The 57,671-nt window shown below is 48.7% G+C and carries 49 protein-coding genes and 2 pseudogenes (2 of these 51 only partly in view); 10 read left to right on the forward strand and 41 right to left on the reverse strand.

Annotated elements, in window-relative coordinates; all coding sequences use genetic code 11:
• The 6 genes and pseudogenes from BP71_RS07720 to BP71_RS07745 form a co-directional block, all read right to left on the reverse strand.
• On the reverse strand, positions 1-500 hold the 5' end (the start) of the coding sequence (locus tag BP71_RS07720) for a FecR family protein (RefSeq protein WP_496377991.1). The gene continues 553 nt to the left of window position 1, outside the view; only the first 500 of its 1,053 coding nucleotides appear in the window; its start codon is at positions 498-500; the stop codon falls past the left edge of the window.
• Positions 501-514: 14 nt separating this feature from the next.
• Positions 515-1,177, reverse strand: a complete 663-nt coding sequence (locus BP71_RS07725) for an RNA polymerase sigma factor (protein ID WP_496377992.1) — start codon at positions 1,175-1,177, stop codon at positions 515-517.
• 929 nt (positions 1,178-2,106) lie between these two features.
• Positions 2,107-2,256 carry a hypothetical protein gene (locus BP71_RS07730; protein WP_496377993.1) on the reverse strand — a complete coding sequence of 50 codons (150 nt, stop codon included), beginning with the start codon at positions 2,254-2,256 and terminating at the stop codon, positions 2,107-2,109.
• The gene (locus BP71_RS07735; protein WP_496379028.1) at positions 2,241-2,447 is read right to left on the reverse strand and encodes a hypothetical protein; all 207 of its coding nucleotides are present in this window, start codon (positions 2,445-2,447) and stop codon (positions 2,241-2,243) included. Before BP71_RS07735 ends, BP71_RS07730 begins: the two co-directional genes overlap by 16 nt.
• A gap of 4 nt (positions 2,448-2,451) precedes the next feature.
• A pseudogene (locus BP71_RS07740) lies at positions 2,452-2,574 on the reverse strand (hypothetical protein); the annotation flags it as partial.
• A 595-nt stretch (positions 2,575-3,169) separates the two neighbouring features.
• Positions 3,170-3,298, reverse strand: coding sequence for a hypothetical protein (locus BP71_RS07745; protein WP_496377994.1), 129 nt, complete (start codon positions 3,296-3,298; stop codon positions 3,170-3,172).
• Positions 3,299-3,339: 41 nt separating this feature from the next.
• Between BP71_RS07745 and BP71_RS07750 the strand changes: the two genes are divergently transcribed.
• From BP71_RS07750 to BP71_RS07760, 3 genes are all read left to right on the forward strand, one after another.
• Positions 3,340-4,704 carry a hypothetical protein gene (locus BP71_RS07750; protein WP_496377995.1) on the forward strand — a complete coding sequence of 455 codons (1,365 nt, stop codon included), beginning with the start codon at positions 3,340-3,342 and terminating at the stop codon, positions 4,702-4,704.
• Between the two features lie 98 nt (positions 4,705-4,802).
• Positions 4,803-5,435: an FISUMP domain-containing protein gene (locus tag BP71_RS07755; protein ID WP_496377996.1), complete on the forward strand. Its 633-nt coding sequence runs from the start codon at positions 4,803-4,805 to the stop codon at positions 5,433-5,435.
• A gap of 50 nt (positions 5,436-5,485) precedes the next feature.
• A complete protein-coding gene (locus tag BP71_RS07760; RefSeq protein WP_496377997.1) occupies positions 5,486-5,956 on the forward strand; it encodes a DUF3291 domain-containing protein in 471 nt (156 codons plus the stop codon).
• A 100-nt stretch (positions 5,957-6,056) separates the two neighbouring features.
• Here the strand turns inward: BP71_RS07760 and BP71_RS07765 are convergent, their stop codons facing one another.
• The 7 genes from BP71_RS07765 to BP71_RS07795 all read right to left on the reverse strand — a co-directional run bounded on the left by BP71_RS07765 (position 6,057) and on the right by BP71_RS07795 (position 16,035).
• Entirely contained in the window at positions 6,057-6,458 is a 402-nt protein-coding gene (locus tag BP71_RS07765) for a metallophosphoesterase family protein (protein WP_496377998.1), read from the reverse strand.
• Positions 6,459-6,488: 30 nt separating this feature from the next.
• A complete protein-coding gene (locus BP71_RS07770; RefSeq protein WP_496377999.1) occupies positions 6,489-6,983 on the reverse strand; it encodes a metallophosphoesterase in 495 nt (164 codons plus the stop codon).
• 57 nt (positions 6,984-7,040) lie between these two features.
• Entirely contained in the window at positions 7,041-9,125 is a 2,085-nt protein-coding gene (locus BP71_RS07775; RefSeq protein ID WP_496378000.1) for a CehA/McbA family metallohydrolase, read from the reverse strand.
• Between the two features lie 12 nt (positions 9,126-9,137).
• On the reverse strand, positions 9,138-10,712 hold the full coding sequence (locus BP71_RS07780; protein ID WP_496378001.1) for a RagB/SusD family nutrient uptake outer membrane protein: 1,575 nt from the start codon (positions 10,710-10,712) through the stop codon (positions 9,138-9,140).
• Positions 10,713-10,733: 21 nt separating this feature from the next.
• A complete protein-coding gene (locus BP71_RS07785; RefSeq protein WP_496378002.1) occupies positions 10,734-14,150 on the reverse strand; it encodes a TonB-dependent receptor in 3,417 nt (1,138 codons plus the stop codon).
• 159 nt (positions 14,151-14,309) lie between these two features.
• Positions 14,310-15,341 (reverse strand): FecR family protein, encoded by a 1,032-nt coding sequence (locus BP71_RS07790; protein ID WP_496378003.1) that lies wholly within the window; start codon positions 15,339-15,341, stop codon positions 14,310-14,312.
• A gap of 118 nt (positions 15,342-15,459) precedes the next feature.
• Positions 15,460-16,035, reverse strand: a complete 576-nt coding sequence (locus BP71_RS07795) for an RNA polymerase sigma factor (protein ID WP_496378004.1) — start codon at positions 16,033-16,035, stop codon at positions 15,460-15,462.
• A 264-nt stretch (positions 16,036-16,299) separates the two neighbouring features.
• Here BP71_RS07795 and BP71_RS07800 point away from each other — a divergent pair, with 264 nt between their 5' ends.
• Complete coding sequence (locus BP71_RS07800; RefSeq protein WP_496378005.1) at positions 16,300-16,788, forward strand: hypothetical protein; 489 nt, start codon at positions 16,300-16,302, stop codon at positions 16,786-16,788.
• A 656-nt stretch (positions 16,789-17,444) separates the two neighbouring features.
• On the opposite strand, the pseudogene BP71_RS07805 reads toward BP71_RS07800, so the two are convergent.
• The 14 genes and pseudogenes from BP71_RS07805 to BP71_RS07870 all read right to left on the reverse strand — a co-directional run.
• Positions 17,445-17,577 (reverse strand): annotated as a pseudogene (locus tag BP71_RS07805) (integrase core domain-containing protein); the annotation flags it as partial.
• A gap of 159 nt (positions 17,578-17,736) precedes the next feature.
• Positions 17,737-19,812 carry an endonuclease/exonuclease/phosphatase family protein gene (locus BP71_RS07810; RefSeq protein WP_496378006.1) on the reverse strand — a complete coding sequence of 692 codons (2,076 nt, stop codon included), beginning with the start codon at positions 19,810-19,812 and terminating at the stop codon, positions 17,737-17,739.
• A 291-nt stretch (positions 19,813-20,103) separates the two neighbouring features.
• Positions 20,104-20,847, reverse strand: a complete 744-nt coding sequence (locus tag BP71_RS07815; protein ID WP_496378007.1) for an LCIB family protein — start codon at positions 20,845-20,847, stop codon at positions 20,104-20,106.
• A 56-nt stretch (positions 20,848-20,903) separates the two neighbouring features.
• Entirely contained in the window at positions 20,904-21,920 is a 1,017-nt protein-coding gene (locus BP71_RS07820; protein WP_496378008.1) for a bestrophin family protein, read from the reverse strand.
• A gap of 4 nt (positions 21,921-21,924) precedes the next feature.
• Positions 21,925-22,590 carry an ion channel gene (locus BP71_RS07825; RefSeq protein WP_496378009.1) on the reverse strand — a complete coding sequence of 222 codons (666 nt, stop codon included), beginning with the start codon at positions 22,588-22,590 and terminating at the stop codon, positions 21,925-21,927.
• Positions 22,591-22,628: 38 nt separating this feature from the next.
• Entirely contained in the window at positions 22,629-22,946 is a 318-nt protein-coding gene (locus BP71_RS07830; RefSeq protein ID WP_496378010.1) for a hypothetical protein, read from the reverse strand.
• Positions 22,947-23,023: 77 nt separating this feature from the next.
• Positions 23,024-23,380: a hypothetical protein gene (locus BP71_RS07835; RefSeq protein ID WP_496378011.1), complete on the reverse strand. Its 357-nt coding sequence runs from the start codon at positions 23,378-23,380 to the stop codon at positions 23,024-23,026.
• A 150-nt stretch (positions 23,381-23,530) separates the two neighbouring features.
• On the reverse strand, positions 23,531-24,289 hold the full coding sequence (locus tag BP71_RS07840) for an SDR family oxidoreductase (RefSeq protein ID WP_496378012.1): 759 nt from the start codon (positions 24,287-24,289) through the stop codon (positions 23,531-23,533).
• Positions 24,290-24,368: 79 nt separating this feature from the next.
• Positions 24,369-24,767, reverse strand: a complete 399-nt coding sequence (locus BP71_RS07845) for a helix-turn-helix domain-containing protein (protein ID WP_496378013.1) — start codon at positions 24,765-24,767, stop codon at positions 24,369-24,371.
• A gap of 584 nt (positions 24,768-25,351) precedes the next feature.
• Complete coding sequence (gene lysM, locus BP71_RS07850; RefSeq protein ID WP_496378014.1) at positions 25,352-25,810, reverse strand: peptidoglycan-binding protein LysM; 459 nt, start codon at positions 25,808-25,810, stop codon at positions 25,352-25,354.
• Positions 25,811-25,914: 104 nt separating this feature from the next.
• Positions 25,915-27,516 (reverse strand): T9SS type A sorting domain-containing protein, encoded by a 1,602-nt coding sequence (locus tag BP71_RS07855; RefSeq protein WP_496378015.1) that lies wholly within the window; start codon positions 27,514-27,516, stop codon positions 25,915-25,917.
• A 67-nt stretch (positions 27,517-27,583) separates the two neighbouring features.
• Positions 27,584-29,128, reverse strand: a complete 1,545-nt coding sequence (locus BP71_RS07860) for a phage tail-like protein (protein WP_496378016.1) — start codon at positions 29,126-29,128, stop codon at positions 27,584-27,586.
• Positions 29,129-29,702: 574 nt separating this feature from the next.
• Entirely contained in the window at positions 29,703-30,107 is a 405-nt protein-coding gene (locus BP71_RS07865) for a hypothetical protein (protein WP_496378017.1), read from the reverse strand.
• Positions 30,108-30,238: 131 nt separating this feature from the next.
• On the reverse strand, positions 30,239-34,306 hold the full coding sequence (locus BP71_RS07870) for a hybrid sensor histidine kinase/response regulator transcription factor (RefSeq protein ID WP_496378018.1): 4,068 nt from the start codon (positions 34,304-34,306) through the stop codon (positions 30,239-30,241).
• A gap of 606 nt (positions 34,307-34,912) precedes the next feature.
• On the opposite strand from BP71_RS07870, the gene BP71_RS07875 reads away from it, so the two are divergent.
• The gene (locus BP71_RS07875; RefSeq protein WP_496378019.1) at positions 34,913-38,584 is read left to right on the forward strand and encodes a hypothetical protein; all 3,672 of its coding nucleotides are present in this window, start codon (positions 34,913-34,915) and stop codon (positions 38,582-38,584) included.
• A 26-nt stretch (positions 38,585-38,610) separates the two neighbouring features.
• A complete protein-coding gene (locus BP71_RS07880; protein ID WP_496378020.1) occupies positions 38,611-39,657 on the forward strand; it encodes a T9SS type A sorting domain-containing protein in 1,047 nt (348 codons plus the stop codon).
• A gap of 397 nt (positions 39,658-40,054) precedes the next feature.
• Here BP71_RS07880 and BP71_RS07885 read toward each other — a convergent pair whose 3' ends face one another.
• Complete coding sequence (locus tag BP71_RS07885; RefSeq protein ID WP_496378021.1) at positions 40,055-40,696, reverse strand: hypothetical protein; 642 nt, start codon at positions 40,694-40,696, stop codon at positions 40,055-40,057.
• A gap of 981 nt (positions 40,697-41,677) precedes the next feature.
• On the opposite strand from BP71_RS07885, the gene BP71_RS07890 reads away from it, so the two are divergent.
• A complete protein-coding gene (locus BP71_RS07890; protein ID WP_496378022.1) occupies positions 41,678-42,094 on the forward strand; it encodes a DUF3995 domain-containing protein in 417 nt (138 codons plus the stop codon).
• Between the two features lie 167 nt (positions 42,095-42,261).
• On the opposite strand, the gene BP71_RS07895 is transcribed toward BP71_RS07890, so the two are convergent.
• The 6 genes from BP71_RS07895 to BP71_RS07920 form a co-directional block, all read right to left on the reverse strand.
• A complete protein-coding gene (locus tag BP71_RS07895) occupies positions 42,262-42,477 on the reverse strand; it encodes a helix-turn-helix domain-containing protein (RefSeq protein ID WP_496378023.1) in 216 nt (71 codons plus the stop codon).
• A gap of 38 nt (positions 42,478-42,515) precedes the next feature.
• Complete coding sequence (locus BP71_RS07900; RefSeq protein WP_496378024.1) at positions 42,516-42,686, reverse strand: integrase core domain-containing protein; 171 nt, start codon at positions 42,684-42,686, stop codon at positions 42,516-42,518.
• Between the two features lie 178 nt (positions 42,687-42,864).
• Positions 42,865-43,623, reverse strand: a complete 759-nt coding sequence (locus BP71_RS07905) for an SDR family NAD(P)-dependent oxidoreductase (protein WP_496378025.1) — start codon at positions 43,621-43,623, stop codon at positions 42,865-42,867.
• A 127-nt stretch (positions 43,624-43,750) separates the two neighbouring features.
• A complete protein-coding gene (locus tag BP71_RS07910) occupies positions 43,751-44,086 on the reverse strand; it encodes an NAD(P)-binding domain-containing protein (RefSeq protein ID WP_496378026.1) in 336 nt (111 codons plus the stop codon).
• Positions 44,087-44,107: 21 nt separating this feature from the next.
• Positions 44,108-44,374 (reverse strand): NAD(P)-binding domain-containing protein, encoded by a 267-nt coding sequence (locus tag BP71_RS07915; protein ID WP_496378027.1) that lies wholly within the window; start codon positions 44,372-44,374, stop codon positions 44,108-44,110.
• Between the two features lie 54 nt (positions 44,375-44,428).
• Entirely contained in the window at positions 44,429-45,193 is a 765-nt protein-coding gene (locus tag BP71_RS07920) for an SDR family NAD(P)-dependent oxidoreductase (RefSeq protein ID WP_496378028.1), read from the reverse strand.
• A gap of 109 nt (positions 45,194-45,302) precedes the next feature.
• Here BP71_RS07920 and BP71_RS07925 point away from each other — a divergent pair, with 109 nt between their 5' ends.
• The 3 genes from BP71_RS07925 (at position 45,303) to BP71_RS07935 (ending at position 46,966) form a co-directional block, all read left to right on the forward strand.
• Positions 45,303-45,662 (forward strand): winged helix-turn-helix transcriptional regulator, encoded by a 360-nt coding sequence (locus BP71_RS07925; protein WP_496378029.1) that lies wholly within the window; start codon positions 45,303-45,305, stop codon positions 45,660-45,662.
• A gap of 39 nt (positions 45,663-45,701) precedes the next feature.
• The gene (locus BP71_RS07930) at positions 45,702-46,109 is read left to right on the forward strand and encodes an HU family DNA-binding protein (protein WP_496378030.1); all 408 of its coding nucleotides are present in this window, start codon (positions 45,702-45,704) and stop codon (positions 46,107-46,109) included.
• A 326-nt stretch (positions 46,110-46,435) separates the two neighbouring features.
• Positions 46,436-46,966 (forward strand): zinc-binding dehydrogenase, encoded by a 531-nt coding sequence (locus tag BP71_RS07935; protein ID WP_496378031.1) that lies wholly within the window; start codon positions 46,436-46,438, stop codon positions 46,964-46,966.
• Positions 46,967-47,460: 494 nt separating this feature from the next.
• On the opposite strand, the gene BP71_RS07940 is transcribed toward BP71_RS07935, so the two are convergent.
• The 7 genes from BP71_RS07940 to BP71_RS07970 form a co-directional block, all read right to left on the reverse strand.
• Positions 47,461-49,962: a PIG-L family deacetylase gene (locus BP71_RS07940; RefSeq protein ID WP_496378032.1), complete on the reverse strand. Its 2,502-nt coding sequence runs from the start codon at positions 49,960-49,962 to the stop codon at positions 47,461-47,463.
• A gap of 27 nt (positions 49,963-49,989) precedes the next feature.
• A complete protein-coding gene (locus BP71_RS07945; RefSeq protein WP_496378033.1) occupies positions 49,990-51,390 on the reverse strand; it encodes a RagB/SusD family nutrient uptake outer membrane protein in 1,401 nt (466 codons plus the stop codon).
• A gap of 22 nt (positions 51,391-51,412) precedes the next feature.
• Positions 51,413-54,985 carry a SusC/RagA family TonB-linked outer membrane protein gene (locus BP71_RS07950; protein ID WP_496378034.1) on the reverse strand — a complete coding sequence of 1,191 codons (3,573 nt, stop codon included), beginning with the start codon at positions 54,983-54,985 and terminating at the stop codon, positions 51,413-51,415.
• The gene (locus tag BP71_RS07955; RefSeq protein WP_496378035.1) at positions 54,982-55,992 is read right to left on the reverse strand and encodes a FecR family protein; all 1,011 of its coding nucleotides are present in this window, start codon (positions 55,990-55,992) and stop codon (positions 54,982-54,984) included. Before BP71_RS07955 ends, BP71_RS07950 begins: the two co-directional genes overlap by 4 nt.
• A gap of 39 nt (positions 55,993-56,031) precedes the next feature.
• On the reverse strand, positions 56,032-56,688 hold the full coding sequence (locus tag BP71_RS07960) for a sigma-70 family RNA polymerase sigma factor (protein WP_496378036.1): 657 nt from the start codon (positions 56,686-56,688) through the stop codon (positions 56,032-56,034).
• 380 nt (positions 56,689-57,068) lie between these two features.
• Positions 57,069-57,284: a hypothetical protein gene (locus BP71_RS07965; RefSeq protein ID WP_496378037.1), complete on the reverse strand. Its 216-nt coding sequence runs from the start codon at positions 57,282-57,284 to the stop codon at positions 57,069-57,071.
• Positions 57,285-57,593: 309 nt separating this feature from the next.
• On the reverse strand, positions 57,594-57,671 hold the final stretch of the coding sequence (locus BP71_RS07970; RefSeq protein WP_496378038.1) for a hypothetical protein. The gene runs 201 nt beyond the window's last position; the window shows 78 of its 279 coding nt (coding positions 202-279); its start codon lies beyond the right edge, outside the window; it ends in the stop codon at positions 57,594-57,596.

A 57,671-nucleotide genomic window follows, 5' to 3' on the forward strand; every position in this document is an offset into this window, starting at 1 on the left:
ACTTTTCTCCTGGTTTTGCCAAAGCCTGTATCCACACGCAGCTGACTGTTCGGGAACAAGGTCACCAGGGTATTGTCACTTAATCTGAAGGAGCGCGGCCTGGAATCATTATTTACCTCTACGACCGAATAAGACCCGGCACCACTACGACTGATTATTTCTCTGTTAAAGCTCCAGAAACCCAGACCGGTCGCCAGCAACAGGGAAGCAGCTATTTTCCATACCCAACTTCCGTCAGAGGATTGCATCGGATATGTTTTCGAATCTTCCAGAATTGCATCGATGGCAGTCCTGACCTCCTTCTGGTCTGTTACGAGATCGTCGCATTTCAATGCAATGATCAGATTCCTTGCCTGCTCAATAACTTCATACTGTTCAGGATGGGCTCTTTGCCAAATTGGCCAGAAACTGTCTTCCGGTGTAAGTTTGCCTAATACCCATTTCCTGAAATATAGGTCCTGAACAAAATCTTCCGTTTCATAATTGGTGTAATTTTTCATAGGATGCTCGATAGTTAGGGTGAGGGTAAAACAGAGCGCAGGTCGATATTCAAAAGGAATAAAGGAACTGATATTGAGACCAGGAACCAGTTTCTGCGTAGCATTTTAAGCGCTTCGTAAACCAGATTTACGGCTGAATGCTGGTTGATCGACATGATGCCGGCGATATCATCATATTCCATTTCCTGATGAAAACGAAGATAGATTGCTTCCCTTTGCCGTTTTGTCAGCTTCTCAAGATTGGCCCGGAGCTTCCTCAGGTCTTCATGTATCACCTCATTGGAAATCATATAAGACTCTATGGCAAACTGAACTTCAAATGCGTAATCTTCCGTCACTTCATTGGCTTCCCTGAACCATTTGATCCGCTGTGATTCCCGTAAAATTTTTCTTCTGAACGACTTCAAAAGGTATACTTTGATGAGCCGTACGTCATCAAGATTCTCTTTACGGCTCCAGAGGTCGAGGATCAGATCGTGCAGGCAATCTTTTACAAATTCACGGTCCTTGTGAAATCTCAACCCATAATTCAGTAGTAGCGGGTAATACAGTTCCAGCATCAAACCAAAGGCTTCTCTGTCACCCTGTTTAAATGCCGTCCACAGATCAACTTCTCCTTCCAAGAGGAGTGCTCCTGACGGACCCGAATGGAATGATTTCGTATTTTGATTAATCATTGGCTCGCAGTCCCAAGAAATACAAAATATTTATAGAAATTCTTGACTGAAGCTAAATTGAGCTCAACCTCAATAATAAAGAGACAGCTTAGTGCTATAAGTCCTGAAATAAATAGAACTTTTTTTCCTTTTTTTTATCCGCGTCTAATAAACAGTACAGGTCACAGATAGAAAAATACTGAAAATCAACAAATTGAAAAATTATCGAGGTAACGCTAAACCTTAGTATAAAAAGGGGAATTCAGCCACACATAAATCCAGAAGATTATCTCCGTTTAGGAAAGTGAGCAATCCGCGGGGCAGTAAGGTTGGAGTTTGCAACCCGATCTGACTATTCGCAAAAATCCCCTCCCGGCGATTTTTTATGACCAATCGCCCCCGGGGTAAATTCGCTAAACGCCTTACCAACTGGGAAATACAGATATAGTATCAGAAAGTAACGCGGCCACCAGACATTTTAAACGAAGCAATTTGACGCTTAAACAAAATGAGCACGCTGGTGACTATGTATTTTTGTCCCATCACATTTAAATATAGAATGACATAGCAGAACTTTCCAACGGCAGCGGCTCAATCAGGGGTAAACGTAAATTCGGGGAAGCCGCCAATGAAACTGAACTCGTTCAGAGTGGAGGTTGGAAAGGCCGAATGTTCAGATATAGGCAAGCCTTTACGCCGTTCGATTGCGAAGAGGATAAGTACAGACAAACGAAGATTGCGAACTTGGAAAAGGCTTTAAAACGCCTGAAAGAACATGGCCGGTTCTTTCGCTCACCAGTTTCAGGGTTAATATAATCGAACTTTTTACATTGACAGAATGCCCCCACCTCCTTGTCCCCGTTAATGAAAATCGCACTCATCCGTACTACATACTTGCACGGGTACCAAGTTTCCTTCACCGATACCTCTACGCGGTTATCGATGGCTTCCTACATCACCTGGGTCGCCTCAGATATCCGATTGGGAGCTGCCAGAATCCTCTCTTTGTGCCCCAGGAAAATCTGCTCGATCGTATTGAACTGAAAATCAAGTGCGTTAATATTTCCTTCAATGATCCTGTTACTTAATAGGTTACCCATCCCAGCAAGGCGCTGAGCGGTATAGCCAGCCAGATGATATTTTCCCCTAACTTCTCTGTGAGCTTTGAAAGTTCACAGAGAAAACCCAGGGGCAGCAGCAAACAAAACGTATTGGTAAAGTACAGGTTGATGCTGGAAAACTGGTGGGTAAGGAAAGTTCTTGATGCATTCACATTTGCCATGCTGATCATAGATATCTTTTAGCAGGCTCTCCAAAGCAACATAATTGTAATCAACGATCGCCCCCCGTTCATAGAGCACTTTGAGCTGTGCTGATTGCATGGCGATGATCTGTGTTGCCCGGTTTTGGATTGACAAGATATATTGATATTCGTTGTCATGTAAAAGTCCTTTCAGCTCCTGTTCTAGGCTGCTTTCCCATTCGGGAACCTTTTAATTGTTCAGGAACTGCCGGGTTATAGCTCCGGTTTTTTACGTTTCCCCAGCATTTGACTTCACGTAGTTGAACGCGCAACACGGTAAGCAGGCAAAATGCCGACAAAGGATCTGCGGTGAAGGGCCGTATCCTCTGCCTTATCCTTGAAAAATCCCGGACCATGATCCCAAGCGCCCTGCTACTGCTGATGATAGCACCGTATATCTGCCTGGCTTCCCAAATACATGGAGACTTCGGACGGAATGACCACCTTGTTCCGTGCCAGATTGATCAAAGATCGACAACCCCAATTAAACCGCTAATTTACAATAAGTAACACACTTGGCTTGGTCAATTCAGCCCGAAACAACATGACTGCAATTTCCGAATTCAAGTGGTCAATAGGTCCCGATTCTCCATCAAAGTCGCCAAATCTGTGAAACGTAAATCCCGTATCCTCACAGTTTTCCTAAGTTCCTTGGTTAATGCGCTGGACTGAGCTTCTGACTTTCACTTTTGGGAACTGATATTCGCTGCTTACCCTACTTTTTCAATTCCGGCTCGGATGTATTTGAAATCCATACAGGAATTGCCGTTCACGAACTTCCCAAATGAATCATAGGACGAAGTTACCCCGCCATCAAGTTTTTGATTAATTTTGCTCATGTGAGATCATTATTGATCATTTTAGTAAATTCTGTATTGCCATGAAAAAATTCACTGTTTTTGTTTTTGCATTTTTCGCCTCTATCGACTGGTCAAGCGGCCAGGATTCTACGCGCTACCAACTTCGCCTTTCGGTTCCGGTCATCGACCTTCCGCAAAACAGAGAGCTTCCCTACCGCTATCCTTCCATGAACCAGGCTTTGGAGTTCTCTGCGGGCATCTATGAAATGGGTTATATGGGTATTGACAAGCTGGGAAATGCGCTTTTTAAGCCAGAACAGGAAGGATACACATTCGGAAAGAAAATACTGAACATTGGATTGAAGTATCTGCTAAGCGCAGGGTTTGTCAAATATGGAAGTGAACTCCCTATTCCGCTGGGCGTTTGGGCACACGAAGAATTCCACCGGTCTGTGCTGGGTGTCAATAAAATCGATTCAAAAAACGGCAACTGGCTGGGGCACCGGTGGGATGGAACTGTGTATGGCATTAGTGATCAGGAATTGACAATGCTTAAAAGCACCAACCCTGACCAGTTGCTTTATGCATACGTAGTCGGCGTGCAGTCGGAAGTCCTGTTGAGCGGAAAAATTTCTGTTCAGGATTTTTATAAAAAACGGACTTTGTCGAAGAATGCGCTCCTCCTCTATAACGCCTGGTATGTCTGGGATTATTTTAAATTTTCTGCCAGTCCGGTGGCGGATTCTGTAAAGATTTGGGGCGCAAAAACCGAAAACCCTGACCCAAAGCAGCGCGATTTTGCCGGGGCTGATCTCACAGCCTGGGTTTACGACATGTTTAGCCCCGACAAGCCTTACACCGAAAGAGATAAGTTTCCGAATGGAGAAGGCGTGAACCGAAGGATTGGCTACTCAGACTTATCTGTTGAAGCACAGCAGTACTTGTCAAAGCAGAAAAAATTAGCACTGCTTAACTTTGTCAATCCGGCCATTTTTTTCGTCAACCGCATTCCGCTCGGCAGGCATTCGTCCTTTAATTTTTTTATGCAGTATGTTCCAACCCACTTTGGAAACGACATTTCGTTAACACTTCCAGTGCAATATCGGAATGAGAATCTCCTATTGGGAGTCCACAAATTCAGCAATTTCAAATCCGAAGGTTATGGGCTTGACTTAGGCTTCTACAACAAACAATTGACAAAACGCCTGGAAACAGATTTGGTCATGCGAATATGGAACCAGCCCAAAAGTTTTTCCAATGAAGCCAAGCAAACAGGCGGATCACTGCAACTGGATGCCAGGTACAAGATAGCTCGGAATGTGGCCCTTGCCATAACGCTAAACGGTAAGACCAAAGGCTGGCAGACAGGCTCTCCCTACCTGAAATCAAATCTATCTTCCAGTTTAGGGTTCAATTACGTGCTGAGTAAACAAGCAAGCAATTAGGCTGCGCTACCACGACGAAAAATCGGACAAGTACGAGTCGGTATAAATCCAAGCCCGTTTTAACGCGGCGAGTCCATATTAACGAACCCAATCGAATAATGAAGCAGCATGACATCATAAGGCAATTGTTTTTTTTCGCTCTCCTTCTGGTAATTGTAACGGGGTGCAAGAAACATAAGAATAACGATCCTCTTCCCCAAACAAAAGATTCCCTGGCATTTGAAGGACGACAATACCCGATTCTTGTGATCGGCAATCAGGTGTGGACAACGGTAAACCATTCCGGACCGGGCGGAGCCAGCTACAACGCAACCGGAGACAAGCAGGAGTACGGTAAGTATTACGCATTCGAGGAAGTAATCGCAATACCTTTGCCCGAAGGTTGGAGACTTCCGACCAAACAGGATTATATCGAACTCGCCCAACATGAAGGGGTCACCTTTACGGGTAATCAGGCGATAAACCAGGAAGCGATTAAAAGACTTGTATCGGTCAGCAACTGGCGGTCAATTCCGGGAACGAATGCATCGGGGTTTAACGCCCGGCCTGCGGGTTATATCTTTCAAAATCAACCACCACTAGATGGTGAAATCGCTGAGTTTTGGACAAAGGAAGGCTACACCGTCAGCATACAGGAAACTGCTAACGGTAAGACCCATAAAATAAGCTTCTATGGTAATAGCAACAGCCCTGAATACCGGTTTAACCTTCGTATTGTTCGAAATAAATAGAGCTTGTCCGCCCATGTCCCACAAGTAACGTAACCAATAATTAAGTAGCAATGAATCCATATCAACTAGCGCAGATCAATGTAGCTAAAATGAAGGGTGTCAATATCAATGACCCAATAATGAAAGATTTCGTCGACAATCTGGATGCAGTCAACGACTATGCGGAAATAAGCGAGGGGTTTGTATGGCGATTAAAGGAAGAAACCAACAATGCAACCGGATTAGACCCGTATCATGACTCTACTATAATCACCAATGTTTCAGTTTGGCGTGACATACCATCCTTACAGCAGTTCACGTACCGCTCTCTGCATTCAGAATTCTTAAAAAGAAGGCGTGAATGGTTCAGCACGTATGGAAAGGTGTACATGGCGATGTGGTGGATCCCCACAGGTGAATTTCCGACAATCGGAGAAGCTATACACCGGCTTGAATATCTGGAGCTAAATGGTTCGTCACCATATGCATTCAGCTTTAAGAATAGCTTTTCTATGCCCCAAGCCGGCTCCTGCCGGGCTTGATTTGCGGTGTAGCACCGGCCACTTACTTTGCCCCAACTGCCCTTCCGCTAAGGCCTCGTGCGGGCACGATCTTCGGATTGCCTGATGAAATCACATCCTGTCAATTGGAATTTCGATTTATCTTCTTTGGTTGTCCTGTAGAATGGTGAATACATGGACGCCGAAATAGTGCCTTTTTCAATGTCGAAATCGAGCAGGCGGATGTAGCCGCCCCCCCGCATCCTCGCCCCTGGTAATCCTGCAGGATCTGATACACCTTTTCACCTCGCTCCCGTTCGTCAATTTTCAACGCAGAGTCGGCGACGTGGCCGCTGAAAACGAAGCGTACATTTGGATTGGGCTTTACCAACTTCGTAAAAATGTCCTGGGGACTGAAATCTCCATAGCCCGAGTTCGTCTGGCCGATCTCGCCTTTTGTAGTCAGGTAATAGTGTGTGAGAATGATCACATTGTAATTAAAATATTGCCTGGCAACGTCGGCGGCCCAGTTGATCGCACCCAACCTTGGACAGAATTCAAGTGTAATGACCAGTCAGTTGGTGTCGCCCGCTTTAAATGAGTAATAGGCATTATCACTCTTATCCGTTTCGTAACGGGCGCGTTGATGGGTGAAACGATGCACCGGGAAGTAAGCGTTGAACTTCCCCGTTTTCCTTAAATTCTGGTTTACATTGCCCGGCGTGGCACTGCCGCTCGCAAACCCTACGGCCTCGGTATCATGATTTCCCAGCGCAATCGCATACGGTATGTCGTGGCGGTCAAAAATTTCGTAGCCCTTGCTGGCAATCTCATAATGGTCATAGTTATCAAAATTAACCAGATCGCCCACATGCAAAACGATGGGTACGTTGAGCGAATCTTTCTTGTCAGCTATCCACCTCACCTGGCTGTAAAACATATCCTGCTTGCCGTCCACTTCATTTTGCGTATCCGGAAAAACAGGAATAGTGAATTTTTGAGCGCGACTTTGCTCAGCTCCAATTAAAATCAAGAAGAAAGCCAAATCGGCGTAAATAAACCTTTTCATAAACACAAAGGATTGCTTTTCAGCACAGTTTAAAATTTTAAAAAAAGTAAGTTACAATTATCTGCCATCTGATTTCCCCGATTGTCCAGACTGCGCTATCGAATCAGCATACAGCGCAAACCCGGCTTTCACTGCCTGAGATGCTTTGCCGAAAGCCGACGAGGTCATCGTTTTTTCGAGCCTACTTTGTTCCTGGAAAATGGAGGCTGCCTGAATAGCCACAGCTTCGTCAAAAGAACCGAGCTGATTGAAAAGCTGTTGTATATTTTGCCCGGAACCTTCAACCAATCGCCTGGCGTAGTCATAAGCGCTTGTTTTTTTTAAGTCACCGTCAGCATCCACCCAAATGGCACCCGAAGAGCCGATTACCTGTGGATTCCAGACACTGGACATGCGGGAATAAGGTTTAGGGATAATCCAAAATGGATGCAGCGGATCAGGCCCTTCGGCGATGACCACGAAATAGGTATCCTGCGAACCAATCGGAACCGTCCAGCTGCCCTCCCATTTCACTCCGTTTTGTCCGTTCGTCTGAATGCGCGCTTCCCGGATCTTCTTCCCGTTTGCGTAGAGCGAAACGCGGTCCGCCCTGATCCACGAAGGGCCGAGTACCCGGGCCGCAATTTCCACATTTTTCCCAGACGAAGGCGCCATGTCGCCGGGACCATAAGCGCCGTTCACCTTCACTTCGGCCATGAGCCCGAAACTTACCATGACTCGGCCTTCCAAGAGCTGGCTTATGGCTTCCCCTACATCGATTTTTGCTGGAACACTGTCCTCACACCGGATATAAGTTCTCCCTTGCCCGACGAGGTATCGCATGACATCGTGGGAATCACTCGAACCGACGGGCGTTAAAAACTGACCTCTGTTCAGCAAGCCAAACCAGTCGCGATACAGCTGCATAATGTCCTTTTGCTGCGCGCTCGAATTCATTACTTCCATTGCATTCGCCGGCAATTTCCAGCCTTGCAGGTCTTGTCCGGCGACGGAAATATGCCGCGACGGGCCAAATGGCTGAAAGTTGTAGAAGACATTACGGCCATGATTCAGAACGATCACCTGCTTTGCGCTGGTACCCAGCACCTGTGAAACCGATGCCCAGTCCTTCACCTGGTGATCGGCCGCCGTGGCGTCGTCTACGAGTGGGAAAACATTGAAATGACCTACCCTGGTCGTAAACTCGTTTCCCGTGACAGGCGTAAAGACCGTATCCAGACCCATCTTCCTGATCACGGGCTTCGCGTCGTACACGATGTTGTGATCCGTGAAAACGGGAAGTTCAATGCCTTCGCCGGCGATCGTCAGCAGCCGCTCCTCCACGGTTGCATCCCCGTGGCGAGAGTTAGTGAAAGTATGGATGTGTGTATCCGATGACACCCATCCTTGTGTAGGCACCTCTCTGGCCAGAACAAACGCGTGGGTTACCGGTTTGCCCTTTTTTACTTCCAGCAGCACGGAATCTACACCGTACTCGAATCCGCGGCTTGCGTAGATCTTATAGCGTCCCTCGGGCAGGCTGAAAGAAGCCTGCCCGCTGCCAGAGTAAATGCATCCGGTCCGCACTGCCAAAGGCTGACCCGTTTCGACATGGATGGGCTGCAACGCTTTTTGCATTGTCGTAATCGTAATGCGCGAAGGTACCGCACGGTTCGACCCTTTTTCCGAAATGCTCACCTTCACCTGTGCTTCTTTCAGCAGTTGCTGCTCCGGGCAGTCGAGTAGCTGGATGTCCCCTACCAGAATATCGTCCGGCAGGAGCTCCGGCTTTCCCGCCGCATCCAAGCACTGAATGGTCAGCACGTTACCGGCCGCTTTCAGAATCTCAGGCGGAACAGGTAAGTAACGCACCCTTGGATTTTCATCCTGGTCGAGCGTTCCGAGATCCCGGCCATTCAGGACCACGGCCCACCTGGCCTTTACGTCTTCCTGTCTGATGCCGAGCGTTGTTTCCAGTGCATTCGCTTTTGCATTGAAATGAATGGTGAGCTGCGTTTGTGATGTTCCTTTGAAACTGTCCCACTCGCGCTCCGTACCCGCGCGCAGGTGGTGCATGCGCTGATCCACTGCCAGAAACGCAGCTTTGATGTGTCCGTTTGCTAAAAGAAATAATACAATCAGGCTGATTCGAATGCTATGCATAGGTTTTTCGGATTACCAGTTGGGGTTTTGGGTTAGTTGAGGATTCAGGTCGCGTTCCTTCTGCGGGATCGGCCATAAGTAATCCCTATTCCTGTTAAAGCTCCTTTCGAATGCAGGTGCTTCAATGGTTTTCAATGTCCCGTTGTCCACATAGGTCATCCCCAATACCTTGCCGCGGAGAACCAGTTCGGCCAGGCGCCACCGGCGGAGATCAATATAGCGCAAACCCTCGAAAGCCAGTTCAACCAACCGCTCTTTGCGCACGATCTGCCGCATGGTCTGCTGGGAGGCCAAATCTTTCACTGGGGGCATATTCACGTCGGTGCGCTGGCGAACCAGGTTGATCGCGTCCAGAACACTTTGGTCCAGCTCGTTCAGTTCGATCTTCGCCTCTGCGTAGGTCAATAAAATCTCCGCGTAGCGCATGAGGATAATATTGATCCCGCAATTGGCTGGTTGCGCCAGGTCCTGGGGGTTAATGTACTTTTTCAATGTAAAGCCGGTGGTTGAAGTAATATAGCTATAACCTACTGCATCGGCTGTGCCACTGCCGGGAATTGGGTTATAGGTTTTTCCGTCCGGTAACCGCTCCCCTGCCACAAAAACGGAATATCTTAGCCGGGAATCCCTGTTCTGATAGGGGCTTTCAGGATCAAACCCGCTCGACGGATCAGTTATATCCTTGCCATTGCTCATGGCATAAGCATCTACCATCGCCTTGGTAGGCACATACGTATTGGTACTGGCCTGCTGACTGTACGGCGCCATGGTAGCGAATACATTATTGTTATAGTTGTCTTTAATGAACTGCTTGTCAAGAATGACCTCCTTGTTGTTCTCGGCTTCGTAACTGAATAACTTTTCATACGAAGGATAGACGCCGTAGACGTCGAGATCCATTACTTCCTTCGCTGCCGCGGCTGCTTCCTTGTAGCGGCCTGCATACAACATTGCCCTCGCTTTGAAACCCAGCGCAGCACCTTTCGTGATACGCCCTTTTTGCCCGGCGGCAGGCGCAAGAAGCCCTGCCGCGTCCGTCAGCTCGGTAACGACGAAATCCCAGACTGTCTCGACCGAAGCCCGCTTGACCTGCCTGCTTTCATCCAAAGTAATTTCATCTGCGATGAGCGGGACATCTCCATACAAACCGGCAAGTTTCAAATACAGATAAGCCCTCAGAAACTTCACTTCTCCTTTCAACTGATTAACCCTGGCAGGATCAGCATTCTCTACCCTACCAATGTTCTTAAAAAAGCTGTTGGCGGCGCGAATTCCCTTGTATGCATTGGTCCATTCCGCTAGAACTTTGGTGTTCAATGCGTCCGTCTGCCCCTTTTCTATCAGCGCTTCGGTCTGGAAGCTTTGATTGGTATGCCCGATATCGGTCATCCCGTCCCAGCTAAAAATGCCCGGACCTTCCAGATAGGTGTAGATGGCATTTGCTGCCATGGTAGCATCTTGTTCCGTTTTCCAGAATAATTCTACCGGCAAGCGGTCGTTAGGAATAGTTTCCAACAAATCCCGGTCGCAGCCTGAGGCGATTGTCAGCAACAGGGTCACCACAATATTTCGTAAGGATGTATGCATGGTCTTCTTGAAGTTTTTTGTTTAAAAGGAAAGGTTGACACCCAAAGTGTAGAGTGAAGTCTGAGGATAAACTGCTCCTCTTCCCGAGACTGTTTCGGGGTCCAGGTTCCATTCGTTGAGCTTTGAAAAAGTGAGCAGGTTAGTCCCGGAAACATAGACGTTCATTCGCTGAATGAAAGCCTTTTCTGTAAGCCGTTCAGGCAAATGGTAAACAAGCTGAATGTTTTTCATCCGCAGATAAGAGCCATTAATCATCATTCTGTCGGAAGAAGAAAGATTCCTCAGATCCGACTTCAACGGCCGCGGAAAACGGGCGTCGCGGTGCTCCGGAGTCCAGTAATTGTCGGTATAGATAGCGTGGGTAAAGCCCTCATTGTTTCCCATTTCGGCCAATGCACCGGCCAGGCGCGTTTTCACCTGCGCTGCACCCTGGAACAATAGGTCCAAAGAAAAGCGTTTGTAGGACAAGTTGAAAGAATTCCCGAATGTGTATTTGGGAAAACTGTTGCCCAGGTATTTCCTGTCGCTGGGATTGATAATGCCATCGCCGTTAGAATCGACATACTTGACATCGCCTGGTTTGGTGCCCGCAACAAGTGTAGGATATGCGGCAATTTCATCTTCCGTCTGAAACAATCCATCGGTCTCATATCCCCAATGCGAATTGATCGGATAACCCTCACCAATGATAAAGATCGGATCGGTTTCGTCGGCGCTGATGTAAGGACCTGTTCCGGCAAGGCTCACCACTTTATTTTTATTGATATTCAGATTCGCATTCACATCCAGCGCAAACTGGCCCCATTTATTCTGAACATCCACGGCGAACTCCCAGCCGTTATTATCGACCACCCCCGCATTCCTCGCAGACGGATTCAAACCCAGCGTGCCCGCAACCGGCAGCACCAGCAGGATTTTGTCGGTTCGCTTCCTGTAATAATCCACAGTGAGTGAAATTTTATTGCTGAAAAGCTGGGCATCCAGACCGATATTCGTTTGGGTCGTCGTTTCCCAAGTGAGTTCCGGGTCGGCGAGGTTGAGCTGGGCATATCCCGAGGCTGGCGCACCGTCAAAAGTATAATTGACGAGGCTCAACGTTGGAAAGTAACTGTAAAGCGCAACGGCCTGGTTACCGTTTTTACCCCATGAGCCTCTCAGTTTGAAATCGTTGACATAGGTCCCGAACTTCTCCCAGAATTTTTCATTCGAAGCTCGCCAACCCAATGACATCGAAGGAAAATAGCCGTATCGCCTGTTTTGCATAAAACGTGACGATCCGTCATACCGGCTGTTTACTTCAATTATATATTTGTTCTGATAAGCGTAATTGATCCGGCCGAAAAATGACCGCAGTCCCCACTCGTAGTCCGCGCCGCCATTGTTTTTCGTATTGTCGTTGGCGCCCTGGCTGATCGACTGAATGTTGTTGTTATAAAAGTTCTGACGAAATGCATTGACATTGTTACCTACATTGCGGATCTGTGAGTAACCTGCCAAAACGCTGAATTCATGCGCGCCTAGTTCTTTGGAGTAGGTTAGCAAATTATTAAGCGTGGTCTCCCGGGCGAAAATCCGTTCCTCGTTCAGAGAGTTCAGCAGGACATTTTTCCTGACAATATCCCTATTATAATAATCGCGCACCTCGTACTTGTTGGCGAACGATTTGGTCATGGTGTTATTGAACCGCGCCGCAAACTGCGTCGAAAACACCAGGTCGTTGGTAATGGCCCAGTTTCCCTTAAAATTGCCGACGATGTAATCGTCGTTCGTTTTGGAAGTGCCTGCGATTTCCGCATACATCAACGGATTGTGCCCCTGTGCGCTCAATCCATAAGTTCCGTCCGGGTACTTCGGAACAGCCCACTGGCTGGAATGGAACATGCGGTTATAAATATTCTCGTAGCGGTTGTTGTCGTTAACCAGCGAAGTAAAATGGGTATACCGGTAGTTCAGGTCTGTGTTTAAGGTGATTTTGGAAGACAGTTTAAAATCCGTATTCAGTCTTATTTCACTGATTTTGGAGCCGGAATTAGGGACGATCGCATCCTGGTTTTGATAGCGGAGACTAAGCCGCGATTTCACGCCTTCGCTCCCCCCGCTGATCGACAACGAATGATTTTGCTGGGGTGCAACGCTGTAAAGAGTGTTAAACCATGTGTTGGGTAATGGATATTTAAACCTGTCCGTTGCTTTGACATATTCCTGGATATATTCCTCGGTGTATTTGGGCACCACCCCCGCATTCACAGCTCCCACATTCAACATGCGCATGAAGGCTTCCAGCCCCATATGCTCCGGCTTGTTATTGGCCCGCTGTAATGCATAATACCCGTGGTAATTCACAGCCAGTTTACCGGACCTGCCCTGTACAGTAGTCACCAAAATGACTCCGTTGGCGGCGCGTGAGCCGTAGATAGCTGCCGATGAAGCATCTTTAAGAACGGATACCGATTCAATGTCATTCGGATTGATATCCGACAGCCGCTGCTCGATCCCGTCGACAATGACCAGCGGGTTGTTGTCGCTCAATGTCGTTACGCCCCGCACTCTGACCGTCGTATTCGATTTGCCCGGTGCCCCTCCATTGTCGATGATCGTAAGGCCCGGCAGTTGTCCCTGTAACGCCTGCTGAATGTTGGATACAGGCCTTCTCACCAGATTTTCCTTTTTGATCGTACCTACGGCCCCGGTCATGCTGCCTTTCTTCTGCGTACCATAACCCACCACGACCACTTCGTCCAGCACCTGTTTATTTTCCTGCAACACGACATTCAGCACCGCCTGTGCCCGGACGGGAATTTCCTGTGAAAGGTAGCCTATATAGGAAAAAACAAGAGTGCCGGCCGCGTCCGGCAATTCCAGGGAATAGTTGCCATCCACGTCGGTGGGCGTTCCGATATTTGTGCCCTTCAGAACCACATTTACTCCCGGAATTCCCCCGCCGGACGCAGCCGTTACTTTACCCGAAATTTTGAACACATGATCCTGTTCCATACGGGGCTTGTTTTCGACGGACCCGCTTTCCTGTTTGGGTAGAACACGGTAAATGATAACGCTTTTATCCAGTTGTTTGTAAGCGAACGGCATTCCCCGCAATGCCAGGTCCAGGGCTTCGCTCACTTTGTAGTTTCCTTTGGCCAGGCTTATCGATTTGTGAGAGGTAATGTCATACTCGTTGTATGCAAACCGTAGTTGCGTTTGTTTTTCTATTTTTTGAAACAACGATGTAAGCTTCTCATTTTGCAATTCCAGTGTAACACGTATGTCTTCAAGCTTCTGACTGGTAGCTGGCCGAGCCGTCAGCAGCCCGATGCTCATGAAGAGAAGAAACAGGTAACAAAAACTCGCCCGCATTACGAATAGTAGATGGCGGTTGTGGAAAAGAGCGCATAAGTGTCCTCTTCCCAAACCGTTAGGTTCAGTAATAAAAAATTTCATACTTTGCATTGCTTTTAAGATTGGAACATGATTTTACAAGCACTCCGATCCGTCCGGCCGCAATCCGGATGGGTCTTTTGCTTTACAACCCAATCGGATTGTAGGTGCACGATCTAACTATCATCAATATACGTCATAATCTTTCTGTTTGTATCGTTCTTACTTGCATGGGGCTCCGCCGTCCAGTGTAATGGTGCCATCGACATGGACGGCATAGGATAACTGGTTCACCCCCGCAATTACTTTCAGAATATGCTCAACGTCCTCTCCATTGAAGAACGACGCGCTCACGTGACATTTTTCCAGGTCTGGATTAGTGAGCGTCAGCCTGACATCGAACCTTTCTGCCAGGACAGCCACCGCCTCCTTCATGGTTACATTATCCAGTATGATGAACCGGTCCTTCCACCCCGCAACAAGTTTGGCATTCACATGTTCAATAGTAAACTCACGGGTAGCAGTATTCACAACAATCAGCTGGTCGGGGGTTATCACGTCGTAAGTTTTTGTCTCATCCCCTACCTTGACCCTACCTCTGGTCACCGTAACGCCGACCTGCTGCCCGCCGGCAGCAGCAGTCACATTGAATGCGGTCCCCAGGACCGTCGTTCTGATCTTACCCGTATGCACGATAAAAGGCTTTGCCGGGTCGTGTTTTACATCAAAAAACCCTTCCCCGGTAAGCGTCACGCCACGTTCGGTCCTTCCGAAGTCTTCCTGATCGTAGGTTAGTTCGCTGCCCTGGTTCAACAAAACCGTGCTGCCATCAGGGAGATGGATTAACTGCTTGTCGGTGAACCTGACAAGGTGCTGATCAGCTGCTGAAACACTTGTAGATTCCTTGCGGCTGCTCAACCGCTCCTGATCTGGACGGGCGTTGAGCAGCCACCAGGTTCCAAACAACACACCGGCAACCATAGCCGCCGCTGCCAGCCAGGTATGGAGACGCAGTACTTTTACTTTCGCATCCACCAGCTTCTCCCGGAGCCTGCTATCATAAACTCCCTCCATCCGTTCCAATTCCCGCGGTGACGCCGACGACAACATTTCGTTTTGAAGCATTTCAACGATGTTATTCCCAAGTAGATCATCATATGAGCCGGTTTTAATCAGCTCGAATAGCTCTTCAATCTCTTCTTTTGAAGCAGTATGATTAAGATAACGGCCAAGTAAAATCTCAAAGCTGTCCATGTTTTTTTTGCTGGGTTGCTCATCCTGCAAATGCTGAAAGGCATCCGCTGGCAACCCCGTTTATGTATAAGAGAATAAAAAGTGACGCAGTAACTAGTTGCCCGCGTTTTTTTTGCGGTCAGTGAAGCAACGATGCTACCAGGTATGCAAGGACAATGGTGTACCGTTGCAGGCGAAGCTTAATGGATTTGAGCGCGGCCGTAATGTGATTGTTGACCGTATGAGCCGACAGGTTCAGCAATCTGGCGATCTTTTCATGGCTCATTCCCTGGATTTTGGCCAATTCAATCACGCGTTTTTGTTGGGGAGGGAGGGCTTGGATGGCATGGTTCAGCAGCGCTTGGTAATCTTCGCTACTGTCAGCCTCATCAGCATGCTCCATTTGTAGGTATTCGAGGTAGGCTGTCGATTCCTTTGCGAGCTCTTTCATGTGTTTCAAACAGAGATTTCTGGTCATCACGACCAGATAGTTTTCAAGTGCGCGGATTTCCTTAAAGTCCCGGCGCTTATCCCAGATCACAAGAAAAATCTCCTGTACGATATCTTCAGCCATGCCGACAGAACGCAGATACCGGTATGCGACCCTATAAACGGCGATTGAATAATGTTCGTACAGCTGCCTAAAGGCGACTTCATCCCCGCAGCTCACCTTGACCAGCACATCTGCCTGATCAGGTAATGGTTTCCTGTTCAATTTTTCGGGCAATTTATATCTTCCAAAAATATTGAAATACTTGAAAAGAACAATTAAATAACGGTAGCATATAACAATAATATAATACACCATAAATACCAGGCTAACGAGCCCATGCGGAATTCAAATGCTGAAGGCAATGACAATTCACCTTCGTTTTCCAACAACCGGATTACGTAAAATCGCATTCCAGCACGATCTGTCGGCCGGGAGGAGGCGCAACCATTTACATTTGCCATCACATAATTAATCCATTCAACAGCCATGATGCTTATCACCATTTTCCAGTTACTTTTAAATCTGATGGTCCTTGCAGCAACGACGCAGGGTATTGACCAGTTACTTTCCTTTCAGTTTATGGGTGAAAAATCCATCAATAAGGGCGATTGCGAGGCGACGGGCTGCATCCGCGTAGAAGCCGACAAACTGTTGATCCGGGGCAACCACTCAGGTAACCGCTACATCGAAATCTATATTGGCGCACCGGCCTCAGTCGGGCAGTATAAGATCTCAGCCAAAAACCGCATTGAACTTTGCCGTGGCCGCGGCAAAGAAAACAAGGTTTTCGAATCCGTATCCTACACATGCCGCGGATGCGACGCCAGTTTCCCTGTCGGCACCATTAACATTACACGTCTGGACGGACCGGGGGGCTACATCGAAGGTAGCTTCAAGACCTCACTTTCCGAAAAAGGCGTTTGGAAAGACGAATTTCCTATTGAAGGAAGTTTCAAGGTGTACAGGGAAAGATAGCACTCATCCGGACATCGTTAGCCTCGCTATGATGTCTGGATGCTTTCTGCAAAGCTGAGACCAATCCAGGATCAGTTCAAGTTAAGTGAAACAAGCAATGTCAAAAAATGATGGCAACCGGCTCAGAGCGGATTAAACTACAGAATGCGACCCTTGCCGATCGGGCGAACTTGCAACAATTATATCGGACATGAAATCGTCCGGATGGTGTTCGACAATCGACTATACTATGAAAAAGGTAGCTATCTAACACCTTACATCCTCTCAATCCTCAAAAGCAATTTATTGAAAAACAACCAGTTAGAAGAGTTCATTTTATACAAAAAAGGGGGAAACATTGCTATTTTCCCCTCAAGTGGAGATGCAGGGAGTCGAACCAAGTTTACAATTATCTGAAAATAAGGCGATAATACGGCCACTCTCCCTGATACTACATACTTGACGCATGTTGCGACAACTCTCAAAAATATCTTAGCTAATGTTCAGTCAACATCCGATCGTTCTCGGACAGCTCACTATTATTCAAATATAGCAAAAGATCTAATTATGCCGCCGGTTACCAACGATACTCCGTAGATTGGCTACTGAACAAAAGTGGGTGTAGGCGATTGTAGTTATCCATCCATTCATAAAATACGAACCGCAGCGGCGGCCGCTTGTTCTAGCGATTCAAACAAGTAGGCATTTAACACGTCTTCTCTATATTTCCGGTTCAGCCTTTCTACATAGCGGGCCGCCGCGTCCATTTTGCATCAGTTTACCTGGCTGAATGTAATGCATCGCGATACCAATCGCTTGGGGGCGCCCGCAGATAAGCGATCGTGCGATGGAGAATACTCAAAAGAATATCAAAATCCACCCTATTTCTAATAGTGCGAAAGCCCGTTTCAAGATCTGATGATAAAAGACTTCATTAAAACCGTCAACCTTTAAAGTTACAGTTTCGGCTTATTTCACTGGATTTATTTCAAAGGTTGTCAGAACGGCAGCGTGATCAGAAGGCCACACATCATCGATTTCAGCAGGCGTCCTCAGGATTTTTGAATCTATCACCCTGATACTCGGCCCCTTGTAGTAGATAAAATCAATCCTGTTATTTAAAAGTTGTCCGTAAATAGGAGCAAACGTACCTTCCGGCCTGGATATCTCGTCCGGATGGACTTTGCGGAAACTATCAAGATAACCTTTTTCAATCAGATATCTGGAAACTGGAAACAGGACCGGACCGTAACCATGATGAAGTCCCGCGGCTGCGGCTGTCCAATCCAGGTGGCTGCAAGAGTTAAAGTCTCCTCCCAGAATCGTGCCCAACTCCGTCCCATCGCTATGCGGATCGGTATCTTTTTCTAGGATAAGACGGATATCTTTCAGGGCCAACGCCGAATCCTCCCTAACCCATTCCCTGGGATCAAGACCGGTGTTGGGGTAACACCAGGTATATTCCGGTCGATATGCGTATCTCAGCCAGCACGCATTGACCAATATCCTTTGCTTATCGCCCAGATGCAGGTAAGCCGGATTGGAATTCATCGTCCCAGATGAAGGTAAAGAAGATATTGGATAGCGACTCAGAAGTGCTAGGTTACCCTGCGGTGAATCTGTCTGCAGGAAATATTTGAGCGAGTCCGCAATCTGCCGTTGCGACCCGTATGCTTCCTGCATCATAACAAGATCCGCTCCACTAACCATTATCAAATCGAGTATTCTGTCCAACCCGTTATACGGGAGATGTACACCCCCATGCCAGATGTTCCATTGCAGTACTTTCAAAATATTCCCACTGGTTTTTCTGCCTCTCGTAACCGTCTTTTCCAATGAACTCTGAGCTGGCGTTGGGACAATAGCTTTATTGCTTAATACGAGAGAAGGAACAGCTATCTTAATTATGTTGCCTGGCTTTGCCTTTGGGCTGATATCGGCTGTTACAAGAAAATAGTTAGCCCCTGCCGCCATGCTGACGGCCTGACCAGGGTCGCTAAATTCCATGTGTCTCTGCAGGACGCTTGATTCAAATAGCTTCCTTCTGATACCGGACCGGGGCGATTTTCCTGTATAGAATACCTGAAGGCATTCAATGTCAGACAGCTCAGACATTGCTGATAAATCCAGGCTTATACCGTTCAAAGCAATCGGTTTCTGATCACCGTTGACGGCAATCCTCAATTTCAGGATTTGCTGCTGCTTGCTTCCTTGATCCGAATCCCATTCATTATCAATCACCACAGCATTAAAAACGGACTGTGGTCCGGAAGATCGGACAAATCTGGGATTCTCGCATGGCATGGCATATGCTAATGGCGCTTTCCCCCGGAAGTTGATTCTGCCGTTCCTTAGGTGATAGGGTTGTTCTGCTTTGCCCACCCAGTTAACTGCAATATCGTTTATCCCATCATCAAAATTGTAGTACGCGACAAGGGCGTCGAACTGCGGATGTGCAGGCCCAAGTGGCTTTCCCAACCATTCATTGAGAACCAGAGGCGAAATACCCGCATTCCACACTCTGACCTCATCCAAAAATCCGGCAAATGAAGTTGACTCGCTTTGATGAATGCCTATAGCGCCCGGTATAACGGGAAAAGCGATTCGTGCGCTGTCTGCCAACCTTCCATCCAGGAAAAGATAAGTCGAACCCCCACTACAGCTAAGTGCAACATGGTGCCAGTTCCCGTCCAGCACGGCTTCCGAGTATAAGTTCGCCTTAGGGCTGCTTAACCGGCCATTGGAGATAACCAGGGGCAGATAATCCGCAATATTAAGTTCACTGTATTCACCACCCCCAAAAACAACTTCCTGCGCTTTCCACCGGTCGTCGTCTCCTTTTATCCAGGCTTCTAGTGTCCATGATCCCCTTAAGATTCCTATACCCGTCCTGACGTTGTTATCCTTCCCGTCAAGCCGCAAAGCCAGATTAGGCAACGTACCTTCTGCGTGAATTGTCCGGCAGCACAAAATAAGGAAAAGAAGGACCGCCAAACATTTATTAAACCAGGCAACAGACTTAACAAAGGCTGACAGCCAATTCATAATCCTACAAATAGACATACTGACTTTCAACAAGTAAACCCAATTACAAAAAGTAAATCCAACCAATAAACACGTAACAATGCATCTGCGATTAGAGGAGAACACCCGACCTTCCCCTATTTCCAGCCAAAACTTTTAGAGTTCCAATCCAACTTCACCCCACGACGGATGGTAACGATGTTCGGCTTGATTTGCCCGTCGTGTTTTCGGTTCCTCCGTTGGTTCAAAAAGAGCAGACTCGCCTTCGGGTTTGCCATTAAAGCTCCCTCACCCAATTTTGTATCCCTTATTTTACTGATAGTACTCCTTCATAAGGCTTTTTCGCTCACCGGTTTCAAGGTTAATATACTCGAACTTTTTATACTGGCAGAATGAGCCCATTTCCTTATCCCCATTAATGAAAATTGCGCCCACCAGGATGACATATTTGCAGGGGTAACGGGTTTGTTTCACGAGCACTTCTATACGATCATCTATGGCCTCATACATGACTTGCGTTGCTTCAAATATCTGATTTTGAGCAGTCACTATCCTTTTTTTATGGTGTAGAAATATCTGCTCGATCGTATTCATCTGCAAGTCCAGCGAACTGATATTGCCTTCAATGATCTGGTCGCTCAAAAGTTTGCCAAGAGCCCCCTTGGCTGCCCCACAACAGGCGGAGTTTTCCCTTTGCCCAATCCGGCTGATTTCACCGATAATACCCTGATTGGTAATACCTATATGGGGCGCATAGAAGACAACGACTGCTCCGTTTTCGGGAACGTGATGCGCAAAGGCGTTCATGCCGGTCAAACCCGCAAAGGGATAGCCGTTCAGCCCACCCATTTTAAAAGGCCCAAGCATCTGATAAGCTCTGGGAGGATATTGAATAGCGTTCACGTCGTCGCAGCACATGCTGTCAGCGTGCATGAGCTGTTCAGGTTTTAAATCCAGGTGTTTTTCGATGGTATCCAGCAGGCGGTCAATGGTCTCAATGGAGGTCAGGGCGTTAGGATACCATTGACGGACGGTATCCAGATGTTGATTGTTCATAATGTATTTCCGTAATAAAACTTTTTGTTACCAGGACTCAACAGATTTTGCCTCTGTTACATTAGAATGTGATTAATCGCCGTAATCGGTGCGGGCAGGTTCTTTTCACCAAGCATTTCCCGGAGGTCTATTTCTATGTTCCGGCTGATCTGGGTGATGGGTATGTCGTTGGCGTTTCCCTCAAAGGGGTTCTCAGTTGATTCGCCAATCTGCTCTAAAACCAAAAAGACCCATCCCAGCAAGACGCTGAGTGGTATAGCCAGCCAGATGATATTTTCGCCCAATTTCTCAGTGAGCTTTGAAAGTTCGCCCAGAAAACCCAGGGGAAGCAGCAAACAAAGTGCGTTGGTAAAGTACAGATTGATGCTGGAAAACTGGCGAGGATAGGGGAAATTTTTGATGCGCTCGCATTTACCCTGCTGTTCATACAGTTCTTTGAGCAGGTTCTGCAAAGCGACATAGTTATAATCTCTGATCGTACCATTCTCGTTAAGTGTTTTTAGCTGCGCCGATTGTGTCGCGATCAATTGTGTGGCTCTGTTTTTGGTACCCATGATGTAATCATGTTCACTTTCGCCCAAAAAGGCTTTCAGCTCCTGCTCCAGGCTGCTTTCCCATTCAGGAACTTTATAGTGTTTAAGATATTGCAGGTTATAGCTCCGTTTTTTTACGTTTTCCCAGCTTTTGATTTCCCGCAGTTGGAAGCGCAACGCGGTAAGCCAGGCGAAATGCCGGTAAAAGATCTGCCGGTGGACGGCCGCTTCCACTGTTTTATCCTGCGTTCTTACAAAGTCCCGGACCATGACCCCGAACGCCCTGCTATTATTGATGATAGCCCCGTATATCTGCCTGGCTTCCCAGCTCCGGTTGTAGGTCTGCGTATTCTTGAACCCGGAAATAAATGCGGTAGCGGTGCCCAGCAATGCCACCGGCACCCAGGGAAGGGCCAACCATTTCCAATCCATAAAATAAAACAACGTGGTCGGAACGCTGCTTATCAGCAGCATTTTGTAAATCTTCGTCCGGGTCCAGGGGATGAAATGATGAAGTTTATAGTGGCTCGCAGTGTTCATCTGTTTATTTATTGTCTGAGGAAAATTTGCTAATCAAGATGCCTACCAGTACGACCGTATAGAATTGCCCGGCGATACCGATAAAGGCGGTTATTAGTTTGGTTACAGGCAGATTGGGCGTAATATCGCCAAAACCGATGCTGGTAAAGGTAATCGAGCAGAAATACACTAAATCAATGAAGGTATGCGCGGGAGAGGATGTATCAAGGCCTTTGAACGCTTGTCGGTTCTCGTATTCGAAATACTGTAATAAAAAGACGGAAATTTCAATGAGTAGGAAATATCCACAGGCGGCCGCTGAGATAATGTCGGTGTTAATGTAGCCAGGTTTGATCAGGAAACGCAGAACCTGTCCAAACAGAAAACAGAAGAATATCACATAGTTGATATTGAGCAGTGTAAAATACCAGGCGACATCCCTGAAAAACGGGATCCCGATCGGAAGCAATAAGATGACTATAAAATGCAGGTTGCGAAGCCAATGCTCCCAACTATGTCTACCGTTGAAAATGAAAATACTGCCTATTCCCAATACAAGCATGTTAACCGGCCAGATAACTCGGGTATAAAAATCAAGGTCGGAAAGGAAGATACCAATGAATAAATGCTGTAACAATACCGCTAGCAGCAATTCATATTTCCGATTTGCAAGCTTTTTTATGGTATCCATAGTCACATTTAAGTCAGATCGTCGCCAACCAGGGCCTACTACCTTGCCTGTCCGATATCAAGGCGGTCGAACTTTCCTTCCGCATTTTGATGAAATCTAAAAAACACGTAGAATCTCCCCAGGTTTCCGGCCCGGAAATCACCATAGATATCCTTTCCATTATTTTCAACTTTGTCAACCGTAAGAAATTTCTCATTCCCCAGCGCCTTTGCAAAGAAATGTCTGAAATTAATCTTATCGCCCTCATCGGTCATCTCCGGCATTTCTGTAAAAAAAGAATACCAGGTCTGATCTCCGGCTTGCAACGCCTGAATGGCCAACCTTACTTTATCATTAGTGATTTGTGAATAATCCATATGAATCTGACTTTTGTCAATTTTTAGATCTTGCATTGGAGTCCGCTGACCACTCGCAAAATGCATTCATAAAAGCTTCATCTTGGCCAATTTTTGAGGGGATGTTGCAGGTATATGATCACCAGGTTCAAAAGAAAGAACGGCAATTCGATCGCTACGCCTTTTAGGTCGCGGCCAAGCAGATGACAACAGATGATCAGCAAGATACCGGCCGCCATCAGAAAATTGCCCCATAAAAAGGTCTTCGGATAAAGGATCAACAGTGCGGCAAGCATGGTAACAATGCCGTTAATCATAACAGCAGTTCTACCAAATCCCCATTTGCCGAACATATCAAGCATCTGGACTGTGCCGGTAAGCATGCCGTAGCCCTGTTTAAAACCCATGCATACAGCGCCTAACATCAAAAGCGCATTGATCGTTTTTAATATCACCGTATTTTATCTTTTATTACTGGTGGGCATTTCCATTTAAATATTTTCCTGGATTCCACTCAAATTCTTCGTAAATCTAACCCGCTGTGTTAAAAAAGGGCTCCAACATTGCTTGTGTTGGCATGGGAGCCCGTATTACTGTTTAAGCGCTTACCGGGTGGTGTAGCCGCCGTTAGCAAAAATCGTCTGGCCAGTAATCCACCAGCCGTCTGTTACCAAGAACTCAACCAGGGGTGCGATGTCGCGGATGTCGGTCAGACCGCCCAGGGCAGACGCGGATTTGTGATAGGCTACCGCTTCCTCACTTTCCTGACCGTAAAAGAACGGGGTGTCCATTGGCCCGGGCGCCACTGCGGTTACAGAGATTCCCCTTGCGCCAAACTCTTTGGAGGCAGCCCGCGTATAATGTTCTACGGGTGCTTTGAGTCCCGCATAGGTAGAATATAAACCCGTATAAGCGGCCAGCAGCGAGGTGACGATCGTACATATCTTACCGTTTTCACTGAGCTTCTTTCCCGCTTCCTGGATAAAGAAGTACGCCACCTTCGAGTTAATATCGGCCATGCTGTCGTAGTCTGCCTCTGTGGTTTCGGCAAATGGCTTTTTCAATACCTTTCCGACTGTATTGATTGCAATGTCGATACGGCCAAATTTCGCGATGGTTTCATCGAAAAATCTGGTGATGTTGCTAACCTGGGTAAGATCACCCTGAAAAAGAAAGCCATCCGCTCCGGCGGCTTTCACCTCGGCAAGTGTTGCTTCTGCCTGCGGGCGCGCGCTTTCGGTGTTGTAATGGATGGCCAGTCTGGCTACACCTTTTTTCGCAAGATTACGAGCCAGCAGACCGCCCAGGTTCTTTCCGCCGCCGGCGATCAGTACCACTTTGCCTTCGAGATCACTTTTTGACATGATGCTTGATTTTTCGTTTAATGATGGATCAAAGGTAGCGCCCGTGCGCACAGCAGGCATGGTGAACTTTTCGGAATTTTCATTCGGAGGCATGACTCTTTCGTCGGTACTGCCCGGGCGTCATTCCGGAATATTTCTTATAAAATTTTGTAAAATTAGACGGGTCATAAGTTAGTTTCCGCGCGATTTCGGCAGCCGAATAATCTGTCTCGCGCAACATCTGGTTCGCTTTTTCCAGGATCTTTCGAATATAAAAGTGACATGGATGATGTCCTGTCAGCTGTTTCATGATCGCTATCAGGTGCTTATGAGACACACACAATTTTCTTGCAATGTCGTTAAGCTCCATCATTTCCGTTTCCAATCCATTAACCAGATTCGATACGTGCACATCAATTAATTCAAAGTAGTTACTGATCAATTCCCTGTGTCGGGGAAAGCTATTCCCGTCCTCGTCTGCTACATGATTTTTAATCATAGATACAATCCGTTTGATTCCAGATAAGTGCATGATACTGTGCGTTGGCTTTCAAAGAACTTGAAAGATAGGTAAACTCACGCTCCTTGCCAGACCTGTTATTACGCTATCGCCACTTTGAGTTGACAACACCCGCGTCAGATTGATCAGGATGTTGCGTGCTTTCTGCCCGAATGGCCCCTGACTTTTGGCCCACTGCCGTCGATGCAACACATGATCAGCAAGAGGCCCGAAATCAAATATAAGAGCACTTTCAATACCAGGTCTAACTTTACAGGCTTTTTCAAATGCGATAAATCATTGAGTTTTACCAGGCCGGCTCGGGTTCCGGGGACGGATGGTTTCCATTTTTGGGCTGCCTTCAACGAGAAATTGGCTTTCAGGTTCCATTTTCGGGGGAACGGACGGGTCTTGACCAGCCATTCCACTTAGTTGCTGAACTAATTCTTCCCTTCTTATGCTACTGGTCAAATAGATATCCATGCAATATTGAGATTAGCTTTTTGCTTTGATTTCTCAAGTGGTGGATGAGCCGATCACCCGGGCGCCTGTACCAAACGCTCCGGCGATTGACTCAAAGTGTCTTACAATACCGGAATCCGCAGTACCTGGCCTGGATATATTTTATTCGGATCTGAAAGCATCGGGCGGTTCGCTTCGAATATCAAAGGGTACTTATGCATGTCACCGTACACGGTTAATGCAATTTTAGAAAGTGTATCCCCGGCCTTAACGGTATGGTAAGTTGCCGCAGGAGCCGGATTAGCAACTTTCAGGCGGTCGTCGATCGTTTGAACCCCTTCTACGTTTCCTACTGCCAACGCAATTTTCTCGGCATCTTCTTGTTTTGCCACTTCTCCCTCCAAGACCACCGTGTCGGCCGACACTTTTACGGCCAGATTGTTGTATACCAACCCCAGTGATTTCACATGGGCCAGCAAAGCGCTCGCGCGCAGAGGCTCCACTTCGACTGCGGGAACAGCCACTTCTTCTTTTTTGAATACTTTCTCCCCTACTTCTTTGATAAATGATAATAGACCCATTTTTGATAATATTTAAGTTAAAAAATCTGATTCTGGCCTATGCCAGATAGTGCTATTTTGAAAAAATGGATATGAAAGACTTACTTCGCCCAGGCCTTACCGTTCTAGTTATTCTTAACTACTTTATAGCTAGTAACAACACCTTGGGATGTTGTGATCTGTACCAGGTAAATACCATTGACAAGCTTGTCCAGAGAGATGTGCTCTATTGTACCTTTGGCCGTGGTCTGCAATACTACCCTCCCTGCGAGGCTGAATACCTTGATCTGTTCCGTACCCGAAAGCCCGGCAATGTTCACCCTTTCCGATGTTGGATTGGGATAGACATTGTTTGGGGTGCCGAATCTCACCTCGCGTATGCGGCTGTATAGAAATTTGCCGTCAAAATCGGTTTGCTTAAGACGATAGTAACTTATGCCGGAAAGGGGCATCTCATCAGAAAAGCTGTATTCCTGTCTCAGGTTCGTATTCCCGTTTTCCGCCTTGCTGCTAAGTGAACCGATGCGCGTCCAATTTCTCCCTTCTCGGCTTCTTTCAACGTCAAAACCTTTGTTGTTGCTCTCGCTTGCCGTAACCCAAACCAACTTCACCGCATTGCTTTCTCTGCGGGCGTCAAAACTGACAAACCTCACCGGCAATGGACTATCCGAGTCGCTGACTTTGGTGTACCAGGCATAATCCGTCGCTGTGAGTTGAATTCCTACGCCTATTATGTCTGATTGAGCAAAGATTGGGTTCGCATGAATACCGGCAGACACATAATCGGTGGCCGTTGAAGTGCTCCATGCGCCGCCACCTTGATACTGGGTGATGAATGCATCGCTATCGGTGTAGGCAGTACCGTCGGTAGCGTTGTTGTGCTGAAGAACCATATTCTGCGCAAAACCGCCATAGATGTGCCACGCACGGTTCACTCCTTCCTCAGGCCTGTCGATCTGAGCAGTCGCGGCTGCATAGTCTGTTACGCTTACATGATATGTAACAATGCCTGAGTACCCTAGGGTTACCGGGGTATAATCGCCCTCGGCAATACCTACCGGGAAGGTGAAACTCATACTAGGCCCCTCGTTCAAAACCTTCACCATGTGGCCTTGTATACTGTTGCTGGTAACTACCATACGGTTAGCTCCGTAATTGGTAATGGTAGCATTGTCTGAGCCAAAGATAAAATCGGTAATACTTGCCAAAGTGTTTCCTGCTGTCCCGTCGTCAAATACTTTGCCCATAATCACATCGCCGTTGTCGACGGCCAGATTAAAATCTTTGTGAACGTTCAGCGAAGCATTATCGACGACGGACGGGACGTCGTCAAAGCCCGGGTCAGATATATTTGCCAAGACCACATTATCGGCGTTACGCAATTCAAGGTTAACGTGGAACGGCGCATCGTTCCCATCGATATAGGTGGCCGAAGCTATTCCTCCTGCTTCGGAGGGGTTATAAAACTGGATGGTTCCGCTGCCATTGATCACAGCATCTGGGCTGACATAAACATATTTGGCATAAATTTCCCAGGTTCCTTCGATCTGGTAAGTACCCGGACCCAGGTATACTGATTCGCTTATGTCCGCCTGGATTCCGCCCGCGGTGACGGCCAGGCCCATGTACACCGATGAAGTGCCGGGCGCCTGTCCAGCGGCTGGTTCTGCAAGGATAATATTACCGATAAGCAGCCCTGTGGTTAGCAACGTTTTTATTTTGATCATGTTTAGATGGCTTAAAGAGTTTTAAAGTCCTGAGGAGGGATTTGCAACTACATTACCTGGCTTTGCGCTACATCCTGCCAACAACAAACCAATTGGTGCCGTCCGATTGAACAATCCATCCCTGATATGGCGTGTTGGTTTGCACAGAAATGCTACCGTCGATACTGCCACCCCCTCCATGAAGCGTCACCGCATTGGATGTTGTGTCAATTTTCTTCACGGTGTATCTTTTGCCCGCTGCCGCTCCCGCCGGGAGCGTTACGGTTGTCCCATCTGACCCGGCATTGACAAGAATCGTTTCATCTGTTGCCAAAGGTGTATAATCGGCCGCTTTTGTGACGATGGAAGATGACCAGGTTGAATTGACAGTTTTCAATACCCCGTTAGCGTCAGCTACGACGAGTTTATCTGTCGCCAGGTTTCCGGTGTAGACTTGTGAATTAATGTTTCTGATTTTCAAACCTCCGTAACCTGCTTCTTCTCTGCCACCCAGATCCAACAATTCAGTTGGTTTTGCCGCATCCTCGGTTCCTGAGACTCCGATAGCGGTAAGACCATTCTGGAGAACAGTCAGTACATTTCTCCTTGCGCTCCAATTACCGTTACCGATCTGCAATAGCGCATCCGTATCGGCAAAATTTGGTGCATTAGCATCTCCCCCCGTCACGGCATTATATCTTCCAAACATATATGTGTTTCTAGCACTTGACACAAGCTGCCAACCAGAGGCCATTGAATAATCACCATCAAGCGTCGTGCTTGCACCTGCGATGATACCGGAAAAATCCCTGGTTGTCTTGTTACCATTTCCTCCGCCAATAAAGGAACTGGACCTTGTAACGATGTTGCCTGAGCCCCCAACAATGGCGGAGTTTTCACCGGTGTAATACGCGTCCCCTTCGATGCCTGTTGTACTTGCTAATCCACCCAAAATAACTGATCCCTGACCATAAGCTTTGTTAGCTTGCTGGCCTGTTACAAAGGAATAATCGCCGGCCGCCAGATTGCCAGTTCCAAAAGCAACCGAACTAATTCCTGCTGCTGTGTTGAGCCCACCAAAAACCGCTGAATTTACACCGACAGTACCGGAGTGATCACTACCAAAATGCACTGCGCCCTCAACATCCAGCGCGGTTCCAGGTTGTGCCGCATTTTTGCCGATAGCAAATGTGCCCATCTGATAAACGTTATCGGTGTTGCTGGTTGCTTTGGTGGTGGTGTTCTGTATTTGAAGCGGCTCTTGATAGGCAGAGGCTGCGTTGTATTTTTTGGCTATCCAACCGCCCCCATCCCAATAATACTCCCCCACACCTCCGTTCAATACGGGATAGCCGGCACCTCCCTCAACGGTAGTTGAGCTCGTGTTGTAAACGGTGTAGCCCCCGTCGCCAGGGGCCGGCCCGTTCAAGGGTGCCCAGCTCGTAGTGCTGGTAAGCTCGACACGCGGAAGAAGCAAAGCTCTTTGATTGCTTTCAAGCTCCAATATAGCGCCAGGTTGGGCCAGGGATGAAGTTCCAGCTACCGATGAGTCCTTGATTTTGGTTTGCGCGTTGCCTGAAATGGTGATGAACAGCAGTATGCTGCTCGCTATGGATATGCGAAAATTGGTCATTTTACGTAGTTTGTTAATAAAGAACTCAACTATGATTCTCGGATACAGGGCAATCACTGAAGGCCTTCCAGCGGCAGATGAATTTGCACAAAGCGGTTAGCGCCTTGACCACCGGGTGTGATTATACGTTACCTGATACCATATATTGATGCGGCGGCGTAACGGCTTCTGTCCTTTCCACAATGGGCTTCTTTAATACCTTGCCTACCGTGTTGATTCCATATCTATTCTGCCAAACTGCTCAATTGTTTGATCAAAAAGGCGGGTAATGTTGCCAATATGCGTTAAGTCGCCTTTGTCCCAAGATCTGTAACGTCTGCCAGCGTTTGAACCGCATCTGCTTTGCTGTGCTCTGTGTTGTAATGGATGGCCAGTTTTGCCCCTCAACTTGCTAAATTCCTTGCCAGAAGACCGCCTAGGTTCTTACCGCCGCCTGCGATCAACACAACTTCGCCTTTCAAATCCGATTTTACCATTTTTTGTAAATTACAAGAACAATATGAAGTCTGTTTTGTATTGCTGCCGCAGCATTCAAGAGCTTTAAGGTCAGCAATTTCTTTGTTATCTAATGACGCTACAGCAATTTAACCAGCAGCTCTGTCGGAATGTAGCGCATACCTGCACTAACCACCTTCATGCATTCCCCAAGCTGTCCACCGACGCTCTTTGCAGGTAGATAACCGCTGGCGCCAGTCTTAAAATACCTCGGAGTTATCATGCGGTTAAAGGTTTCTCTCATAACAACGATCTTGGCAAGAGGCCAGCACTTGGTCGCAAATTGAATGTTGGCCATTTGCTGCGGCACATCCATTTCGTCCAAACTCAAAAGAATTACGTCAAGAGGTGAGTTGGCAAATTCATCATACAGGTTTATCAAATCCCTGAACGCGTATACAGTCGTACGGTCAAACTGAAAATTTAATTCATTGATAAGATCGGTTCTCGCCTTTGAGCGCTTTTCAACAACGGCCGTCTTCATAAAACAATCGATTTAGAATTTTGCGTTAGAATAATCTATCCACAAAAATCGATGTCCTCGATGAATTACATGGGTTGTTTTTTTACCAGAATGTGGGCAAAAACCTCCAACCTCACTTTCCAGACAATATCTCATGGAAGGTCGCTATCAGCACCACGCCTGCGCACTTCGTTTGGCGTTTTGCCATAAACCTTTTTGAACTCCCGGCCGAAATATTTGCTGCTTTCATAGCCAACAATTGTCGCCACCTCGCTTACATGATACTGACCCGACTCCAATAGCTGCAATGCGCGGGCCATCCGGATCTTCTTCACAAAATCGTTTACAGTCAAACCGGTCAGATCGCGGAGCTTTCGATATAGCGCCGCTACGCTGGTGCCTATTTCAAACGCCATTTCCTTCACCCCAAAACCAGGGTCTGATATGTTTTCCAAAATCAGGTTTTTGAGCCGGATGACGAATTCACCGTCAAAATTTCTGACAAAAACTTGATCTGGTTCCATTAGCACGGACTGGCTGTACCAGTGTCTGAGAACCTGCTTGGCGCTGATAAGGTTACGGATCTTGGTTTCAAACACATTCAGGTTAAATGGCTTGATCAGGTAATCATCAGCCCCTGCCTGCAGTCCTTCCAATATCTGCGGAGCAGTTGCTTTCGCAGAAAGATGAATAACAGGAATGTGACTTGTGAGAATATCCGATTTGAGCTTTCGGCATACTTCCAGACCATTTAAACCGGGAAGCATTACGTCACAGACAACCAGGTCCGGCAGATATTGCCGGGCAATCGCGAGTCCGTCCAGGCCATTGTCAGCCTCCAGAATCTGGTATTGCCCCCGTAATGTCTCCCTTTCGAATGCGCGAAGCTCATCATTGTCCTCGATCAAAAGCAACACAGGGCGCTGCTCCTCTTCATGAACTTCGGCACCCTCCGCCGTAATTCGTGCTATAGTTGCCAACCCCGGCTCGATAGGCGCCGCATCCACCAGCACTTCTGATGACAGATGCTTCCGGCCTTTGGGCAAAATCATCGTAAAAATCGTTTCGCCGGCATTAAGCCCGCTTGCCTTCCGGCTGGTTACCGATAGTTCCCCGTGATGGCGGTCGACGATTCCTTTTGCCAGGGCCAGGCCTATACCGTAACCGGTATTCGATTGAGTACCGTTTTCATAAACCTGGAAGAAGTTTCTAAACAACTGTGGCAAAAATTCGGCTGCTATACCTCGCCCGTTATCGGCAAAGCTGACCCTCACCTTATCTTCATCCTGCAAAACCGTAACAGTAATTATCCCTCCCTCAGGAGTATACTTAACCGCATTGCTCAGCAGGTTAAAGAACACCTTCTGCATTTGAGAGGCGTCGATCCAGACCAGGACAGGCAAAGCAGGAAAATCCAGGCGCACATGAATCTGTTTATCGGATATCGCATGCTCGAAAGCTGCTAATGCCAGGTGCAGATTCCGGGTCAGGTCGTGTTCCGCAAAACTAAATCTGGCGCTCCCGGTCTGTATTTTACGAAAGTCTAGCAGCTCTTCTACCAGTGTCATCAATCGGTCGGAGTTATTTTTGGCAGTATCAAGAAATCCCCGGATCACCGAGTCGGCCCTTAGCGACCGAAGCGCCTTTTCCAATGGGTTGCTGATCAAAGTCAGGTGAGTACGTATTTCATGGGAAATATTAGTAAAAAAATCGAGCTTGGTCTGGTACAGCTCATTTTCTTTCCTGAACAACGTACGTAACCAGAAAAACCGGGCAATACCATACAAAACCCCGGCTGATGTCAGCACATAAGCAAGATACGCGTACCATGTCTTCCACCAGGGTGGCAAAACGGTTATACCTATACGCAACGGTTCATTATGCCAAAAGCCGTCGCTGTTAGCGGCCTTTACCAGAAAAGTATATATCCCCGGGGCCAGATTGGTGTAAGTTGCCGACGGATAATCAACCTGATTCCATTGCTTGTCAAAACCCTCCAACTTGTAGGCATACCGATTTCTGTCAGAGCGGAAATAGCTAAGCAGCGCAAAATCCAGAGAAAAAACATCCTGGTCGTATTCAAATACCAGGTTCTTATAGCGGTTTTCGCCTTTGCTTAAAATACCTTGGTCATTCAAAGCTGTTATCTCACGGCCGAAGACCTTGACAGCTGTGATCACGATGCGCGAAGGCGACCTATTCAAGCTGATTTTGCCGGGATCAAAAGAAAACACCTCCTTATTGGTGCTAAAAAACAATACCCCTTTGGAATCCCGAATCGAGGTTGCTGCCCGCAACACTGCCTGGTCTGGCAGCCCGTCCTGGGCATCATAGTACTGAATGGTATGTCTATCAGGGTGATATCTAACGAGCCTGGCCGCATTATTGATCCATAAAAAGCCACCGGCGTCCGCCTGCACATCCAGCACATTCTCAACCGGACTCGAAGCCTTGACGATCCGCCCGGTTTTCGGGTCGTAAACATGCAAACCATTCATCGCCATCGCAAACCAGATTCGCCCCGAGTTGTCTTCGGCTATCCGCCACACCGTCGAACGGTCGTTGAGTGTTCCCTTACACAGTATACGTTCAAATCTGGCTGCACCTGCCCTCAATAGAAAGACTTCGTCAGCCCCCCCAAACCACAAGTTATGTTTAGAATCTTCGGTGATACAGTGAATGTACCGGTTTGAAACTGTGTTTCCGTCCGTGTCCTGGCCAATAAAATGTTCTTCAAAAGCCCCTTTTTGCCTATTGAACAAACTCAATCCAAAAACACCTCCAACCCAAAGACGCCCCTTGTAGTCCTGATGAAGGGAATTCACCAGGCCAATCGAGAATTTCCCCGGGCTAGCGCTAGGGATCTGATAGTCAATGCGCTCTTGTGTTTTTAAATCATATCGGCTAAGCACGGAATTTCCGCCGCACCAAAGCACTTTACTGTCGTCAATGTGAAAGGTGTTGTAACTAACTGCAAAAGGAAGTCGCAATTTCGTGCTTGAATACCTTCCCGTTGCTTGGTCAAGAAACGTAATGGCGCTTCTGTCATGATTAACTCCCCAGATCTCTTCATTTCTAAAAATGCCAAGCCATCCGGCTTCAAATGAATTCACGGACAAACTTGTTGTACCGCCAGTAGATTTTGACCTAAAATTGCATGAGGCTGGATGAATATAGCTAATGCCTGCATAGTAACTGCCGGTCCAGATGCCTCCCTGCTTGTCCCTGTACAGTGCATACAAAAGATCGTCGGGAAGACTTTGCGGGTTTTGGGGATCGTTATAAAACCATTCGGACTTTTGCGTCTGCGGGTCAAATTTTGACAAACCGGACCAGGTGCCTACCCAGAACTTTCCCAGGCTATCGGGTATGATAGACGAGACATTGGGCAACTTATAGGCGGGACGATGAAACTTTTCAATCGGATGAAAGCTTTCGGTGCCCGTATCGAACCGGATTAGCCCTCCCCTGTTGGACCCCAACCAAATACTTCCATCTTTGTCCGCGTAAATGGCAATAAATTCATCGTTAGAAGGATACCTCCCTTCCGCGCCGAACTTGAAGACCTTCTTTCCTTTTCCATCTTTTTGAATCCGGACTAATCCATCGTAAGTGCCCAACCACAATACTCCATTGGGGTCCTGGGCAATACAGCGCACCACGTTGGTCCAGCCCGACACCCCTTCAAGACGAAATCTTGAAAAGGTTGGCTTGCCGTTTGAAAAAGTGAGATGGTTAAGTCCATTGGCGGTCCCCACCCAGTATCCGTCCTTTTGATCCTCCATGACAGCCCAAACATTGTCATTGCTCAAAGAATTATGGTCGGTTGAGTCATATCGAAAATTCGTGAAGGTATCCGTTTCCCGCTCATATCTGCTGAGTCCCTGCCCGGTTGCAGCCCAGACTTTCCCCTTCGAATCGCAAATCACGTTCTGGACGATGTGCGAAGCAATTGATCCGTCCAACCCTTTCTTGGGAGTATACTTTTTAAATGTGCGGCCATCGTAGCGAACCAATCCCTCAACGGTTGCAAACCACATAAATCCCAGCGAGTCCTGAGCGATACCATGAACTGTCGCCACCGGAGCCCCTTCTCTAACAGAAAAGCGTTGAAATACCTGTCCGAAACTGCGGGACACTAAAAGCAAAAAGACAGAGAAAAGCAGCCAAAACAGCCTGTTGTCGGTGTTCGCCCTAAGGGCAAGAATGAGGTTTTTCACGATGAAGAGTAATAAGCCGATAGTGGTAGACCAAAGCTAGGAATTCCCCGAAACGGCTTTCGTAGAAAAAATTCTACAAAGAAAGATTTTACGCCATTATTGATAAAAAAACATCCCATACCCCGAAGGAAATGGCCGAATTAGCGGGGATTGTAACATCTCAATGCCCCAAAACAGGCTTAACAAACACTGGCGCAACTCACTCGGATACACAGAATTATCAAGTACAGGAGAACCTTTTACCTCCACACAATAGGCCGCATAAGATACCTGCCCTACATTGAAAAGTTATCAATCCCTCTACCTCAACAAGTTGATTCATCTTTGTCTCACTTCACTCTTAGCCGCCAAGTTACCAGTCCATCAACATTACGATACCTGGTAGAAGCAGCCAGCCAACGAAGGTCAAAGATGCCGGAGCATTACTCAATCGGCCCGAAAAACAGCTCACTCCAAACCGTAATACCCAAGATCGTCTTTAACATCATTTCACGACTCAACACAGGAAACCAATAAATAAGAATGTTAAACCAAACCAGCGAAGCCTATGCAGAATTAAAAGCAAAGAAATGACACTTAATCGACAAGAACTTAAATCTAATTTACATGAAAGACAATTCTACCATCATCGCCCATAGGATATGCGATAAAAGAAGGTACCTGGAAAAAATAACAGCGAGCTTTCTGGCAATACTACTGTTTTCCGTATCGCTTTACGCGCAGGACAGCAGCGTCCCTGCTAACCAAGTCCCCCAAGCCAACACCGCCTGGGTACAAAACACATTTCCTGTTTCGGTAAGTAACACCAATGGCTCCTGGGCCAGTACTGGAAACGTTGTTAACAGCTCGCTCTCCGACTATGCATCCACCTCCGTCGGAAGCACGTTTGGAGCTTCCTTTACCAACAGATCGATCAGGGTCTTGGATGCGACCAATGCGTACAGTACTACGCCTTTCACCGGTTACTGGGTTGGCATCAAATTGAGCAGAACCGGGGTTTGGACAGCAATCAACAGCTCATTCAATGCGGTGATCACCACCTATCTGAACGGGGTTATTCAGGAAACCTCCCCTTCCATGGCATATGATAATAACATCGGCTTTTACGCGCATCTTGATTTTGATGAAGTCCAGGTTTCATTTTCAGGTAACTTTGCGGGAGGAACCCCCGAAATCCGCGTATGGAATGTGGAGCTTCGCCGCTACACCCGAACCCAGCCGTGCAATACGCCCACGCCACTCGTTGGGCCGGGACTGAACGCCAGCACCGCCGGGCTCGGCCTATGGACTGGAACCGGTAATCTGGAAGATAGCGACCCCGTTACGCACGCAAACTTCACAACGGTGCTTATCAGCGGTGCTTACACAATCACCCTGCGCGACGAAGCCGTCGTATTCCCTGCCGGATCCTATGGCGGAATCAGGCTTACTACTGCTTCCGCATTTGCAGGCAACCTGATCAATCTGGCGACATTGACGCTGCTCAAAGATGGCGCTCCGGTCACCGTTGTAACGGGTGCTTCCCTATTCTCGGGTTCACTGCTCAGCTCAGACGGATCTGTCACCGTCGGTGCTGTGGCAACGGGAGATTTTAACGAAATCCAGTACACTGTCCTCAGCCCAGGATTTGGTGCGATTAATACAATTGAAGTCTCTTACCCGGTTATTACCAACTTTTGCGACAATGATCTCGCCTGTAACACGCCGACTAAAATGACCCAGGGCGATGGGACAAATCTGAACCACCCGGTGTATGTGACGACCAACCTTTCTGCCATTGGCTGCCTGCAATGCAGCATCGAGTCGCCGAACAATGCGGTGGACGTTGATACGGACAACTACGCCTATATGTCACAGGCGATCACCGGCATTTCAAGCTACTATGTCGGTGTCAAATCACGTCAGACCGGCGGCTATCCGGCCGGCACCTTTGCCGGACTTGAAATCGAGGACGTATACCTGGCATCGGGCGGAGCAGGGATCGGACATTCGATCAGCACCTATCTGAATGGAACACTCCAGGAAAGCTATGACGATGGTGGGGGCTTGGCTGCGACCAAGTTCTTTGTCAGCACGGGCCGTCACTTGGTAGGATTCAAAACCGGAAAACCTTTCGACGAGATCAGGCTAACGATCAATTCAGCATTTAGCGCCGGGATTTACGGTACGCGGATCTATGGCGCGGTGTTCGAGCAATTTTGCTCGACAGGCGCCCCCGCCTGCAACACCAACACGGCACTTACCCGCAATACTTTCCCAGCGTTTATCGATGGGCGCCATACCGGTGTAACGGATTTAACTTCCGTGAACAATTATATTGAGAATCCCGACAACGTCACCGATGCTTTGGCAACCAATTTTGCATCCATTAACTTGGTTGGCTCTGCAACCGTTACAGCAACATTGGCGGTACAGGATGGCGCGGCAGTCACCGGCGGCGCCACACCCACGTACCCGTCGGGAACATTTGCGGGCTTTGACATATCCAATAATCAGCTGGTAGGCCTAAACTCGCTATCCGGCGTGACAGTTTCAACACTCAACGAAAAGGGTGATGTCCTGGAAACCGTCAACGCCAGTGGTGCGCTGCTATCCCTGAATTCTTCTGTCGTTACCGGCACACAGCGTCAGGTTATCGGATTCGTTGTCAACCAGCCGTTCTCGGGAGTACGCATATCGTTCGCGCAAGGGCCGGGATTGAGCCTGGGTACGATCAGGATCTATTCGGCAGTTATCAAGAAATTTTGCGTGGCTCAGGAGCTGGTTTGCCGGCAACTCACAACGGTTACCAATCCCGATTATCCCGTATATGTCGACGGAAAAGAAACCGGATTCTTTGGAGTAGCATCTGCTGGGAACTCGATCAACAATTCGGAAAGTGCCATTGACACAGATGCCAGCAGCTATGCAGGTATCACCCTGGGTGCAACCCTCGGCGCAAGCGCAAGTTTTGCGATTGCCAACGCCTCCGAAACCTACCCGGCCAGTACCTACGCGGGCTTCGATATAGGCAGCGCGAGCCTTTTTAACGCAGGTGTATTATCCTCGCTAAGTATTCAGCTTCTCAACAACGGCGTGGTGGTGCAAAACAGTGCAGGTACCGCGCTTATGGGCGGTGTTACATCATCACTGCTCACAGGAGGCTACCAAAGACAGGTCATAGGCATTGTAGCCCATGTTCCGTTTGACGAGGTAAAAATTACCTTTGCCAACGGTGCAGCAGTCGACCTGGGTATAATCAGGATTTACGGTGCAGTCTTCCAGCCATTCCTGGACGAAACCGGCACCCAGATATGCACCGAAGTCATCGACTGCCAAAGCACCTATGTCCTTACCAATTCAACATCCGGCGGGAAAAACACTTCGGCAGTGGTAAACTTTGAACGCACGGGGACAACAGGCGCACTTGCCGCGGGGTACGGAGTAGAAAATCCATGGAATGTGGTGAGTGCCAGCACCTCTGATTTTGCAACACTACACAACGCCGTCAGTGGGGCCAATACGGTTTCCCTTGCCGTTGCTACGCCTGGCGTCGTGTATCCCAAGGGAACTTTCGCCGGGTTCACGATCAAGAAAAACGCCTTCCCGGTTTCAGGTTCGATATTTCCTAATATCACCATCTCAACCTATCTGAACGGCGTCTTTCAGGAAAGCAACCCGACCAGCGCATTGGTGGACCTGACCGTTGTGGTTCAATGGTTTGGAACACCCACCGATTTCTATAATCCTGGTTTCAAAACTACCAAGCCCTTCAATGAGGTAAGGATCACTATCAGTTCGCTGGCCACTGCATTGCAACAATATGTGGACGTGTATGGCGCTTACGTGGACACCCGCGAGGCCACACCCGAACCTGGCGACGGTAGTACTCCCATCGCATGCGCCCCGGATCTGACCCCCACAATCACGGTCATCCCAAGCAGTATCATCGGCAGCGCTTCGATTATCCTGCGTGTCCGCGTAACCGAGCTCAAAAACAAGCCAACAGACGGAACGCTCACGCTAAACATCAGAAGATCAGCAGACTGGTCGATAGGCATTGCGCCCGGCACGACAGTGAACGGATGGACATACAACGGACTAATCGGCATACAGCATCAGTTCGTGTCAAGCACAGTGCTCAACAACAGTTATTCCCAGTTCAATGTACCGGCAACCTTCAACCCCGCCGGCGCCAATGGAAAGTATGTGTTCACAGTCAGCATTCCGAGTGGTTCAGGCGGTGAATCGCCCGACACCAATAACACCGACCAGGAATCGATATCCTACCAGCCATAGTGGTTAAACATTAAACAGCAATCAATATGAAAAAGACATTCTTGACAATTATGGCCACTTTGGCATGCTTATTCAGCTATGCGCAGGAGCCCGACGTGGGTGGCTCCATCATCCAGGGAACAGGCGTGGGTGATAATTTAACTGCGTCGCCATTTGCCCCCGCCGAGGCAATATCCTTCACTATCGACGCAGGCAGTTCGGTGGGAAACATGAATTGGCCCCCGCCGGGCGGTTCCGAGTTCCAGGTAAACATTACCGTACGGGGCATGGGCCTTCCCACAGTTTCTGTTGAACCCGGGTTTACCAATTACTTTGCAGCACCTGAGATTACCGACCTGGGTGGAGGCGTATATTTTATCTCGCTTCTCCAAGACAAGGCCGTTCCCGGTGGAGAATATACTGTATTCAGGATATCCGGATCGGCAACCGGACCGAACGGGACAGTAGTAGGTTATCAGGCCAATGGAAATCCGGGCGGATACAATACAACCAACGTGGGGACGGACGATCCGAGCTCCTTTGGGGCACTGGATACTTCGCTTCCCGTTACGCTCATCGACTTCCGGGCCACCAAAGAAGGCAGCATCGCAAACCTGCAATGGGCAACCACCGAAGAGACCAATAGCGACTATTTCGAAGTCCAGCACAGTATCGACGCAAAAATATGGAGGGTTCTGGGTAAGGTAAAATCCAATGGGGAAAGCGCTATCCTTAGAAAATACAACTATACACATACTACACCCTCTAATGGCTTAAACTATTACCGCCTCAGAATGGTCGATAAGGACGCAACGTACGCATATAGTGCTATCCGGTCGTTGAAACTGGAATGGGCAGGCACCATAGCACCTTATCCCAATCCGGCATCGACAACCATCCGGTTAAAAAATGCGGATTTAAGTCAGTTGAGCGGAATTTTCATATATGATATGAAAGGACAAGCCGTCGTGAAGCTGAATACCAAGTTAACCGAAGAGATCGACGTGAGCAGGCTCCCTTCGGGAATCTACGTCTTGACTGCCAAGTCAAAAGATGGCACAACCAGCAGCCACAAAATAAATATCGGCAAATGAAGCGATGACAAACTAAAAAATACAGACCAGCCAGCGTTTCGCTCGGCTGGTCTGTTGTTGATTAAATATGTCAGAAAAGCAGTGAAGGAACAGATTTTTACAGTTTAACAATATTTGTATCCAGCGCATTTACCAACGACAAGAGCCCGCCCTTAACATTATCAGAGGAGGCGCATACAAAAGAGGCGGCCGGGACGCAGACAACTATTACATCGCCGATGTTTACAAAGATGTCGATGGCAACGGCCTGTTATGTGATGAAATATCCAGCTACCTTGATCTGGATTCTGACAATGACCGCCCCCCCCCGACCCGATCGAACCGGGCATAGCGTTCTCATTAATAAATCAGTTTGATCCAGATAACGCCGACGTGTTAATGGGCACATTCGGAAATCCTATTTACCCTTCGAGCTCAATACCTTCTTTAAATGGAGTGCCGAGCCAACGCCAAGTTTTCGGAAAATAGTCGATTTTATCATCGTAATATGAACCTGCTTTTTGCAAAAAAAATCCGCTATCCACCGCACTGGCATGCCGTTTGCAATACAAATGGCAATTTCCATTTCCTGCCGCGTGAGCAGTCCTTTAAAATGAGTAACTGACCAGTTTCCGTATGGCCTGTTTTCCAGCTCCCCGAGCATCCAGATCAGCGCTTCCGGGGAGACATGCCGTTTCCCCTTCAATACAAGCTGTATACAATCCATCAACTCCGCTACCGGGGCATCTTTGGCAACATAGCCCATTACGCCTTCGCTCAGAAAAAAATGCGCCATTGCCGGATTCAACATGTAGTCCAGAATTATCACCGGCGCAACAGGATACAACCTTCTGACAAGCTGCATAAGCTCTGCCGGCCTGTCAAGACTGAGCTGTTCCAGTCCAATGATAACGATCTCAGCGGTGAAACCCGCGTCCAAGTCGCGTAGCTCGAGAAGTTTGTCAGATTCGGCTACATCAATGCCCGTAAAATTCGCGGTCAGCTCGGCAATAAGTCCCCTTCTGAGCAACGGGTGTTTATCAACCAATGCAATCTTCATCACAAAGTATTTTTTAAAGCGTGTAATAGGGTAAAACAGGGGTCAGTAAGCCTCCAACGCGGTTTGGTTGCCATGCTGGCGAATAACCTAATGGTTGACGATCGATTATATTTCATAAGAACCCACTACCTTCCGAGACGATTGGAACGTACATTCGGCAGATGATACGCCTGCTGAACTCACACCCGGTCAGTATTTCAGGACAATGGGAGCGATAAATCAAAATCTCCCGGAAACACCGGGAGATTGATCCTTTTACTCAACGTATGCCTTGCCCGGGTCTGTCATCGTCGGTTCTATCCACGGCCGATACCCTGCAAGCAGTATCTAATGTTCTCATATAGCAAACCTGTGACGCCTCACAAAAGTCACATCTCCTGGAAATCCAGGAGACTGATTTAGTTACCAAACGTCATCTGCGTAGTCCTCACGTTTTCCTGTGTCTTCTTTCGCCAGAAACCGATCCTGCGATGTATATAGACTGATACGATCTCGGACCCTACAAAGATTACACAATACGGTCAGCTCTATGGGGCAAAATCTGAGCAAACATGCGGCAATTTCTTTTTGCCAGAAATTTTTCGAGAAATACGTCATATTCTCAACGGCGGATCGTGTGTTTACCCGCCATCACTTCCTACTTGTGGAAGCAAGCCCCTTCAAATAGGCTACGATTTGTTCGTTTACAAGCCGCGCTGCCCGTCAAGTGGATATTGCATGGACCCAAGGCTCAATATTTACGGAACGGGTCCGTGGTCAGATACCCCCTTTGTTCCGTAGCGGCACTCAAACTGATTAGGAGGGGAAGAAAATAACCCCAAATGGATTTTGACCTATCTTTATTAAGATTTTCGCCCGTTACCTGCGATAGTAGGATTTACCTTGCGAAATCATTTAGACCATGGCATTTCCGATAAAAAAGCTGTTTTTGGCTCAAGCAGTGGCAAGTCGCCGAGTCTTACAATCTATTCCTCCCCAAAAATGGTATACCTGGCGCTGGCAATCCTAAATTCACTGTTTTTCACCTCACTGGCCCTTATACATCTGAACTGGCTGTTGGGCGGCTCGTTTGGTAGCCTATTGATCCCTACCGATGGTAATAACCGATTGCTTTTTAAACCTAACGGAGCAAAAGTGGGCATTTTGTGCGCCGGTTTTCTATTCTTTGCATTAATCAATCTGGCGCGAACCGGCATGTTGGCTCAGTCAACAGTTGAACCCTTCGCCCGTTACGCCATAGCCGCGATCGGAATGCTGCTATTACTTCGAGCGATCGGAGATTTCGCCTATGTCGGATTCAGTAAGCGCTTTTATAACAGCCGCTTTGCACATACGGACACCAGGATTTTCAGCCCGATTTGTCTGTTGATGGCCTTTTTCCACTTCGCATTGCTGTAATACGGTACCCTGCCGATATCCGCCAGTCGCACAAGTCCCAACCACCTACCCGATGGAATATCGGATCGAACCGAATTAGTTCAGGGGATTCAATCTCTTCCTTGTATTCATCACCCTTCCTGGGTATTGCTACGGTACCTGCAAATTGGGAAACCAGCGTCTGGCAGCTAAAGAGCGATAGGAGTTATACCGAATTTGTTTTTAAAAGATGTATAGAAATGTGATAAATTCTCAAAGCCCACATCAAGGTAGATATCAGAGGGCTTTTTTCCTTTGCTAATGAGATAGCCGGCTTCGGTAAGCCTCTTATCTTGTAGCCACAAGGAATATATAAAGGGTTTTTCCTTGGGTCTTATCGGAATGTTCGTGTGCCTGCTATTCATTGATACCTTTCTAGATGAGCGGCTGAAGCCTTACCTTATCACTTTACAGGCAATGGCGGGGGAATAATCAAGCAAAGGTTGGATCCGGCAGGCCAATAATAATTTTCGACACTTTTATCCCTTAGAGTCCGATTCATTCTTTCTGCCAGGGCATTTTCGTATGGATCACCATTCTCGGTCATGCTGATATCAACCTTATTATCCTTCAAAAGTTGAATGTACGCCCTCGAACAATACTGAACACCCCGGTCAGAACAAAAAATCCCTGCTTCACTAGGAAACAGGAACTTGACAGATTACCTGTCTTTTCATCGCCCCCTTTGCTGCTTAGGTCGCAATATTGTAGTCAACCATAATTTGGTATCGTAGCCTCTTTGCATGATGAATTTAGAAACCGTACATACCACCCGAAACTGAAATTTGCTCGCCCGTAATCCAAGCTGCATCATCGGAAGCAAGGAATACGGCAGCTTTCGCAATATCTTCGGGCTGGCCTCTACGACCAAGCGGTGTATGGGCAATAAACATTTTTTCATACTCACTGTCAACTGTGACGCCCGCGCTGGTTGCCCCTTCTGTCTGAGTAGCGCCAGGTAAAATAGAATTGATGCGGACGTTTTTCGCACCCAGTTCTTTTGACAAAGAAATCGTGATGGCATCTAATGCTGCTTTGGTTGCAGAATACAAAGAGACTCCCGCCATCGGCGATTTGCTTGCACCCGAACTGATGTTGATGATATTGCCACCCTTATCGCCAAACAGTTCTAAGGCTGCCTGGATCGTAAGTACAGGACCTAAAACATTGACATTGAAATGCTGGTGAAAAGCTTCAACTGATGCCTGCTCAATGGGTAAGAATTGCTGAAAGACCGCGTTGTTTACTAAAATATCCAACGTGCCGAAAGTCTTCCTAGTTTCTTCGAACAGCCTGATTACGTCGGGTTCCTTCGACACATCGGCCTGTACCGCAATGGCTATCCCTCCATTGTCGGTAATTTCCTTTACCACATTGTCTGCGCCTTCTTTACTTGAGGCATAATTCACAACCACCTTTGCGCCTTCGGCGGCAAAGTGTTTTGCGATGGACGCACCTATTCCTTTTAAAGCACCGGAAACGACCGCTACTTTGTTTTCTAATTTATTCATTATTCTATTAGTTATTGTTTAACGGCAACTCCTGTTTAGGCGAGTGCTTTGCCATTATTTAATATCAAAACTTTGGTTCTATCTGTTCAAGAGGTAGGATCGCATTGAAATTTGCGATAGCAATTCATCAGTCGAACTTCACCAGGTCTTTAAAGATCAGTTGACCCCAGCTATTTCTGCGCGCCTGCACAAGTAGTCCACCTTCTGAAAGTCCGCCAAGCTTGATGGCCGAAAAGCCGAGATTTTCCGCAAGCGCACCAATCTCCGTTGCTGCGCCCTCATCGTCGCTTGCAAGGAAAACGATTCTCCTCCCACCATGAACGGTCGGATCCTGCCCAATGACGGCAGCAACCAAATGATTGAAGCCCTTAACGAGCCTAAAGCCTGTGAAGGCCTGGGCAACGGCTACCGCAGAAGGCTGTCCTCCCAGCTTTTCAGGCGACACGCCGTAGGCATTGGTCACATCGACGATGGTTTTTCCCTGTCAGCTGGGCAGCGCCTTTGCGACATCCGGGTGCGACTCAAAACGCACGGCCAAAAAGATTACATCCGCCTTTACGGCTTCTGGCAGCGTTGTAGGAATGATTGCAGGTCCGATCGCGGCCGCCTCGGATGCAAAGTTCTCCGGCTTGCGTGTGGTTGCAAGCGATACTTGGATGCCTTTGCGGACAAACGCCTTGGACAAGGCCCGTCCGATCTTTCCAAAACCGACAATAGCGTAGCTCACTTCTTTATTTTCTGATTGATTCAATTTAGATTATTTTTATTAGCACGGGTTAATCAACCCGCGTCAGTACTGGGTCAATTATTTAGACAAATAGCTTAGTCCGCCGTCAACAAGGAGTTCAGCCCCAAGCATGAATGAAGAATCATCGGAGGCCAGGAAAACCGCTGTTTTGCCAATGTCAGAGGGTTGCCCGATCCTGCCGATCGGCATTACCTCTGCCCAGTATTTTTTAACAACTTCCAATTGTTCTGCTGGGACAAACCTGTCGAATACGGGTGTGTCTGTCGTGCCCGGAGATATGACATTTGCTCTGATTTTTCTGTGCAAAAGGTCATTTGAAAAGCCTTTTGCGAAATGGATCACAGCCGCTTTGGCAGCACCATAAAGTGAAAATGAGGCGTAAGCCCGGTGCGCTGCATTCGAGCCGATCAGGATGATAGAACCACCATCGTTCATATGCGGCAGTGCTTTATGAACAGTGAAATAGACACTTTTCAGGTTCAGATCCATTGTCCTGTCGTAGTCTGCTTCGCTGGTATCCGCCACAGAACCAAATGCTGCTCCTGTAACCGCCCCACCTGCATTGGCTACAATCACGTCTATTTTACCGAATTTCTCCGATGTTTCTTTAAACACCCTTTCCAGGTCCGCAAGGCTTGTCACGTCAGCATTGATGCCAATGAAATCCCCCCCCAGTTGCGCCACAGAACGATCCAGCGTTTCCTGGGATCTTCCGACAATAGCTCCCACGGCACCTTCATTTTTGAATTCCTGGGCAATGCCAAACCCAATGCCGCTATTGCCGCCTGTAATAACTGCTACTTTGTTCTTTAATTTGTTCATTATCAGGTTTATTTTAATTTGTATTGCAAAGGAACTATCAATAGTTTATTTTATGAAACCATAATAGTCTATTTTGGTTACCAATGGGTAACTACAAATTCTTCCAGATATGAGAGACGACAGATTTTGCAATTCAAATTGCCCGTTTACAAGAGCTATTGGCACGATTGGTAATAAATGGAAGCCCATCATTATCAATGTAATGGGCACCCGTACCATGCGTTTTGGTCAGTTAGATGCCATCGTGCCGCATATTTCAAGAAAGGTACTGACCGAACAGCTGAAAGAGCTAGAAGAAGACGGTTTATTGGAAAGATTGGCTTACAAGGAACTACCGCCAAGGGTGGAATATCGGCTGTCCGAAAAGGGCTTGGCTTTTTTGCCAATTTTAGAACACATTAAAGAATGGAATTTAAAGTATGAAGTAGCTGCAATTCCTAAGGAGACTCATTACAAATATCCCGTATAGGGAACAAATTGACAATTTCGGCGTTCTTAGATGCTTTAAGTGTTCTCCCAGAGGGATTTAAGATCGCTCGTTTATTTCAGTTTCAGCCCAGATCGGGTTCAGACTCACTTCCCAAATCTTAATTTTACGGCGAACAACCACAAACACGCATCAGAAATGACCAAAGCAGACCTTGTTTACCAGATAACTGAAAAGACCGACATCCCAAAGGAAGAAGTTGAAAAAATCATCAAATCTATTTTTGCAACCATCAAAGATTCGCTCAGTCAGGGAGAAAACATCTATTTCCGCGGCTTTGGCAGCTTTATCATCAGGCAAAGAGCTGCAAAAACGGCAAGAAACATTTCTGAGAAGACCACTATCGTCATCCCCGCTCACCAGATTCCTTTCTTCAAGCCAGCCGACGACTTCATCAGTCAGGTCAAGGAAGGGATGCTGGTAAAATAGCACAGCACCGCTTTGATGGCCTAAAGAACCCGTAACAAATGCTGCGGGTTCTTCAATACCAAGTAGTACCGGCAGACCCTGCTCATTGCCTCTGCCATTTCCGGTGGTAGGCATCCGGTACCTGAGGGGCCTGACCCAGATGGATCAGGCTGGGCTGCTTATGACTAAACGAGGGTTCGTAACAGATCTAACCATACTCGCTTAGCTGCCTGACATATCTGAAATAGGTATCCCGGCTACTGACCCTGGCAAGACCAATTACCTGATGGGAGAAAACCATCAGCGGCTGCCGGTACTGCTGAGCGGCCCAGCATATTTCTTCACGATTGCAGCCTGGTTTTCCACGTATAGTTGTTCTTTTTGCTTTACAGATTGCGAAAGCAGCCGGGGCAAGAATCATCGCGACAACCAGTTCAAACGAAAAAGCGGAAAGGTTAAGATCCCTGGGTGCGTATGCCGTGATTAATTACAACGAATTCCCCAGGTGGCATGCGCAGGTATTGTCGCTAACAAATGGAGAAGGTGTGGACATTACCCTTGATATGGCCGGAACCAAAACCATCGCAGAATCTTTGCTTTCTGTCAAGGAAAATGGATTTGTGGGCACTGCCGGGTTTATCTCCGGGGCTGATTTACCAATTAATATTCACGAGCATCACATCAACATGTCCTTCCTCAGAATACAGGGGCTTGCTGTTGGCAGTGCAGAAAGTTTTGCGGCGATGAACCGGGCAATCGAGATCAATGATCTGCATCCGGTGATTGATACCGTTTTTCCACTTAATCAGGTAAAGGAAGCGTACCGCAGACTGGAAAAGGGTAAACGTATCGGCAAGGTTGTGGTATCGATATCATAAAAAGTAAGGACACTCTAAAGAAGGATTTATAAGCTGAAAGCATTTGTGATCAACAAATATCGACAGGCGGACTCAGTTTTTTAAAACTATTGAATTTCTTGCTCTTGACAATCCGTCAACTGAAATCAGGCCCCGGAAACAGCAGCAGAAAAAGGAGAGCCCAGTTTTTAAATCTTAAACAAGTAAAGCCTGGTGTATTACCACAGGCTTTACTCTATTTCACCCTTGACCTCCCTCGACAAACACTGGAAACTTTACTTTCAACCATCTGAAAACCCGGGAGGGGCTCAATTTAACTTAATTTCATCCGTTCGCTGTCCAGTAAAACGGGAGTATTTCAGAAGCAAGCGGCCGACAACATGCGAGCGCTTACAAACAGACGTAAGCCAATGCGGCTTGTTTTGAAATTTGCATAGTGATCAGGAATAGTGATAAAGCTGCCATCAAATTACCGATTTTCCGAGACGGCCGCAACCGGGAAATTGCTGTTCCCCCTATTTCCCGAGCGACAACAAGTTGACAAAGATGCGGTACGCGCCCGGCACCCCGGCAGGAAGCTCGCGAAACCACGACAAGCTGGTATACACATAATTACCCTTCCCGTACTTAGCCACCAGGATACCGCCGTCCAGCGCCGGACTGTCAGGATCGTTGGAAGAAATCACGGCTTCATATTCAGATGACCATTTTTGCGGAAAATACAGGCCCCGCTCCTGCACCCAGTTTTCGAAGTCGGCAGCCGTGATCTTGTTCGGGCTGTTCAAGACCGGGCTTTCCGGTTTCAGGAAGCGCACCTGAGAACCTTCCACGGTGATCCTGTCACGCGTTAGTTCAAAGGGATATGGGCCGATAACCTTCATCACCAGATCCATTTCAGTATTGTACTGGATAATTAGATTGCCTCCATTTTTAACATAATCCAGCAGCACCGGCTGATGATGCCTCATGCGCTCATTGGTATTGTACAGCCGCACCCCTGCTACAATGGCGTCGAAATGGCTGAGTTTTTCGGGGGTAATATCCTTGTCTTCGAGGATTGTCACCTGATAACCGATCTGGCGGAGGCTCACAGGGATCAGGTCGCCCGCGCCCATCAGGTAGCCGATATGATTGCCCTTCTTGATCAGATCGAGCCTAACAGCCCTCGCGGTCGCTTTTGGAAAAAACGCCTGTGCCGGGATATGGTCGTAGGTGATCTGTGCCAGGCTGTTACCGTAATCCTTTCCGTCCACCTCTGCCAAGACGGTCATTTCCACATCCTGCGAGCCTGCGGGTGGGTACAGCATAAACTCCACCACGTGTTCGGCCCCCTTCGAACTGATCGCGAAAGGTTGGCTGGCCGGCACCGATTTCCATCCTTCAGGCAACCGTAGTGCCGCCTGCCCTTTGCAATCGTCTTTCCCGGCTTTCAAAGCCACGAGCACTTTCTTGGCTTGCCCATCTTCGAACATGTACACATCCTGCAAAATATTTGCAAACACCGGCGGCGTCACCACCAGCGGCTGGTACACCTCCCCCGCCACTGGGTCTTTCTTTTTGAAGACAACCGGCGTCTCATAGCTAAGTTGCTGTCCATCGATGCTCAGCTCGAAGCCGACCACCGCCACCGGCGGATTCTCGTCCCTACCGATCTCGTGCTGGTCGTCGACCGAAAAAAGTCCCTTGTAACCAATCGGCTCCCGAAGCCAGTAAGGTTGTGAAACAGGCGTGCTGACAGGAATTTTGGTTTGAAACACCAGGTCGGCCCCCTCGTTGTTTTTCAACGGCTGGCTGAGCACGGTATCTCCGCCGAAGGGCAATTTCACCTTTTGTAAAATCACTCCGGCTGCCGAACGGTTGATCGCCTCCACAGATACCTGCATGGGTTCTCCCGCCGTGAACGAATAGTCGGGTGCGGTAGCTTCCAGGTACAGGCCCAGTGTGTTTTTAATGAGCTCATCGACCTCTTTCAGCTTGATATTTTTCCAGAAGGGATCCTGCAACTTACCGACCTCCGTCCTGATTTTCAGCAATGCAGGCACGCTAGCGTCTGGATTCCCGGGTTTGTACGCCGCGATCAGCGCTGTTACCATGGGTTGAATCTTGTCCCCGCCCTTCACCCTGCCCCAGGTGGTATTAATATCTTCAAAAAGGTCTTTTTGCGCCTTGGGCCCCTTGGTATGTTGCAGATACTCTATCGAAATACCCCGGCTGCCGATCGATCCGAAACCTTGGCTTTTATGCATGCTGCGACTCTCGGCCGAGATTTCGCCGTACGATTTACCCAGCAGCGCGTTGTACCCGCCTACGTCGATCTGCAAATAATTGCGTGCATTTTTGACAAACTCCTCCCGGTTGCGCACGGCCCACATGCCAATGTTCCACATCAGCCGTTTTGCTTGCCAGGGTTGTATAAATTTTAACTGCTCCGGGAACCGTTTTGGGTCGGCAGCGGCGTCGAATGCTTCTTCGGCCAGGATAGACGACGCGCTATGGTGTCCGTGACCGGCGCGAGCATCGGGCGGAAAGCGGGTTACAATCACGTCGGGTCGCACATTGCGAATCACCCAAACGGCATCCGCCAGCAGTTTCTCCCGCTCCCATATTGTGAACACCTCTTCGGGGTTTTTGGAAAAGCCAAAATCGTTTGCCCGCGAAAAATACTGCTTGCCGCCATCTACACGGCGGGCCTGCAACAGCTCCTGGGTGCGGATCAGCCCCAGCTGCTCGCGAATCTCCGTACCGATCAGATTCTGGCCGCCGTCGCCACGGGTAAGCGCCAGGTAGCTGGTATTGAACTGGCGACCGTTGGCCATATAGGCGATGAAGGTCGTATTCTCATCGTCCGGGTGAGCGGCCATGTAGAGCACATTACCGAGCACATTCAATTTCTGCATATCGTGCAGGATCTTCGCGGCGGTCGGTTTGGCCGGCATTTGCGCCTGACTGGCGGGTATTTGCGCAGCCAGGGCAAGGCACAGCGCTGCCACCGCTTGTCGTAATAGAAAGCGTGTCATAGGAAAAGGGTATAGGAAAGAGTCTGGTTAGTTTTGAGTATAGGATGAATTGATGTCCAGTTCACGTTGCGGGATCAGGAAAAGCAACCGGGCATTTTTACCCTGTCCCTGCATGACTTCGCCGGCCTTTCCAAACCGGAGCAGGTCGGCCCAGCGGTGATTCTCGAAAGCCAGTTCCACCCGCCGCTCACGCAGTAGTTTTTCCTCGAATGTACCGGGTGAAGCTGCGCTGATGGGACTTAACTTCGCCCGAGCACGCACCTCGTTGATATAACCATAGGCCTCCGGCGATTCGCCCAGCGCCTCGGCCAGCATCAGCAGCACGTCGGCATAGCGCAGTACCATAAAATTGTAGGAAGCATCGTTTTCATTGAATGCATTCTCCCTGCCGAATTTGGTGATAAAACGGGTGTCGTTCCGCGAATGCGAGATCAGCACGCCCGAACTGTTGACATAGCTGGTGTCCATCGATTTCAGAAACCGGTCGTCGCCCCGTTCGAAAGCATTCATCATGCCCACGGTAGGCCGGTTCTTGTAAGCACCGGTTGTTTGCCGCAAGAGCGGTGAAAATGCGTTCGTAAAAGCATTGCCCGTACCAGTGCCGCCTCCCTTGAACTGGACTTCGAAAATCGATTCAGCATTATTCTTGTTGGCAAGTCCCCACAGGCCCGCATAGTCGGGCAGCAACGTGTAGCCGTAGGTATCCACGATCCTTTTCAGCGCGATTGCCGCACCTGCCTTATCGCCGGCGGTCAGCATGACTTTCCCCAGCAATGCCGCAGCCGCACCTTTGGTAGCCCGACCGATGTCCGCCGCAGCATATCTGACAGGCAACGCAGCCTCCGCAGTTTGCAAATCGGCGACCAGCTGCTGGTATACCTGCGTGGCAGGCACTTGCGGCATCGCCAGGCCCTCCGCCACGGATTTCGGCTCGGTCAGCGGCATCGGAATGCGCCCGAACGAAACCGTGAGGTTATAGTAAAACAGTGAACGAAGGAATAGCGCCTCGCCACGGATACGCTCTTTCAGGACGGCATCCATCGCGATGCCGCCGATGCGGTCGAGCACGATGTTGCAGCGGGCAATGCCCAGGTACGAATCGGTATAGGCGGCGGTGATGAGCTCGCTGGTGGCGATTTCGGAGAAGTTGTCGATCACCGTCAGTTCCGCGCCCAGGCCGGTGCCGTCCGGCCCCTGGTCGGTATTGTCCGAGCGCATTTCCTGCATGATCCAGTAACTCTGGTTATAGGCGCCGTTGAGTTGCAGGGCTTTGTAAGCCGCATTGATGGCGGTCGTCATGTCGCCGGCGGTGAGGTAGAAACCGTTGACGTTGCGCTGGGTGACTGGGTTCAGATCGGTAAATTCCTGGCTGCACGACCACGCACCGACAGCGATCGTCAGGACGGCGAGAATGTGTTTCAGTTTCATATATTGCGCGGATCTATGAATTTCAAAATGTTACATTTAAACCAAATGTGAAATTACGCGACAGCGGGTACGCACCGTAGTCTTCCCCTTGCACGCCCGTCAGGCCCGACTGGTTGTTGACTTCCGGATTATAACCAATGTATTTGGTGCTTGTAAAGAGGTTAGTACCCGACACGTAAGCCCTCAACGACTGTACTTTGCCCAGCATGGTTTTAGGAAATGTATAGCCAAGCGTAATGCTTCGCAACCGGAAATAAGAGCCATCCTCCACCTGGTACGATGAAGGTCTGTTATTGCCCCCGTGGAGATCGGTAAGGCGGTCGGCGCGCGGAATGGTGCCGTTACCGGGGTTCTCAGGCGAAATCCAGCGTTCGGTCCAGTCCGTGTAAGAGTTGGTCGCAGCCTCCCCGTTGCCTAGGTGGCGGCGTGTGAGGTTCAGGATCTTGGAGCCTTGCACGCCCTGGAAGAATATGCTCAGGTCGAGTCCTTTGAAGCTGAAACGGTTGGTAATCCCGTACATGAAATCGGGCATGTAGTTGCCGATCACCGTCCGGTCGCCGGCATCCACTTTACCATCGCCGTTCACATCTTTGAAACGCAGGTCGCCGGGGCGTGCTGCCGGGGCGAGGGCATCTTTGGGCGCGGCATCGATTTCCGCCTGGGTCTGGTAAATGCCCTCGACCACATAGCCGTAATAACTTCCGATGGGTGCGCCGATCAGGGTGATATGCCGAATGCCAGCACCGCCTGTGCTCAGGATCGGATCGCCGGTAGGGCCTAATTGGAGGACTTCATTCCGGTTGCGCGAGAAGTTAAAGTCGGTAGACCAGGTAAATGCACCCACGATGTTGCGGCTGTTGACTGTCAACTCGATCCCCTTGTTCTCTACTTTCCCGATATTTTGCAAGGCTGTCGAAAAGCCAACAGAGGAAGGCACTTGCACATTCAGCAGAAGGTCCGTCGTCTTTTTGTGATACCAATCGGCCGAAATGAACAGGCGGTCTCTGAAAAGGCCCATGTCCAGTCCTATGTCCGTCTGGGCTGTTTTTTCCCAGGTCAGCCGGTCGTTGCTGATTGTCGAAGGCGCGATGCCATTCACGATCACATTGTTGAACGTGTAGTTATATGGGCTGAGCAAACCGATCGCGGCATAGTTCGGGATCAGGAAGTTTCCGGTTTGCCCCCAACTGGCCCGGATTTTCAGGTCGCTGATCGGTTTGACGCTTTTCATAAAAGCTTCTTCCGACAATCGCCAGCCCACCGACAGCGACGGGAATGTGCCCGACTTGTTGCCTGCCCCGAAACGGGAAGAACGGTCGGAACGGATCGTCGCGGTGAGAAGGTATTTATCCCGGAAAGCATAATTCATCCTGGCCAGCATCGAAACCAGCGACCATTCCTGGCGGTTATCCCCACCGCTCGTTACCTGCCCGCCGCTGATAGAAGGCGACAGATCGTCGGGGTGGTTCTGCGCGTAAACCTGGTTGGCGTCCAGTCTGTCTTTCTGGGCGCTATAACCCGCCACCGCCGAAACATGGTGTTCCTTGCCGAACGTCTTGTCGTACGATAAGGTGTTTTCGACCAGCCAGTTGTAATTCAGCGACGCATTGGACTGTGCATACGGGTCGCCGGTGGTCGCATTGCGGTTCAGAAACGCGCGTGCCATATAAAAGGAGCGGTTATAACTATTCACATCGACACCGGTGTATAATTTGTATTTCAACCCTTCCAGGATTTCATATTCTGCAAATGCATTGCCGAACGTCCGGAACTGTTTCAGATCGTCGGTCACATATTTGATGATCGCGAGCGGATTACTGGCGGCGGTCATGTTGGCGCCCCGGCCGTCTTCGGTTAGCAAATGCGACTGGTTGTCGGTCTGGTTGATGCTGCCGTCGGGCAAATAGGGCGTTACCGTGGGTGATGTTACTAGCGCGGAATAGACAATCCCCGGCGGATCGGCAAAGTACGGTGCGCCGGCTGGCGAGCGGTCGGTGTTGGTAAATGAAGGGCTTAATCCGAAACCGATCTTCAACTTTTTCACCGGGTTCACCTCCATATTGGCGCGAAAACTGTAACGCTCGAAACCGCTCCGGTCGATAATCCCTTTCTGGTTGAAATAGCCGCCTGAGAAATAGTAGTTCATCGTTTCGGTCCCGCCGGACACCGATGCATTATAGCTTTGTACCGGCGCGGTTTTAAAAATAATATCCTGCCAGTCGGTATCGGTGCCGGTAGGGTTGGCAAAATCGTCGGGAATAAAATAGCTCCCGTTGGTCGTTTTCGTGTAGCGGGTTGCATTGTTGTCGTTGATATTGGCACCGGCTACATCTTGCAGGTAAGCATTGTTTTTAGTATCCTTTACGTAGGCGGTAAGCTCCGCCGCATTCATCAACTCAACACGCTTGGCTACCGACTGCACCCCGAAATAGGCGTCGAAACCGATCTGGGGTTTGGAACTGCGTTTACCATTCTTAGTCGTGATCAGGATTACCCCGTTGGAACCTCTGGAACCATAGATTGCCGCTGCAGAAGCGTCTTTGAGCACTTCCAGCGATTCGATATCGTTAGGATTAATCGTTCCTAACGGGTTTGAAGGCGGCAATGCAAAAGCCGTCGTCCGCCGCGAAATGTCGCCCTGAATACCGGGATCCATATTTTTGGTTACCGGAAAACCGTCGATCACATACAGCGGCTCATTGCCGGCAGATACCGAGCCAAGGCCTCGTACGCGCACGGTGGTAGCCGCACCCGGCTCGCCGCTCGGCTCCTGCACCTGCACTCCGGCGATCTGCCCTTGAATGGCATTCTCGAAGTTAGTCACCTGTACCTCGCGGATGTTCTTGGCCGATAGCGAGCCGATCGAACCGGTGATATCCCCTTTTCGCTGCGTGCCGTACCCTACCACCATTACCTCGCTCAGGCTGCTCACCGAGGCATCCAGGCGTACGTCGATCGTCGTCTGGCTGCCTACCGTTATTTCTTTGGTAACATAGCCGATAAAGGAAAATACCAGCACGGCATCACGCTCGGGTACCGCGAGTGAGAAATTCCCGTCCATGTCGGTTACCCCACCGCGGTTGCTGCCCTTCACCAGGATGCTTACGCCGGGAAGCGGTTCATTCTTTTCGTCGGTCACCCGGCCCTTCACCGTCACGTCGGCTGTGCGGCTGCGCTCGGGCGGGCCTGTAAATTCCGATTCCGGTTGCTCGCCAAAACGCACCTGCTTCACGGGCGCCGCGTTTGGCTTTTCATGCTCTTTTTTTCGGATCAGATAAGTCTTCTTACCTGTCTTCACATATTCCAGACCGGTGGGTGCCAGCAGCCTTTTGAGCTCCGTTTCCAGATCGCCCCTCACGGATTCCGCACCGGCGGCCACCTGGATGCCCTGTATCGCCGAGGGTTCAAACAGAATGCTCACGTGATGCTTTTTGCCCAAATCGATGAGCACTCCTCGGAGCTTGACGGAATAAACTGCCTGCTGGCCCTGCTGATACATGGCGGGCCTCAGCAGCGCGATATCCTGTGCGAAAACGGTCGGAGCAGCGAGTACGGCCCCGCCGGCCAGGCATGTGCGTAAAATCGGGATCTTCATAGGTCTTGTTTTTGGGGAATACGCAGTTCTATTTCGTCGCTAGTGCGGTCAATTTCCATTTCAAACATGGCCGAAAGGGTTTCGAGCAGGGCGTCGGCATCCCTGGCCTGGTAAATTCCACCGATGGTCAGCTCGCCGAGGCGCTTGTCTTGGATCCTGATCCGGACCGCAAACCGCTCGTTGATCTGCTCGACGACTTCGGTCAGGCGGGTGTCTTCAAAATAGAAGGTTTGCTCTTTCCAGGCTGTAATGGACAGGGGTTCTGCGGGGGTCACCACTTTGAACGTGCCTTTATGCTCGGTCATAAAGTAGTTGCCTGGTGCCAGGTACACGGGCTTGCCCTCAGGCAGGTTGAGTTTCACTTTGCCTTTGGTCAAAAACACGCGTTTGCCGCGCGCCCGTGAAAAGGCGTTGAACTCGGTGCCCAGCACTTCTATCCGGTAGCCGTCGCCCATCAGCACCTCGAAACGCAGGTCATCGCGGGTATGCGTAACCTTGAACTCCGCCTCGCCGTCGAGCCACACCTGCCGTACATTCCGGCCAAAGCCGAACCGGGGCACTCTTAATACAGAATTGGAATTCAATGTCACTTCGGTACTGTCGCTGAGCAGGATGCTGGTAAAATGCGCTTTGGACGATTCGTAGGTTTTATACATGATCTGCGCCCGGAACACAAACCCGAGCACCAGTAATGCCAACGCTGCCGCGAGCGAACCGGTTGCGGCAGCGCTGAACGAACGGCCCTTTTTTTCTTCCGACTCGGGGGCGGTAAGTGGTCTTACGGGCCTCTTCGCTTCCCCGTTCAGGAACGAGTCGTAATGCCGCTGGGCACGCTGCTGGTCGATCCGTAATTGCGGGTGGCCCCGCTCCCATTCGTCCAGACATCGGTAATAGTAACTTTGGTGATCGGCGTCTTCAAGCCATTGCTCGATCAGCTTTCGTTGCAGGGACGTCGCCTTCCCTTCGAAGGAGTCGAATAAGGCCTGCCTGGTTATCAGTTGATCCATTGAAATAAACTTTGAATGTGTCGTTGTCTGTGCCGGTGGTCAGGGAAGCAAAAAGCACATTGCCGCGAGAAACCAGCTCTGTTTCAAGCCCGTGCGCAGGCGGGCCAGGGCCCTACCTACCAGTCCTTCGACCGCTTTGGTTGTAATCTGCAATTCACCGGCGATCTCCTCGTATTTTTTGCCCTCCACCCTTTTGAGCAGGTAAGCGCGGCGGCATTGGGGCGAAAGCTCCTGGATAATGCTTTCGATTTTCAGGTAAAGCTCGGTGTATTGCATGGCGTCATCCGGAGCAATCGTATGCGCCACCGGTGCGAAATGCAAGGCTTCGAGCGGGTCGGTCGGCTGCACTTTCCAACGGAGATAGTTATACGCACGATGCCGGATCGCCGTGTAGAGGTACGACCGGTACGAATGAATCGGCTGTTCGAAAATGCGCTGCTCCCAGAAGATCTCGAAGAACTCCGAGACGATGTCCTCTGCCGTCTCCCGCGAATGTACAAAGCGCGCGGCGTGATTGCAGAGCGTTACATAATACCGTCTGAAAAGCAACGAGCAGCCCAGCCTGGGATCTTCATGGAAGGTTTCGCGAAGAAGCCGCTCGTCATCCGTTTCGATCGTGGGCTTGTCGCTGCGGAAAGTTCCGGGCTGAAAAACCCGGGTGAAGTCTGCGGAGTTGTCTGGTATGGGTAAAGTCATGCCGGGAATCGTTTACTGCCTGAATACTTACCAGACAAGTTTTCTCCGAAAATCCCTCGCAAAACATTCCATTATATTTTACAAAAACAAAGAAGTGCAAAATATTATTATATTTTATTGCGATTTTACAAAATCAACATATTGTACATTGTGCCCTTTCCAAAAATGGAAGCTCCTATATAACCAAAGTTTGTTTGTTATCGGTAAAATCCATCATCTTGTCTTTGAGGCCTGCCAATTCTCGTTCCATGTAGGCAATCTTATCTGCGGTTCTTTTGGCTTGGTATCTAGTTTGGTCAACGCGGATAAATTCCATTCTATGTCTGACCATTTTATAGTAAATGGTCGCTATTTTATTAGCCGTAGCAACAATCGCGTACTTATCCACCTTTTGATTTCATTCTCCGGTCATTGCCAGTTTCGCCCAAAATAGATAACGCGCTCAGTTCGCTAAGACCATAAATTTTCAAAATGTCAGATCCTGAAATTACCTTCATAAAGTTGATCACATTCATAGCGGGGGGCATTCTTCTTTTGTTTATTTCCATTTCAGTCAGAGGAATCTCGGTCGTTTTTGAAGGCAGCATATCTTTCAAACTCCGCTTCAATCTTTTGGTCTAGTTTATTGATCTCTGTCTGAAAGAAACAGTAGCATCGATAGCTCTGTACCAGTGCATATACGATACACTGCTACGATTTTCGTTGAGTCATCTCTTTGATAATAATCATACTCTCTTAATGCAAGTGAAAAAAGCGCCTATTATCTTTTGTCTCTCCTTATCTACGCCGGATTGGGAACAAACTAGTCCCGATCATTTAGAAATTCCATCCGCTATGAAAGCGAAAGACAGAAAATAGTTAAAAAGGACCACTGCCCGGACGATCCTTTTTAACATCAACCCTGCCTACTTTGTCGGGTGCGGAGCGATGAGCTGCACCTGAATATACCCTCCGCCGTCCAGCGAAATACCTTTCTTGAAACT

This window comes from Dyadobacter ginsengisoli DSM 21015, from assembly GCF_059568735.1.

What these genes read in the sequence shown, in the direction of transcription:
- BP71_RS07725 (WP_496377992.1), bottom strand. Translation starts at nt 1,177, where the DNA reads ATGATTAATCAAAATACGAAATCATTCCATTCGGGTCCGTCAGGAGCA.
- BP71_RS07730 (WP_496377993.1), bottom strand. Translation starts at nt 2,256, where the DNA reads ATGGGTAACCTATTAAGTAACAGGATCATTGAAGGAAATATTAACGCA.
- BP71_RS07735 (WP_496379028.1), bottom strand. Translation starts at nt 2,447, where the DNA reads ATGATCAGCATGGCAAATGTGAATGCATCAAGAACTTTCCTTACCCAC.
- BP71_RS07745 (WP_496377994.1), bottom strand. Translation starts at nt 3,298, where the DNA reads ATGAGCAAAATTAATCAAAAACTTGATGGCGGGGTAACTTCGTCCTAT.
- BP71_RS07750 (WP_496377995.1), top strand. Translation starts at nt 3,340, where the DNA reads ATGAAAAAATTCACTGTTTTTGTTTTTGCATTTTTCGCCTCTATCGAC.
- BP71_RS07755 (WP_496377996.1), top strand. Translation starts at nt 4,803, where the DNA reads ATGAAGCAGCATGACATCATAAGGCAATTGTTTTTTTTCGCTCTCCTT.
- BP71_RS07760 (WP_496377997.1), top strand. Translation starts at nt 5,486, where the DNA reads ATGAATCCATATCAACTAGCGCAGATCAATGTAGCTAAAATGAAGGGT.
- BP71_RS07770 (WP_496377999.1), bottom strand. Translation starts at nt 6,983, where the DNA reads ATGAAAAGGTTTATTTACGCCGATTTGGCTTTCTTCTTGATTTTAATT.
- BP71_RS07775 (WP_496378000.1), bottom strand. Translation starts at nt 9,125, where the DNA reads ATGCATAGCATTCGAATCAGCCTGATTGTATTATTTCTTTTAGCAAAC.
- BP71_RS07780 (WP_496378001.1), bottom strand. Translation starts at nt 10,712, where the DNA reads ATGCATACATCCTTACGAAATATTGTGGTGACCCTGTTGCTGACAATC.
- BP71_RS07785 (WP_496378002.1), bottom strand. Translation starts at nt 14,150, where the DNA reads ATGAAATTTTTTATTACTGAACCTAACGGTTTGGGAAGAGGACACTTA.
- BP71_RS07790 (WP_496378003.1), bottom strand. Translation starts at nt 15,341, where the DNA reads ATGGACAGCTTTGAGATTTTACTTGGCCGTTATCTTAATCATACTGCT.
- BP71_RS07800 (WP_496378005.1), top strand. Translation starts at nt 16,300, where the DNA reads ATGATGCTTATCACCATTTTCCAGTTACTTTTAAATCTGATGGTCCTT.
- BP71_RS07810 (WP_496378006.1), bottom strand. Translation starts at nt 19,812, where the DNA reads ATGAATTGGCTGTCAGCCTTTGTTAAGTCTGTTGCCTGGTTTAATAAA.
- BP71_RS07815 (WP_496378007.1), bottom strand. Translation starts at nt 20,847, where the DNA reads ATGAACAATCAACATCTGGATACCGTCCGTCAATGGTATCCTAACGCC.
- BP71_RS07820 (WP_496378008.1), bottom strand. Translation starts at nt 21,920, where the DNA reads ATGAACACTGCGAGCCACTATAAACTTCATCATTTCATCCCCTGGACC.
- BP71_RS07825 (WP_496378009.1), bottom strand. Translation starts at nt 22,590, where the DNA reads ATGGATACCATAAAAAAGCTTGCAAATCGGAAATATGAATTGCTGCTA.
- BP71_RS07830 (WP_496378010.1), bottom strand. Translation starts at nt 22,946, where the DNA reads ATGGATTATTCACAAATCACTAATGATAAAGTAAGGTTGGCCATTCAG.
- BP71_RS07840 (WP_496378012.1), bottom strand. Translation starts at nt 24,289, where the DNA reads ATGTCAAAAAGTGATCTCGAAGGCAAAGTGGTACTGATCGCCGGCGGC.
- BP71_RS07845 (WP_496378013.1), bottom strand. Translation starts at nt 24,767, where the DNA reads ATGATTAAAAATCATGTAGCAGACGAGGACGGGAATAGCTTTCCCCGA.
- lysM (WP_496378014.1), bottom strand. Translation starts at nt 25,810, where the DNA reads ATGGGTCTATTATCATTTATCAAAGAAGTAGGGGAGAAAGTATTCAAA.
- BP71_RS07855 (WP_496378015.1), bottom strand. Translation starts at nt 27,516, where the DNA reads ATGATCAAAATAAAAACGTTGCTAACCACAGGGCTGCTTATCGGTAAT.
- BP71_RS07860 (WP_496378016.1), bottom strand. Translation starts at nt 29,128, where the DNA reads ATGACCAATTTTCGCATATCCATAGCGAGCAGCATACTGCTGTTCATC.
- BP71_RS07865 (WP_496378017.1), bottom strand. Translation starts at nt 30,107, where the DNA reads ATGAAGACGGCCGTTGTTGAAAAGCGCTCAAAGGCGAGAACCGATCTT.
- BP71_RS07875 (WP_496378019.1), top strand. Translation starts at nt 34,913, where the DNA reads ATGAAAGACAATTCTACCATCATCGCCCATAGGATATGCGATAAAAGA.
- BP71_RS07880 (WP_496378020.1), top strand. Translation starts at nt 38,611, where the DNA reads ATGAAAAAGACATTCTTGACAATTATGGCCACTTTGGCATGCTTATTC.
- BP71_RS07885 (WP_496378021.1), bottom strand. Translation starts at nt 40,696, where the DNA reads ATGAAGATTGCATTGGTTGATAAACACCCGTTGCTCAGAAGGGGACTT.
- BP71_RS07890 (WP_496378022.1), top strand. Translation starts at nt 41,678, where the DNA reads ATGGTATACCTGGCGCTGGCAATCCTAAATTCACTGTTTTTCACCTCA.
- BP71_RS07895 (WP_496378023.1), bottom strand. Translation starts at nt 42,477, where the DNA reads ATGAATAGCAGGCACACGAACATTCCGATAAGACCCAAGGAAAAACCC.
- BP71_RS07905 (WP_496378025.1), bottom strand. Translation starts at nt 43,623, where the DNA reads ATGAATAAATTAGAAAACAAAGTAGCGGTCGTTTCCGGTGCTTTAAAA.
- BP71_RS07920 (WP_496378028.1), bottom strand. Translation starts at nt 45,193, where the DNA reads ATGAACAAATTAAAGAACAAAGTAGCAGTTATTACAGGCGGCAATAGC.
- BP71_RS07925 (WP_496378029.1), top strand. Translation starts at nt 45,303, where the DNA reads ATGAGAGACGACAGATTTTGCAATTCAAATTGCCCGTTTACAAGAGCT.
- BP71_RS07940 (WP_496378032.1), bottom strand. Translation starts at nt 49,962, where the DNA reads ATGACACGCTTTCTATTACGACAAGCGGTGGCAGCGCTGTGCCTTGCC.
- BP71_RS07945 (WP_496378033.1), bottom strand. Translation starts at nt 51,390, where the DNA reads ATGAAACTGAAACACATTCTCGCCGTCCTGACGATCGCTGTCGGTGCG.
- BP71_RS07950 (WP_496378034.1), bottom strand. Translation starts at nt 54,985, where the DNA reads ATGAAGATCCCGATTTTACGCACATGCCTGGCCGGCGGGGCCGTACTC.
- BP71_RS07955 (WP_496378035.1), bottom strand. Translation starts at nt 55,992, where the DNA reads ATGGATCAACTGATAACCAGGCAGGCCTTATTCGACTCCTTCGAAGGG.
- BP71_RS07960 (WP_496378036.1), bottom strand. Translation starts at nt 56,688, where the DNA reads ATGACTTTACCCATACCAGACAACTCCGCAGACTTCACCCGGGTTTTT.